The sequence below is a fragment of the Thermoactinospora rubra genome (assembly GCF_002093975.1).
In the GTDB taxonomy this organism is placed as follows: Bacteria; Actinomycetota; Actinomycetes; order Streptosporangiales; family Streptosporangiaceae; genus Nonomuraea; species Nonomuraea rubra_A.
Window position 1 is genome coordinate 1 of sequence record NZ_KZ084339.1, and the last position, 40,915, is coordinate 40,915.

General features: G+C 70.5%; 36 protein-coding genes and 2 pseudogenes. 12 read left to right on the forward strand and 26 right to left on the reverse strand.

What is annotated here, in order from left to right; genetic code table 11:
* The 10 genes and pseudogenes from BSB02_RS16355 to BSB02_RS16400 form a co-directional block, all read right to left on the reverse strand.
* Nucleotides 1-249 (reverse strand): annotated as a pseudogene (locus BSB02_RS16355) (hypothetical protein); the annotation flags it as partial.
* A gap of 113 nt (nucleotides 250-362) precedes the next feature.
* Nucleotides 363-1,238: a universal stress protein gene (locus tag BSB02_RS16360; protein ID WP_084959783.1), complete on the reverse strand. Its 876-nt coding sequence runs from the start codon at nucleotides 1,236-1,238 to the stop codon at nucleotides 363-365.
* Between the two features lie 119 nt (nucleotides 1,239-1,357).
* A complete protein-coding gene (gcl, locus tag BSB02_RS16365) occupies nucleotides 1,358-3,133 on the reverse strand; it encodes a glyoxylate carboligase (RefSeq protein ID WP_084959785.1) in 1,776 nt (591 codons plus the stop codon).
* 4 nt (nucleotides 3,134-3,137) lie between these two features.
* Nucleotides 3,138-4,034, reverse strand: a complete 897-nt coding sequence (locus tag BSB02_RS16370; protein ID WP_084959787.1) for a 2-hydroxy-3-oxopropionate reductase — start codon at nucleotides 4,032-4,034, stop codon at nucleotides 3,138-3,140.
* Between the two features lie 43 nt (nucleotides 4,035-4,077).
* The gene (locus tag BSB02_RS16375) at nucleotides 4,078-4,932 is read right to left on the reverse strand and encodes a hydroxypyruvate isomerase family protein (protein ID WP_084959789.1); all 855 of its coding nucleotides are present in this window, start codon (nucleotides 4,930-4,932) and stop codon (nucleotides 4,078-4,080) included.
* A 34-nt stretch (nucleotides 4,933-4,966) separates the two neighbouring features.
* Entirely contained in the window at nucleotides 4,967-6,397 is a 1,431-nt protein-coding gene (locus BSB02_RS16380; RefSeq protein ID WP_084959791.1) for an APC family permease, read from the reverse strand.
* A gap of 47 nt (nucleotides 6,398-6,444) precedes the next feature.
* Nucleotides 6,445-7,245, reverse strand: coding sequence for an SDR family NAD(P)-dependent oxidoreductase (locus tag BSB02_RS16385; protein WP_206184732.1), 801 nt, complete (start codon nucleotides 7,243-7,245; stop codon nucleotides 6,445-6,447).
* Nucleotide 7,246: 1 nt separating this feature from the next.
* Complete coding sequence (locus BSB02_RS16390; RefSeq protein WP_084959793.1) at nucleotides 7,247-8,161, reverse strand: polysaccharide deacetylase family protein; 915 nt, start codon at nucleotides 8,159-8,161, stop codon at nucleotides 7,247-7,249.
* Nucleotides 8,158-9,075 carry an NAD-dependent epimerase/dehydratase family protein gene (locus BSB02_RS16395; RefSeq protein WP_084959795.1) on the reverse strand — a complete coding sequence of 306 codons (918 nt, stop codon included), beginning with the start codon at nucleotides 9,073-9,075 and terminating at the stop codon, nucleotides 8,158-8,160. The genes BSB02_RS16390 and BSB02_RS16395 overlap by 4 nt, the downstream gene beginning before the upstream one ends.
* A gap of 43 nt (nucleotides 9,076-9,118) precedes the next feature.
* The gene (locus BSB02_RS16400; protein ID WP_084959845.1) at nucleotides 9,119-10,024 is read right to left on the reverse strand and encodes a polysaccharide deacetylase family protein; all 906 of its coding nucleotides are present in this window, start codon (nucleotides 10,022-10,024) and stop codon (nucleotides 9,119-9,121) included.
* A 113-nt stretch (nucleotides 10,025-10,137) separates the two neighbouring features.
* Between BSB02_RS16400 and BSB02_RS39670 the strand changes: the two genes are divergently transcribed.
* Nucleotides 10,138-11,658: a PucR family transcriptional regulator gene (locus BSB02_RS39670; protein ID WP_158088649.1), complete on the forward strand. Its 1,521-nt coding sequence runs from the start codon at nucleotides 10,138-10,140 to the stop codon at nucleotides 11,656-11,658.
* A 199-nt stretch (nucleotides 11,659-11,857) separates the two neighbouring features.
* Here BSB02_RS39670 and BSB02_RS16420 read toward each other — a convergent pair whose 3' ends face one another.
* Nucleotides 11,858-12,610: a metallophosphoesterase gene (locus BSB02_RS16420; RefSeq protein WP_240506463.1), complete on the reverse strand. Its 753-nt coding sequence runs from the start codon at nucleotides 12,608-12,610 to the stop codon at nucleotides 11,858-11,860.
* Nucleotides 12,611-12,750: 140 nt separating this feature from the next.
* On the opposite strand from BSB02_RS16420, the gene pdxR reads away from it, so the two are divergent.
* Nucleotides 12,751-14,151, forward strand: coding sequence for a MocR-like pyridoxine biosynthesis transcription factor PdxR (pdxR, locus tag BSB02_RS16425; RefSeq protein ID WP_084959802.1), 1,401 nt, complete (start codon nucleotides 12,751-12,753; stop codon nucleotides 14,149-14,151).
* A 220-nt stretch (nucleotides 14,152-14,371) separates the two neighbouring features.
* Here the strand turns inward: pdxR and BSB02_RS16430 are convergent, their stop codons facing one another.
* Both BSB02_RS16430 and BSB02_RS16435 read right to left on the reverse strand, forming a co-directional pair.
* Nucleotides 14,372-14,683: a DMT family transporter gene (locus tag BSB02_RS16430; protein WP_084959804.1), complete on the reverse strand. Its 312-nt coding sequence runs from the start codon at nucleotides 14,681-14,683 to the stop codon at nucleotides 14,372-14,374.
* A 2-nt stretch (nucleotides 14,684-14,685) separates the two neighbouring features.
* Nucleotides 14,686-15,426, reverse strand: coding sequence for an SDR family NAD(P)-dependent oxidoreductase (locus BSB02_RS16435; RefSeq protein WP_084959806.1), 741 nt, complete (start codon nucleotides 15,424-15,426; stop codon nucleotides 14,686-14,688).
* An 80-nt stretch (nucleotides 15,427-15,506) separates the two neighbouring features.
* Here BSB02_RS16435 and BSB02_RS16440 point away from each other — a divergent pair, with 80 nt between their 5' ends.
* Nucleotides 15,507-16,073, forward strand: coding sequence for a TetR/AcrR family transcriptional regulator (locus tag BSB02_RS16440; protein ID WP_084959808.1), 567 nt, complete (start codon nucleotides 15,507-15,509; stop codon nucleotides 16,071-16,073).
* Between the two features lie 59 nt (nucleotides 16,074-16,132).
* Here the strand turns inward: BSB02_RS16440 and BSB02_RS16445 are convergent, their stop codons facing one another.
* Together BSB02_RS16445 and BSB02_RS16450 are read right to left on the reverse strand one after the other, a co-directional pair.
* Nucleotides 16,133-17,236, reverse strand: a complete 1,104-nt coding sequence (locus BSB02_RS16445) for an SGNH/GDSL hydrolase family protein (RefSeq protein WP_084959810.1) — start codon at nucleotides 17,234-17,236, stop codon at nucleotides 16,133-16,135.
* Nucleotides 17,237-17,293: 57 nt separating this feature from the next.
* Entirely contained in the window at nucleotides 17,294-18,211 is a 918-nt protein-coding gene (locus tag BSB02_RS16450) for an NADP-dependent oxidoreductase (RefSeq protein ID WP_143590761.1), read from the reverse strand.
* A 121-nt stretch (nucleotides 18,212-18,332) separates the two neighbouring features.
* On the opposite strand from BSB02_RS16450, the gene BSB02_RS16455 reads away from it, so the two are divergent.
* Together BSB02_RS16455 and BSB02_RS16460 are read left to right on the forward strand one after the other, a co-directional pair.
* Nucleotides 18,333-18,776 (forward strand): winged helix-turn-helix transcriptional regulator, encoded by a 444-nt coding sequence (locus BSB02_RS16455; RefSeq protein ID WP_084959814.1) that lies wholly within the window; start codon nucleotides 18,333-18,335, stop codon nucleotides 18,774-18,776.
* A 125-nt stretch (nucleotides 18,777-18,901) separates the two neighbouring features.
* Nucleotides 18,902-19,672, forward strand: coding sequence for an SAM-dependent methyltransferase (locus BSB02_RS16460; protein ID WP_240506464.1), 771 nt, complete (start codon nucleotides 18,902-18,904; stop codon nucleotides 19,670-19,672).
* A gap of 14 nt (nucleotides 19,673-19,686) precedes the next feature.
* On the opposite strand, the gene BSB02_RS16465 is transcribed toward BSB02_RS16460, so the two are convergent.
* Nucleotides 19,687-20,319, reverse strand: a complete 633-nt coding sequence (locus BSB02_RS16465) for a TetR/AcrR family transcriptional regulator (protein ID WP_084959816.1) — start codon at nucleotides 20,317-20,319, stop codon at nucleotides 19,687-19,689.
* The gene (locus BSB02_RS16470; RefSeq protein WP_084959818.1) at nucleotides 20,319-21,233 is read right to left on the reverse strand and encodes an SDR family oxidoreductase; all 915 of its coding nucleotides are present in this window, start codon (nucleotides 21,231-21,233) and stop codon (nucleotides 20,319-20,321) included. The genes BSB02_RS16465 and BSB02_RS16470 overlap by 1 nt, the downstream gene beginning before the upstream one ends.
* A gap of 149 nt (nucleotides 21,234-21,382) precedes the next feature.
* Here BSB02_RS16470 and BSB02_RS40610 point away from each other — a divergent pair, with 149 nt between their 5' ends.
* From BSB02_RS40610 to BSB02_RS16505, 6 genes are all read left to right on the forward strand, one after another.
* Nucleotides 21,383-23,257: a DJ-1/PfpI family protein gene (locus tag BSB02_RS40610; protein WP_158088650.1), complete on the forward strand. Its 1,875-nt coding sequence runs from the start codon at nucleotides 21,383-21,385 to the stop codon at nucleotides 23,255-23,257.
* 164 nt (nucleotides 23,258-23,421) lie between these two features.
* Complete coding sequence (locus BSB02_RS16485; RefSeq protein WP_084959820.1) at nucleotides 23,422-24,027, forward strand: response regulator transcription factor; 606 nt, start codon at nucleotides 23,422-23,424, stop codon at nucleotides 24,025-24,027.
* A 115-nt stretch (nucleotides 24,028-24,142) separates the two neighbouring features.
* Nucleotides 24,143-24,538, forward strand: coding sequence for a response regulator (locus BSB02_RS16490; RefSeq protein WP_084959822.1), 396 nt, complete (start codon nucleotides 24,143-24,145; stop codon nucleotides 24,536-24,538).
* 96 nt (nucleotides 24,539-24,634) lie between these two features.
* Nucleotides 24,635-27,154, forward strand: a complete 2,520-nt coding sequence (locus tag BSB02_RS16495) for an ATP-binding protein (protein ID WP_084959824.1) — start codon at nucleotides 24,635-24,637, stop codon at nucleotides 27,152-27,154.
* 285 nt (nucleotides 27,155-27,439) lie between these two features.
* Nucleotides 27,440-28,003 carry a hypothetical protein gene (locus BSB02_RS16500; RefSeq protein ID WP_143590763.1) on the forward strand — a complete coding sequence of 188 codons (564 nt, stop codon included), beginning with the start codon at nucleotides 27,440-27,442 and terminating at the stop codon, nucleotides 28,001-28,003.
* Between the two features lie 291 nt (nucleotides 28,004-28,294).
* Nucleotides 28,295-30,682, forward strand: coding sequence for a sensor histidine kinase (locus tag BSB02_RS16505; RefSeq protein ID WP_158088652.1), 2,388 nt, complete (start codon nucleotides 28,295-28,297; stop codon nucleotides 30,680-30,682).
* 22 nt (nucleotides 30,683-30,704) lie between these two features.
* On the opposite strand, the gene BSB02_RS16510 is transcribed toward BSB02_RS16505, so the two are convergent.
* The 7 genes and pseudogenes from BSB02_RS16510 to BSB02_RS16540 all read right to left on the reverse strand — a co-directional run bounded on the left by BSB02_RS16510 (nucleotide 30,705) and on the right by BSB02_RS16540 (nucleotide 38,147).
* Entirely contained in the window at nucleotides 30,705-31,196 is a 492-nt protein-coding gene (locus BSB02_RS16510; RefSeq protein WP_206184734.1) for a GNAT family N-acetyltransferase, read from the reverse strand.
* Nucleotides 31,197-31,381: 185 nt separating this feature from the next.
* Nucleotides 31,382-33,042: pseudogene (locus BSB02_RS16515) on the reverse strand (glycoside hydrolase family 13 protein).
* Nucleotides 33,039-34,097: a glycoside hydrolase family 130 protein gene (locus BSB02_RS16520; RefSeq protein WP_206184735.1), complete on the reverse strand. Its 1,059-nt coding sequence runs from the start codon at nucleotides 34,095-34,097 to the stop codon at nucleotides 33,039-33,041. The pseudogene BSB02_RS16515 and the gene BSB02_RS16520 overlap by 4 nt, the downstream one beginning before the upstream one ends.
* On the reverse strand, nucleotides 34,094-34,909 hold the full coding sequence (locus BSB02_RS16525; RefSeq protein ID WP_084959829.1) for a carbohydrate ABC transporter permease: 816 nt from the start codon (nucleotides 34,907-34,909) through the stop codon (nucleotides 34,094-34,096). The genes BSB02_RS16520 and BSB02_RS16525 overlap by 4 nt, the downstream gene beginning before the upstream one ends.
* Before the next feature lies 1 nt (nucleotide 34,910).
* Complete coding sequence (locus BSB02_RS16530; protein WP_084959831.1) at nucleotides 34,911-35,816, reverse strand: carbohydrate ABC transporter permease; 906 nt, start codon at nucleotides 35,814-35,816, stop codon at nucleotides 34,911-34,913.
* Complete coding sequence (locus BSB02_RS16535) at nucleotides 35,813-37,033, reverse strand: extracellular solute-binding protein (RefSeq protein ID WP_206184736.1); 1,221 nt, start codon at nucleotides 37,031-37,033, stop codon at nucleotides 35,813-35,815. The genes BSB02_RS16530 and BSB02_RS16535 overlap by 4 nt, the downstream gene beginning before the upstream one ends.
* Before the next feature lie 94 nt (nucleotides 37,034-37,127).
* Nucleotides 37,128-38,147 carry a LacI family DNA-binding transcriptional regulator gene (locus tag BSB02_RS16540; RefSeq protein ID WP_084959835.1) on the reverse strand — a complete coding sequence of 340 codons (1,020 nt, stop codon included), beginning with the start codon at nucleotides 38,145-38,147 and terminating at the stop codon, nucleotides 37,128-37,130.
* Between the two features lie 83 nt (nucleotides 38,148-38,230).
* Here BSB02_RS16540 and BSB02_RS16545 point away from each other — a divergent pair, with 83 nt between their 5' ends.
* Entirely contained in the window at nucleotides 38,231-38,524 is a 294-nt protein-coding gene (locus tag BSB02_RS16545; protein ID WP_084959837.1) for a hypothetical protein, read from the forward strand.
* Here the strand turns inward: BSB02_RS16545 and BSB02_RS16550 are convergent.
* Together BSB02_RS16550 and BSB02_RS16555 are read right to left on the reverse strand one after the other, a co-directional pair.
* Nucleotides 38,521-38,955: a GNAT family N-acetyltransferase gene (locus tag BSB02_RS16550; protein ID WP_158088653.1), complete on the reverse strand. Its 435-nt coding sequence runs from the start codon at nucleotides 38,953-38,955 to the stop codon at nucleotides 38,521-38,523. The two genes, BSB02_RS16545 and BSB02_RS16550, sit on opposite strands and share 4 nt — an antisense overlap.
* Nucleotides 38,956-38,963: 8 nt before the next feature.
* Nucleotides 38,964-40,541: an MFS transporter gene (locus tag BSB02_RS16555; protein WP_084959841.1), complete on the reverse strand. Its 1,578-nt coding sequence runs from the start codon at nucleotides 40,539-40,541 to the stop codon at nucleotides 38,964-38,966.
* Nucleotides 40,542-40,915 lie beyond the last annotated feature (374 nt).

Below are 40,915 nucleotides of genomic sequence, written 5' to 3' on the forward strand. Positions count from 1 at the left end.
GCCGGTGAAGAAGCCGCCGAGGGCGTTCTCGCCGGTGCCCTTGAGGAAGCCGGTGGTGGGGCTGCCGCCGTTGATCCACGCCTTGGCGGCGGGGGTGGCGAAGCCGAGGCCGAAGGCCTTGTCCAGGAACGCCCACAGGAAGATCCAGCCGAGCGCGATGCGGGCGATGGCCCACACGTAGTCCACCGGGCGCGTCGTCGTGGTGTGGGGGACGGGGGCGGTGACGGGCTTTGCGTGGATGGCGGTCATCGGTGGTCTCCTTGTCTGTCTGCCTTCCATCCCACCGTTTCCGCGCCTTGGCCCGTAGTGCCGGAGNTCGATCGGGGCCTCCTCGGTGAGGCGCGCAGGCGGGACGACGACGCTCATGCCGCGCTTCCGATCGCGGCCGCCATGGGCCGTACCACCGCGACCGGGCAGCGCGATCCGTGCAGGACGCCGCGGCTGACCGATCCCAGCAGGGCCGAGCTCAGCGGTCCGCGTCCGCGGGAGCCGACCACGACCAGGTCGGCCGCGGCCGAGGCCCGGCAGATCGCCTCCACCGCGCCACCCGGCACGACCTGCTCGATCACCCGCACCCGCGGATGCCGGTCCCGCCAGCGCTGCAGCACCAGCACCGCGCGGTGCCGCGCCGCCTCGAACAGCTCATCGAAGATCGGATCGGCGCCGAGGACGAACGGCGAGATCGCCGGCGGCTGCCAGGCGTGCACCGCCCGCAGCCGCGCGCCACGCCGGTCGGCCTCGGCGAACGCGAACCGCAACGCCGCCGCGGCATGCTCGTCGAACCCCACCGCGATCTCGCCCCGCTCCCGGACCGGCAGATCGTGGACGACCACCACCGGGCAGCCGGCGTTGGCCGCGAGCGCGGCGCTGACCGAGCCGATCCGCCCCCGGGAGAACCGCCCATAACCCCTGCTCCCGAGCACCAGCGCCACCGCCTCAGCGGCCTCCGCGCGCAGCACCTCGGCGACGACGCCCGTGCGCAGCACGGTGCCGGTCGGCAGGTACGGCTGCCGCCTGCGAGCCAGCGCCTCGGCCTCGCGCAGCACCGAGGCGCTGTAGTCCTCCAGCGACTCGTAGACGGCCAGGGCCTGGCGCAGCGGGATGTCGTAGGCGTAGACGCCGGCCACGTGCACGATCCGCAGCGGCAGATCCCTGCGCACCGCCTCGTCGGCCGCCCAGCGCACCGCGTTGCTTGCGGCGGGCGAGCCGTCCACGCCGACGGTGATGTGTCCGTTCATGCGGCCATGGAATCCCGGGAGACGGTGTGATCACCGCGGTCCAACGGCCCCGATGCACGGGACCAACGGCCCGACAGGTCGCATCGCAGCGCCGCCGTCGCGAACACGGCGCCCACCAGCTAGTCGCGCAGGCCGACGGCGGTAGGTGTGTCCGCGGGCCGATCGTCCAGATCCTCGAACTCGGTGATCTTGTCAAGCTCGGTGCCCATCGAAATGTTCGTCACCCGTTCGAGGATCACTTCGACGACAACCGGCACGCGGTACTCGGTCATGAGTTTGACGGCCTCGGCGAACGCCGGAGCGAGGAGTTCCGGCTCATGGACCCGGATCGCCTTGCAGCCGAGACCCTCGGCCACCTTGACGTGGTCCACGCCGTACCCTCCCAGCTCAGGCGTGTTCACGTTGTCGAACGCGAGCTGGACGCAGTAATCCATGTCGAAGACGCGCTGTGCTTGCCGGATCAGCCCCAGGTAGGAGTTGTTCAGGACGACATGGATGTACGGCAGGCTGAACTGCGCTCCGACGGCGAGTTCCTCGATCAGGAACTGGAAGTCGTAGTCACCGGACACCGCCACGACCGTGGCGTCGGGGTCGGCGGCGACGACGCCGAGCGCCGCAGGGGCGGTCCAGCCCAGCGGTCCGGCCTGACCGCAGTTGATCCACGCTCGCGGCCGGTAGACGTGCAGGAACTGAGCGGCGGCGATCTGTGAGAGCCCGATCGCGCTCACGTAACGCACCTCGCGGCCGAAGGAGCGGTTCATCTCCTGGTAGACCCGCTGCGGTTTGATGGGGACGTCGTCGAAGTCCGTGCGCCGGTGCAGGGTCCGTTTGCGGGCGACGCACTCCTCCACCCAGTCCGTGTAGTCCGGTAGCGCGCCGGATTCGCGGTGCTCGCGCGCCACCTCGATGAACTTCTCCAACGCGGCCTTGGCGTCCGAGACGATCCCGAAGTCCGGGGGGAACACCCGGCCGATCTGGGTGGGTTCGATGTCCACGTGCACGAACGTGCGGCCCTTGCGGTAGGTGTCCAGACCGCCGGTGTGGCGGTTGGCCCACCGGTTGCCGATGCCCAGGACGAAGTCGGCAGCCAGCAGTGTGGCGTTGCCGTACCGGTGCGAGGTCTGCAGGCCCGCCATGCCGGCCATCAGCCGATGGTCGTCCGGTATGGTCCCCCAGCCCATCAGCGTCGGGATGACCGGCACGCCGAGCAGCTCGGCGAACTCCACCAGCAGGTCCGCGGCATCGGCGTTCACGATGCCGCCGCCCGCCACGATGACGGGGCGCCGAGCCGCCATGAGCATCGCCAGCGCCTTCTCGGCCTGCGCCCGGGTCGCGGCCGGCTTGTAGACCGGCAGCGGCCCGTACGTGTCGATGTCGAATTCGATCTCGCCCATCTGCACGTCGAAGGGCAGGTCGACGAGGACCGGGCCGGGCCTGCCCGAGCGCATCAGGTGGAACGCCTGCTGGAAGACTCCGGGCACCTGCGCCGGCTCGAGCACCGTCGTCGCCATCTTGGCGACCGGAGCGGCGATCGAGCTGATGTCGACGGCTTGGAAATCCTCCTTGTGCAGCCGTGAGACCGGGGCCTGACCGGTGATGCACAGGATCGGGATCGAATCGGCCCAGGCGGAATACAACCCTGTGATCATGTCGGTGCCCGCCGGGCCGCTGGTGCCGACGCAGACGCCGATGTTCCCGGGAGCCGCCCGCGTGTATCCCTCGGCCATGTGGGAGGCTCCCTCCACGTGCCGGGCCAGCACGTGAGCGATGCCACCATCGTCGCGCATCGCCGAATAGAACGGATTGATGGCCGCGCCCGGCACGCCGAACGCCTGTGTGATCCCCTCGCGGCGAAGGATGGCCACGGCCGCGTCCACTGCTCGCATCCGAGGCATGCGCTCACCTCTCCTGGTTCGTCGTGGCCCTGCCGGAGAGCTGCTCCACCAGCAGCAGCAGGGCGCCATGGTCGAGGTCGCCGTGCCCCTGTGCCCGGAGCGAGGCGATCAGCTCGCCGGCGAGCGTTCCGAGCGGGATGGCGACGCCTGCCTTCCGGGCGGCGGCGCGCACGATGCCCATGTCCTTGTGGTGCAGGTCGATCCGGAAGCCGGGCTTGAAGTCGCGGGCGAGCATGGCCGCGGCTTTGTGGTCGAGAACCGCGTTGCCGGCGAGCCCGCCGGCGAGCACCTCCACGGCGGCATGGGTGTCGACGGCGCATGCCTCCAAGAACACCAGCGCCTCGGCGACGAGTTCGATGATCCCGGCCACGAGGAGCTGGTTGGCGGCCTTGACCGTTTGGCCCGCGCCGTTCGGGCCGACGTGGACGACGGTCTTGCCGAGCTGCTCCAAGATCGGCCTCGCTTCCTGGACGTCGGCGGCCTCTCCGCCGACCATGATCGACAGCGCCGCCTCGACGGCTCCCCTCTCGCCACCGCTCACGGGGGCGTCCAGCGCTCGCCGGCCGGCCGAAACGGCGGCACGCGCAAGGCGTTCGGCCGTGTCGGGCATGATCGTCGAGCAGTCGATGTGCAGGGTGCCGGGCTGGGATGCGGCGTAGATCCCGTGCTCGCCCAGCGCGACGGCCTCGACGTCAGGGCCGTCCGGGAGCATGGTGATGATGACGTCCGCCTCGGTCACCGCCTCGGTCACTCCGGCGGCGCCTCGCCCGCCGCGCTCGATGAGGGTGTCGACGGCGGGCCGGGAGCGGTTGTAGCCGATGACGTCGTAGCCGGCCCGCACCAGGTTGGCGGCCATGGGGCCGCCCATGATGCCCAGGCCGATGAAGGCGATGGTGGTCATGGGATTCCTCGTATGCCGGAAGGCCCACGCCTGGGCCGCGGGGTCAGTGCAGGGTGTCGTGTGAGGTATGGAGCGGATTGCCCCGAGCGCGCCACTCCCGTGGCAGCCAGTCGAAGGCTCGCGCGGTGTCGGTGAGAGGTTTGTATTCCAGGCCGATCCGGCCCCGGTAGCCTGCGGTCACCAGAGCGTGGAAGAGCCGATCGAAGTCGATCGCTCCGGTGCCGGGCTCGTTCCGGCCTGGGCAGTCGGCGATCTGGACGTGGCCGATGCGGTCGCCGTATGTGGCGATGACCTCGTCCGCGCGTTCGCCGTTGGCGGTCAGATGGTAGAAGTCGGCGAGCAGGCCGAGGTTGCCCACGCCCGTCGAGGTCCGCACTTTGTCAAGGACCGTGATGGCGTCCGCTGCGGTCGTGAGCGGGTAGCGGGGCGCGCCGCTGAGCGGCTCGACGAGGACGGTCGCGCCGATGCCGGCGACAGTCTGGGCCGCGAGGGCCAGGTTCTCCATCGCCACATCGTCCTGTTCCGCGGGATCGGTGCCGGGAAGCCGGTTACCGTACAGCGCGTTGTAGAGCGGGACGTCCAGTTGGGCGCCGATCTCGGTGGCGATCGCCACGCTGTAGCGGAACTCGCGCTGCCGGTCCGGCAACGAGACCAGGCCGCGGTCGCCGCCGGGCATGTCGCCGGCGGCGAAGTTCAGCCCCGACAGCTCGACTCCGGCGTCACGTATCGCCCGGATGAAGCGGTCCACGTCGGAGTCGGCAGGCACCGCGGTCTCGAAAGGCCACCAGAATTCGACCGCGTCGAACCCTGCGGCCCTCGCGGCGGCGGGCCGCGCCAGGAGCGGCAACTCGGCGAACAGGATCGAGCAGTTCACCGCATAGGGCAGCGGGTGCTCCATTGGTCCTCCCCTGTGTCGGTGGGTAGGCGCACCGTCAGGTGTGCGGCGTGTCGATGCCGAGCGGGGCCGCCGAGGGCACGGGGGCAGTGGTACGGCTCCAATGTCGGGAGCCGAGCCAGCAGGCCAGCGCGATCACGATCAGCGCCGCCTCCGCCAGGAGGTACCTGGCCTCCTGCATGACCAGGGCGAGTCCGGTGAAGGCGATCACCACGATGGGCGGCAGTGGCCACAGCGGCATCCGGTACGGCCGCGGCTCCCCTCGCTGGCTGATCCGGCTCCACAACGCGGCCAGGCCGATGCACAGGTAGACCGCCGCGATCACCGCTCCGGCGAAGATGATGAGGAAGTCCAGGGCGGAGGTGAAGACGAGCACCGCGGCCGGCACGGCGAGCAGCACCACGCCCGCGGCCGGTGAGCGGAACCGGTTGAGGCGGGACAGCGAGTCGTTGACCTGCCTGGGCCAGATCCTGTCACGTCCGGTGGTGTAGGCGACGCGCCCGAAGTACATCAGCAGCGACAGCATCGCGTTGAACAGGGCGATCACCGCACCCATGTCGACGATCACTCGCGCGCTGGTGCCCAGCGACTGCTCGACCGAGTAGACCACGGGCGCGGGCGCGGAGAAGAATTCCCGCAAGTCGGGCGCGGCGATGACGGCGGCGGTAAGCGGCACGACGATCAGGACACAGGCCAGGATCGCGGAGATGACCACCGCTCGGGCGATGGCCCGTTCCCCGCCTTTGAGCTCCTCGGCGAAGCCGAGCGCCGCGTCGTATCCGTTGATGACGTTGAAGGCGGGTGCGAGGGTGGCCAGCATGACCGCCACGCCCACGGCGGCGAGCTGCCCGTCTGAGATCATGGTGGGTTGCAGCGTGACGTCCGCGAGCGATTGTCTGGGATGGGACAGCGCCGCGGCCGTGATGACGCCGAGGACGATGACCTCCACCACCACCATGACGGCGGTGGCCCAGGCGCCCACCTCCACCTTCGTCAGCGCGATGCCGACCGCGACCGCGAGCAGGATCACCGCCACCACGGGAGCCGGCGCCGTCAGGCCCGGGAACAGGTCCTTGAGGAACCCGACCATGCCGAGCGCGATGCTGGCCGGGATGACGATCCCCTGGATGAGGTAGTTGAACGTGGTCACCCAGGCGAAAGGCGCCGGGAGCACGCGCCGGACGAGCGAGTACATGCCCCCGGCGAGTGGATACATGGCCGCCAGTTCGGCGAGGCAGAAGGCGATCAGCAGGACGACGACCGACAGGATCAGGTTCGCGCCGATCGCGAAGGTACCGCCGACCAGGAAGACTCCTGCGGACAGGAAGAGAACGGCCATGGTGGGTGAGACATCGGCCATGGCGAGTCCGACAACTTCCCAGACTTTCAGCCGCCGTGCGAGTTGCTGCTGGTATCCGAGCTGTTCGAGGCGGGACTCGGATGACTTTCCCGCTGTCGGGTCGTGCATGGCGGGAGCTCCTTCATGGGCGCGTGGGCATGTCGTGTTCAGGTGGATCAGGCGCCGGCCGCGGTGCCGATGCTTCCGATCGGAAAGCAGGTGGTCCTGCCGCCGTCGGCGACCAGATGGGTGCCGGTGATGTATCCGGCTCGGTGGGAGAGCAGGAAGACGACCGCTTCGGCGATCTCCACGGGGTCGGCGATGCGTTTCATCGCGACCGTCGCCTCGTTCTCCGCGAGCTCGGCGTCAGGGTCCGCGGCGCCGTCGAACTCACGCAGGAACATGGGTGTCCGGGTGGTCCCAGGGCAGATCGCGTTGACCCGGATGCCCCAGGACGCCAGCTCCGCTGCGGCGCTGCGGGTCATGGCCAAGATGCCGCCCTTGGTGGCGGTATAGGCGACGTAGCCTGCTTGCCCCATGAGCGCCAGCTCCGAGGCCGTGTTGACCACCGCGCCGCGACCGCGGGGCTTCATCACGCGGGCCGCTTCGCGCAGGACGTGGAACGCTCCGGACAGGTTGGTCGCGAGTTGCCGCTGCCACAGCTCATCGGTGGTCTCGGTGAGCGGTGCCACGATCGAGATGCCGGCGTTGTTGTGCACCGCGTCGATCGGGCCGAGCTCCGTCTCCACCCGCTCGAAGGCCGAGCGTACGGCCTGCGAGTCGCTGACGTCGGCTGCCACGGCCAGGGTACGGCCGCCGTGCGCCGCGCAGCGCACCTCCGCCGTGTTCAGATCATCGCCGGGGAGCGAGACCAGCGCCACCGACGCCCCTTCGCGTGCCAGCACCTCGGCGGTGGCCAGACCGATTCCGGAGGCGGCGCCGGTAACCAGCGCGACCCGGCCGTCCATCAGCGCCATGTCAGTCACTCCCCGTCTCTCGTGCCCAGTGGGTGCTCTCCTCGCGAGCCGCGTAGCCGATCGGCTCGGGCCGGACATCCACGGCGGGATCGGCGTGGACCCGCTCTGCGACCTCGGCCGCGGTGAGGATCGCGACGTCGCCGTAGTCGATCGCCGTCCCGATCAGCTCGCGCAGCGCCTCCACCCGTGACGGGCGGCCGGACAGGAACGGATGCGCGCACAGCACGAACAGGCAGCCGTAGCGGCGCATCGCCGCGAGTTCCAGGCTCCAGACCTCCAGCGCTCTGCGGGGGGATTCCACCGCCTGGCCCAGCCTTGGATCGGGCAGGAATGCATACTGGGGGAAGTCGTCGGTCAGCCAGTGCGGGGGGAGCTCCGCGATCCGCCCCGACGGGGTGTCGATGAGGTAGGGACGGTCGTCGTCCATGAGGGTCGACTGGTAGCGGAAGCCGTGCTCGGCCAGCAACGCCGCCGTGCGCACGCTCGGGGACGACAGCGGGCTGCGGTGGCCCACCGGATGGACGCCGAGCCGTTCCAGTGCCCGCAGGCCGCGCTCGAAGTCACGTCGCTCCTCATCCCGCGACATCAGCACGAGCTTCTCGTGGGCGTAGGAATGATGTGCGATCTCATGCCCGGCGGCGGCGATGCGTTCGACGACGTCCGGCCACCCTTCGGCGCTGCGCCCGGGAACGAAGAAGGTGGCCCGCACACCGAACTCGGCCAGCAGATCGAGTATCCGGGGCACCCCCACACGGGGACCGTAGGCTTGATGGGACAGAGCGCCGATGTGGGTCACATACCGCGAGCCCTCGGCGAGCACGCAGGACTCCGCGTCCACGTCGAAGCTCAGCACCATCGCGGCCGCGGCGCCGGACAGCCAGCCTGTCCCGGGTGTTCCGGTCGGTTGCGTCGTCATGGTGCCGTCCTGGTCCGCATCCAGGCGACGGTGGCGCGCAGTCCGTCCTCCAGCGACCACTGCGGCCGGTAGTCCAGGTCCTTGTCGGCGGAGGAGATGTCGAACGGGCCCTGCCGGTCCCACTGGGGCAGATGGCCGCCGCCCAGGCAGATGTCCGCCTCCGGGATGAGAGCCTTGATGAGGTCCGCGGCCTGCGCCAGGGTCACCCTCGAACCGCCGGTGATGTTGTAGACGTGCTGCCTGGGCGCCCGCGCCACCGAAGCAAGGCGTGCCGCCGCCGCGACGTCCCGGGCGAAGACGAACTGGAAGGGATGATCCCCGCCATGATCGAGGCGGAAGGGAACGCCGCGTACCGCGCTCTGCAGCATGTCGCCGAGCACGCTGGGCATCCACAGGCCCGGGCCGTACACCTCGGTGATCCGCAGGGAGACGACCTCGACGCCGTACAGGTCGCGATAGACCTTGCCGAGCAGCTCCCCCGCCACTTTCGTGACGCCGTAGGGCGTCGTCGGCTCCGGCTTGGCGTCCTCGCCGACCACCATGCCCTCGTCCAGGTTGCCGTAGGCGCATTCGGAGGAGAAGTTCACGATCCGTCGCACCTGAGCCATCCGGGCGGCTTCGAAAACGCCCAACGTGCCGTCGACATTGGCCGCGAAGGTGGTGACGGGCAGATCGATGGACACACCGGGGTGGCTCATGCCGGCGGTGTGGACGATGCGGTCAACCGAGTTCTCCGTCAACGCCCGCACGAGCCTGGGCAGGTCGAAAAGCTCGCCCTGAACAGCGACCACGCCCGGGCGGTCGTCGACGGTGAAGTCCCGGTTGTAGCTGACGACACGCTCGCCCTCCTCCACCAGCAGGTCCACGAGGTGTCTCCCGATGAAGCCACGCCCCCCTGTGACGAGAGTGGTCATCTTGCTTGTCCTTTCATCGGTCGCAGATCGTCGATGGACTTCGTCACCAGTGCGGATAGATCTCGGGATCCGCCTGGACGGGCTCGAGCTTGCGGCTGTCCAGCGTCCGGTCGGCGAGGACTGCGGAGCACAACTGCTCGCCCGTGCGGAACTCGACGTCACCGCGATCCAGCACCGTCTCGATCAGCGTGCGGAGGTTGCGGGCGCGCCCAGGTCGTCCGGACAGGAACGAGTGCGCGGTGAGCTGGAAGAGACCGCCCCACTCGCGCATCCCGTCCAGCTCCGCCGTCCACAGCGCCAAGGCCTTGTCCGGCGGCTCGATGACGTAGCCGAGATGCGGTTCGGGAAGGTAGGCGTACTGCTCCCAGTCGTCCAATGACCAGTGCGCCGGCAACTCCACCAGCGGGCCGTGCTCCGTCTCGATGACGTACGGCGTGTCGTCGTCCATCAAGCTGGTGTCGTAGGAAAGCCCGAACTCCCGCGCCAGCCCGGCGGATCGCCACGTGGCGGCCCACATGGGAGACCGGTAGCCGGAGGGCCGGATGCCGAGACGGTCCAGCGCCTCCAGACCGCGCTCGAACTCCATGCGCTCCTCGGAAGGGCGCAGCCCTGTCGACGGGCGATGGCTGTAACTGTGATGGGCGATCTCGTGTCCACGCTCGGCGATCCGCGTGACAGGCTCAGGCCACCGTTCGGCGACCAGCCCCGGCACGAAGAAGGTGGCCTTGATGCCGAACTCGTCCAGGATCCCCAGCAGGCGGGGCAGGCCTTTGCGCAGGTCGTATGCCTGGTGCGACATGGCCATCGCGTGCTCCGCGTAACGCCGCCCGGCCGCCAGGACCGGTGTCTCGGCGTCCACCGCGAATGTCAGCAGAGCGATCGCCGCGGCACCGCCTCGCCAGCTCCGCTCGTCGCCGGCCGCAGCATGATCTTCTGCGGAGATGCTCATCTGGAGGCGCTCCTCGTCGGTCGTGTGATGTAAGACACTCTGCGCAGCGAGAAGGACCTGCGACAACGGACACACTGTCAAAGCAGTCGCGGCCTGCGTGTGACACTGTGCCTATGGCAGTGACGCTGGCTGAAGTCCTCGATCATCCGCTGGTCAAGGCGGCGAGCCCGCAACTGCTGAGCGGTGAAGGGTGGCTCGATCGCCCGGTGCGATGGGTCCACTCGGCCGACCTCTACGAGATCGCTCCCCTGCTCCGCGGCGACGAGGTGCTCCTGACCAACGGCGTCGGCCTGGTCGGTGTGGACGGCAAGGGCCGCCGCCGCTACGTCCGGCAGCTCGCGCAACGCGGAATCGCGGCGCTGCTGTTCGAAATCGGCCGGCCCTTCACCGAAGTGCCCGACGACATGGCCGACGAGGCACGCCGGTTCAACCTCCCCCTGGTGGTCCTGCAACCGGTGCTCAGGTTCACCGAGGTGGCCGAAGCCATCAACAGCATGGTCATCGACCGTTCCATCACCAGACTGCGCCATGCCGACGAGATCTCGCGCACCCTGTCCGAGACCCTTGCGCGAGGGGCCGCCCTCCCGGAGATCGTCGAGCGGATTCGCACCCTGGCGGGAAGCTGGATCACGCTCCATGACGGCTACAACCGCCTCGTCGCCTCCGCCGGCCCTGTGCCGGAGGACCGATCCACAGGTACGGTCACCGCCCCGATCATGGTGGAGGCGACGACATGGGGCTATCTCACCATCGGCACGGCCGCCGTTCCCGAACTGCTCCTCGAAGCCCTTCTCGAACGGGCACCGGCCGTGCTCGCGCTCGCCCTCGTCCGGCACCAGCCGGGCGCCGCCAGCTCGCTGCGACTACGGCAGCTCCTCGTCGGGCAGCTGCTGGAAGGGCAGCATGTCGAGGAGCACGTCCTGCAGGACCGGCTGCGCGCCAGCGGCTTGCCGCTGTCCGGCCACCCCTATACATGCCTGGTCGTCGACCGCACCAGGATCGCCAACTCCGTCAACCTTCTGGAAGGGATCGTGCGTGCCTGCGGCCGGGGGGTGGTCGGCGTGTCGCAGGACATCGCCTGCGCGGTCATCGCCGGCGGGAAGGAGACGACCGCCGCAGAGTTGTGCTCCGATACGCGCGCCAAACTGACGGCTGCCGTATCAACCCACGCCGAGACCTGCATCTCGATCGGCCCCGGCACGCGCAACGCCATGGACCTGCCGTACAGCATGCGCCAGGCACAGCTCACGCTGCGGCTGGCGCAGCAGCTCCACCACGACAACGCCATCGCCTCAGCGCAGGAGCTGGCCGCCGAGCGGTTGCTGTACGCCCATGGCGACCGTTCAGAGCTGCGACGATTCGTCGACGAGCAACTCGGGCCGCTCCTTGCCGAAGACGCTCAGCGGGGCACGGCACTGGTCGCGACCCTGGCCGCGTTCCTCGATTGCGGAGGCTCCAAGGCCCGCACCGCGCAGTGCCTCCACATGCGTCGTCAGTCGCTCTACTACCGGCTGAACCGTGTCGGCGCGCTCCTTCCCGTCGACATCGACGACCCCACACAGTGGCCGACTCTGGCCATGGCGTTGAAGGCGCTCCGGCTCCTGGAGGGGACCGTTCCCGATACCCGGTTGTGACGTCAGACGGGAGAGGCCGGGCGGCAACACCGGCAACACCGGCAACGCCACAGGCCCGTATACCTCGGTGGAGGCGATCATGCGGGTGGCCCAGGAGGCCGAGCGCTTGGGCTATGGAGCGGTCTGGACCCACGAACCTTTCGAGACGTTGAGCTGCGTGGCCGCGTGGACGAAGTGGCCGCGTGGACGAACCGGATCTTCAGCCTGTCATGACGCTCCGGTAGTGCGTGGTCAGCCGGCCCCCGTCATCGAGGATGTGGAAGGCGACCGCGGGTGGTTGATCGAGGTGGACGTAGTCTTCGGCGTGCGCGCGGCGTTCCCAGGGAAGACGGAGCGTGGAGACGACTCCCGGCGCCACCAGCAGCGGCCGTCCGGCGAAGGTGGTGGCCGCCGCCGTATGGGCATGCCCGCACAGGAAGGCCCTGAGGTTGGGGTGGCGGTCCGCCAATGCGGCGAGCCGTTCGGCTCCGAACTGGCGGATGCCGTCGATGAAGGGTTCGTGGAGCAGGGCCGGCGGGTGGTGGAAGCCGACCAGGACCGGCGTCGAGCGACGGGTCTGGTCCAGCAGGTCCTCCAGCCACGTCAGAGTCTCCTCCTCCAGCATGCCCTCGCCCTTGCCCGGCACCGAGGAGTCACACAGCGCGATGACGGCGTCGCCGAACCGGCGTGCCTGGTTGATCGGCGCGGTCGATTCCGGCTGGTGGAGGAGGAATCGCCGGAACGCCGCGCGGTCGTCGTGGTTGCCGGGGCAGACCATGACCGGGTGCCGGGAGGAGAGGAGAGCGCGGGCCTTCTGGTACTCGGTAGGCAGGGCGTGGTCGGCGACGTCGCCGGTGACCACGACGGCGTCCAGGTCATAGGGGAGATCGTCGAGGTACTTCATGACGGCCTCGGTGCGCTCCATGCTGCGCGCCTCGCCGTCGACATGGGTGTCACTGAGATGAGCGATCACGATCAACGCGGTGGTCCCTTCGATGTGGCGGCGGCTGCGGACAGAGGTCCGTCACCCCGGCATGCTCGCCGTGCCTGCGTGTCCGGGTCGCCGTGATCCGAGCCTAGGTCGCGACCGGACCAGAGATAAGATCCGGTTTCATGCCACTTTTTTGGTCCAGTTCGGGGCGCGACCTGCATCTCGACGTCGATCCGACATCGGCGCGGCGGGCAGGCCTGGAGTCCGCCCTGCGGGCGGCCATCGGGGAGGGACGGCTTCCGGCCGGGACGCTCCTGCCGTCCACGCGCGCCCTCGCTCAGGAACTCGGCCTGTCGCGGGGCACCGTCACCGCCGCCTACAACCAGCTGGTCGAGGAAGGCTTCCTGGCCACGCGCCCGGGGTCGGGCACCAGGGTGGCCGCGTTGCCAGGGCGTGCTCCGGTCTCTGTACGGCCCGGCTCGCCACCGCCTCCTCCCCCTCACGACCTTCGCCCGGGGCTCCCGGACGTCAGCGCCTTTCCCGTCCGCGCCTGGCTCGCCTCGACCCGCCGCGTCCTCACCGGCGCCCGACCGGAGATCTTCGGCGCCGGGGACCCGCAGGGCCGGATGGAGCTTCGGCACGCGCTCGCCGGCTACCTCGCTCGCGCCCGCGGCGTGACCGCGACCGCCGACCAGATCGTGATCACCTCCGGCTCCTACCAGAGCATGAGTCTGATCGCCGGTGTGCTGGCCGCGCGCGGTGCCACGGCCGTAGCCATGGAGGACCCCGGCCACAATGGCTTCCGGCAGGTCGTCCAACGCGCCGGGATCACCGCCCTTCCTCTGCCGGTGGACTCCCACGGCGCCCGGGTCGAGTTCCTGACGCACGACGCCGGCGCGGCGTTCCTCACCCCCGCCCACCACTATCCGACCGGCGTACCGCTTCACCCGAGCCGCCGCCAGGCACTATGCGGCTGGGCCCGCTCCACCGGCGGCATGATCGTCGAAGACGACTACGACGGCGAGTTCCGCTACGACCGCCAACCGGTCGGCGCCCTCCAGGGACTCGCCCCCGACCACGTCGTCTACTGCGGCACCGCCTCCAAAACCCTGGCCCCGGCTTTGCGCCTGGCCTGGATGGTCCTGCCGCCCCACCTGGTGGAGGAGGCCGTACGTGCCAAGCACGAGGCCGACCAGTACACCGAGACCCTTCACCAGCTGGTCCTGGCCGACCTGCTCACGACCTATGCCTACGACCGCCACGTCCGCGCCGCCCGGGCACGCTACCGCCGTCGCCATCGGCTCCTGCTCGACCGCATCGCCACCGTTCCCGGCCTCACCGCCCGCGGCGTCCCCGCAGGCCTGCAGATCCTGGTCACCCTCCCCGACACCGGCCCCGCCGAGCACGAGATCCTGGACCGCTGCGCCCGGCACGGCGTCGCGATCCGCGGCCTCACCGAACTCCACCACGACCCCGCCGACTCCCCCCAAGGCCTCCTCATCGGCTTCGCCGCCCCGTCGGACCGCGCCTACCCGGCCGCCCTCCACGCCTTGTTCGCCATCCTGAAGTCGGCGCCGGCCTGATGCTCCATTTCCTCGTAGCAGTCACTGCCGCGGGAGGGCGCCGGCCGGGGCCGTATCATGCTGCTCGGACATGGCATTGCCGAGCAACCGTCCAGAGAACAAGTCCCCGACCGTGGCCAAACCTTTCCGGTCCGGTCTCCACGCTCCGCGGGGAAGCGCACTCAGAAGTGTCCGCACAAGGCGGAGACGCGCCGAGATCGTGTCCCGCTGAAGGTATCGCTCACGTGAGCCTAAGCCCGACGACGCCGAGAACGATGAACGCCAGGCACGCGAGCCGCATCGGCGTCGCGCTCTCCCCCAGCACAAGAATGCCCGCCAAGGCGACGCCGACCGCGCCCAGCCCGACCCATACGGCATACGCCGTACCCACCGGCAGGTCCCGGAGCGCCAGCGCCAGCAGGGCGAAGCTGGCGGTCGCCGCGGACACGCCGAGGATCGCCGGCCAGGGCCGGGTAAAGCCGGCCGATCGCTCCAGAGCCAGAGCCCAGACGATCTCCAGGAGCGCCGCCGAGAGGAGCAGCAGCCAGGCCATCGCTACGCCACCGCGCCGGCGTCGACGACCAGTGAGGCGCCGGTGATGTTGCGACCGCCCTCGCCTGCGAGGTGGACCACGGTCGCGGCGATGTCCTCCGGAGCGCAGTACCTGCCGAGCGCGGTGTAGCGGCGCTCTTCCTCGGCGTCCGGCCCGTCCGCCGGGTTCATCTCGGTGTCCGTGGACCCCGGATGCACCAGGTTGACCGTGATGCCGCGCGGGCCGAGGTCTCTGGCGAGCCCCTTGGTCAGCCCGACCAGCGCCGCCTTGCTCATCGCATACAGCGTCCAGCCGGGGTACGGCACGCGTTCGACCAAGCTGCTACCGATGCTGACGATCCGCCCACCGGGCCGCATGACAGACACTGCCGCCTGGGACAGCACGAAGGCCGCACGCGCGTGGATCGCCATGGTGCGGTCGAGTTCCTCGACCGTGACGTCCTCGAAGGGGCCGTAGGGCGCGACGCCCGCGTTGTTCACCAGGATGTCCAGCCCGCCGAAGGCGGTCGCGGCCTGCCGTACCGCCTCCCGCAGCGCGTCCACGTCGCCGGCCTCGGCGGGTACGGCAAGCGCCCGGACTCCCATGGCGGTCAGTTCGCCGGCCACGGCCTTGGCGCGATCCTCGGCCCGGGCGTAGGTGATCGCGACGTTGGCGCCCTCGCGCGCCAGGCCCCTCGCGATCGCGGCGCCGATGCCGCGGCTGCCGCCGGTGACCAGAGCGGCCTTGCCGTCCAGCTGTCCCATGGATCCCCCTCAGGCGGAATGCGTTCCGGATAAAGTTACCCGGAACGCATTCCGCTTGTCTACGCCACTAGGCTGGCCGCGTGACTCGGGAGCGGGCCGACGCCGTCAGGAACCGGGCGAAGATCCTCGCCGCGGCGGGCGCCATCGTGGCCACGCGCGGCGTCGACGGGCTGACGATGGCCGACGTCGCCGCGGCCTCCGGCGTCGGCGTCGGCACCCTCTACCGCCGCTTCGGCGACCGTTCCGGCCTGGTGCACGCGCTGATCGACGCCCGGGAGCGCGACTTCCAGGAGGCGTTCATCTCGGGCCCGCCTCCCCTGGGCCCCGGTGCCCCGCCCGCCGACCGCGTCCGCGCATTCCTCCACGCGCTGGTCGATCGCACGCTCGCCCAGCTGGAGCTGCTTCTCGCGGCCGAGACCGCGGGGCCGTACGCGCGCTTCGGCGGCGCCTACGACGCCTACCACCGGCACCTGAGCATGCTGATCGGCCAGGCGCGACCCGACCTCGACGCCGCTTTCACGGCCGACGCGCTGCTCGCGCCCCTGGCGGCGAACCTCATCTCGCACCGCCGCCGCGACGCTCGGACGATCAAGGCCGGGATCGACGGATTGCTGGGCGGACTGCTGGAAGCCGCCCCTTCGCCCTGATCGCCCGGGGTTCGGCCCGGCCGTTCGGACCCGTCGCAAAGGCGGCGAGGACGAGGTTTCTACAGGGCGAGGGTTTCCAGGTTCACGGCGTCGGCCATGGCCTGGGCGCCTTTGTCGTTGAGGTGCATGCCGTCGCCGCTGTCCAGGGCGGGGTGAATGTAGTCGGGGTCTTCGGGGTTCTCGACGGCCTGGGCCACGTCGAAGACGGCGTCGAACGTGTCGGTGGTGCGGATCCAGTCGTTCACCTCGCGCCGGGCGGCGAGGCCCTCGGGGGTGCTGACCCCGGGGTAGGCGGCGCCCGCGAAGGGGCCGATGGTGGCGGCGAGAATCCTCAGGCCGGCCTCGTGGGCGCGGTGGGCCAGGGCCTTGAAGCCCTCGATGAGGGCGTCGGAGGTGACCGGAGGCTCGCCGGACATGCCGGGGAGGCCGAGGTCGTTGATGCCGAAGTGCACCAGGACGTGGGTCACGCCGGGAACCGAGAGGACGTCGCGGTCGAAGCGCGCCAGCGCGTGCTCGCCGACCTCGTCCCGCAGCAGGCGGTTTCCGGCGATGCCCTGGTTCACGACCCATCCCCGCGTGAGGCGCCGGTTGAGGAAGTCCACGGAGCGGTTGTTCGCGCCGGTCGTGGAGCCGACCCCTTCGAACCAGGAGTCGCCGAACGCCACGGCGATCGCGGTGCCGTCCGGGACGAGCACGTCGACGCCCGAGACGTAGAATCTGGCTTCAACCTGCTCGGCGTCAGGGAGCGCGGGAGACGCGACGTGGTTGCTGCGGGCTATGTGAGCGACCTCCATGGGCCTGTGGGAATAGGTGGCCGGCCCTGTCTCCTCCGGGAGATAGAGGCTGAGGACCAGGTCGGCGCCGCGGGCGACGGGCAGATCGACCGGATCGCTCACGGCCTCTCGTCCCGGCGGGATGGTGAGCCTTTCGGCGCCGTCGAAGGTGAGGGCGGCCTGCCCGTGCTCGGTGGCGGCCCTCGCGGCGGCGATGGTCAAGGGGGTGCGACCGTAACGGTTCGTCAGGCGTACGCGGAGGCGTTCTCCGCCGCCGGCCATGTGGAGCACCTGACGCACCGTCTGGTCGGCGAAGCCGCGCGGTTCGGTGAACTGGATCCGCTCGTAGGGACTGATCACCGCGGAGCGGAAGCCGGCTGTCCAGATCATGCTCGTTCCATTCGTTGCTATAGGGCGTGTCGGTGAATGCTGAAGTCGGCGAGGCGGTCAGGGCTTGAGCACGTAGCGGCCGCGCACCCCGCCCTTGGCCATGGCCCGGTGGGCCTCGGCGACCCGGTCCAGCGGCATGACGGCGTGCACCCGGGTCGGCAGCTCGCCGGCCGCGGCGCGGGCGAGCAGGCCGCCCAGCCGAGCACCGTCGGGACGTGTGACGACGACCTGCACGGTGATCCCCCGCTCCGCGGCCGGCTTGGCGCTCGGCTGGACGCCGACGAAGATCCCGCCGTCGCGGACCAGGGCGAGGCCCTGCTCCTGCAGTGCCGCGCCGTCGGCGACCGCGTCCCAGCCGGGCTCCGCGTGCGTGGTGAACTCCGCACCGAGACCGCGGACGAACTCCTCGTCCTCGGCTCTGGCCAGACCGGTCACCTGCCAGCCGCGATCCCGCGCGAGCGAGACGACGTACCCCCCGACCGCGCCGGCCGCCCCGGTCACCAGCAGCCGGTCGCCGTCGCTCGGCGCGTCACCGAGGAGATCGACGATCTGGGCGGCGGCCAGCCCGTTGAGCGGCACCGTCGACGCCGCGGTCAGGTCCAGCCCGTCGGGAACGACGGCGACGTCGCAGGCGCGCACGACGAGCTGTTCGGCGTAGGTGCCGAAGTCGCGGTCGAAGCCGTCCACGAGGCCGGCGACCCGGGCGCCGGGCGCCAGGTCCACGCCTGGGCCGGCGGCGACGACGGTCCCGGCGAAGTCCCAGCCCAGGCCGGTGCGCTCGGGCTGGTTGACCAGCCCCATGGCGTGGAAGAGGCCGCGGGCGACCGCGAGGTCGACGGGGTTGACCGGCGCGGCGGCGATCCTCACCCGGACCTCGCCGGGCCCGGGCTCGACGACGGGGACGTCGACGATCTCAATCGAGTCGGGTCCGCTCGGGGTGCGGACGGCGGCCATGCGGAAAGTAGGGATGCTCACGGTTTCGCTCCTCGTTGCTTGTGTTCAACGGAGACATGCATCACTATGGACAGGTAGCTCTCCAGTGGGAAGTACGCACTTCGAAGTGCGTAAGTTGCTCCCTGGTAGGAAGGAGCGGTCGATGCCAACGAGGACGGCAGCCCAGAGACGGGCACAAGCGAAGGTGGACTACGACGCTTTCCTGGCGAACTGCCCAAGCCGCCAGTTGCTCGACCGGATCTCCGACAAGTGGGTCGCGCTGATCCTGGCCGCGCTCGGCAGCGACGGCCCGCACCCGTCGGGAGGCGGCTGCGCCGGTGAGCCGCGGTCGATGCGCTACTCCGAGCTGTCCCGCAGGCTGGCCGGGGTCAGCCAGAAGATGCTCACCCAGACGCTGCGCTCCCTTGAGCGCGACGGGCTGATCACCCGCACCGTGACGCCGACGGTGCCGGTCACGGTCACGTACGAGCTGACCGACCTCGGGCGCTCGCTCCACCAGGTGATGTACGGCATCAAGGCGTGGGCCGAGGCGCACATGGACGAGGTGCTCGCCAATCGCGAGGAGTACGACGCCCGCATGGCCTGAACGCTCACCGCCGGCCAACCAGGTGATCACTTGGCGCCGGATGTCTGGCAGAGTTGCCTACGTAGATACACAAATACGAATCAGGGGAAATTGTGCAGGAAAATGGGCGCTCTGCCGTACCCGGAGTGAACACCGGCATCCCCAACGGAGCCCGCATCTACGACTACATGCTGGGCGGCAAGGACAACTTCGAGGCCGACCGCCAGGCCGCCGAGGCCATGCTGGCGCAGAACCCGCAGGCGTCGCAGACCGCCCGCGACAACCGGGCCTTCCTCGGGCGCGCTGTCCGCTATCTGGTGGAAGAGGCCGGCATCCGCCAGTTCCTCGACATCGGCACCGGGCTGCCCACCCAGCAGAACGTGCACGAGGTGGCCCAGGCCTGCGCGCCCGGAGTCCGGGTCGTCTACGTCGACCACGATCCCATGGTGGTGATCCACGCCAGGGCACTGCTGGCCACCGATGACGACGTCAAGGTGGTGGAGGCGGACCTGCGCAGGCCGCGCGACGTGCTCGACAACCCGATCACCCGTGGGCTGCTCGACTTCGAGCAGCCGGTGGCGGTGCTCATGGCCGCGATCCTGCACTTCGTGTCCGACGAGGAGGACCCGGGAGCGATCCTGGCCGAGTACCGGCGGGCACTGGCGCCGGGCAGCCACCTGCTCATCTCGCACACGGCCGACGAGTCCCCCGAGCATGTCATGGCGACGGCCAAGCAGGGGTTCCGGCTGGCGGGCAGCCCGCTGACGCCGCGCAAGCGCTCGGACATCGCCGCCTTCTTCGGCGACTTCGAGCTGGTCGAGCCCGGCCTCACCGACGTGCGGAGCTGGCGGGCACCGCAGGCCGACCTGCCGGCTCTGCCATGGGTGATCGTGGGCGGGGTGGGCCGCAAGCCATAGGCGGCGCCCATGCGTCACTTCCGGTCGCCGCCGACGTCGTCTCCCGATCGACCTGGGTGTCGCCAACCGGCGGGCCGGTGCGGTGCGAGCACGGCCTCGACCTGCTCACGCATCCAGTCGGCGAGCGTGCCCTCGCGGTGGATCGCCCAGCCGATCATGGCGCCGTGGTACGTGGTCTCGACGAGCGTCGCGAGCGTCGCCACGTCGGTGCCGGCGCGCAGCTCGCCCACATCGAGCGCGGCGCTCAGGTCACGCTCGACGCGGGCGCGGACCTCTCGTGCTCCGCGGAGCGTCTCGGCGTGGAAGTCGGGATCGGCGAGGTCGAGCTGGAGCATCGCGACCGAATTGGCCATCAGCTCCGGCGTGGCGACGCTGCCGACGGCATGGACGAGGCCCTCGACGATACGCGCGAGCGGCGAGGTGGCCGTCGAGCGGTCCAGGGCGTCGACCCAGAGGTCGACGCTCCGCTTGTCGGCCGCGAGCAGGAGGTCGCGCTTGGTCCCGAAGCGCTGGACGAGCGTCGCGGCCGACAGCCCCACCTCCGCGGCGACCGCGGCGAAGGTCAAGCGCGCCGGGCCGATGCGGTGGGCGAGGTCGCGGACGGCGTCGAGGATCGCCTCGTCACTGACGGTCCGTGGGCGCGGCATCACATGGGGGCGGGCATGCCGCTGGTCAGGGTCCACCGGCGGGCCTCGAGATCGACGGCGCCCCAGTCGGGCCGGGTGCCGTCGGCGTCCTGAAGGTCGTACTCGCGCATGAGCTCCCACGATCCCAGGCACCTGCCGCTGAACCGATCCCGGCCGGGGTCGGCCGCCAGCGCGGCGATCCCGCGGGCGAGCAGGTGCGGCGTCTCGGAGTGCTCGAAGTACGGGACGCTCTGGGCCCGCTCGCGCCATGTGTCCTCGGTGACGCCGAAGTAGTCGAGCATCGACTCCGACCGCAGCCAGCCGGGCGTGACGGTCAGGGCCGTCACGCCGTACGGCTTGAGCTCGTGCGCCAGGCCCAGGCCCATCCGGACGACCGCCGCCTTGACGAGGTCGTAGGACATGTTCGCGCGGTAGGGCACATCGCCCTTGCCGTCACCCACCTCGATCACCAGGCCACCCGTCCCCTCCAGCATGAGGGGGATCGCGAGGTGGCTCGTGATCAGGTGCGTCTCGATCCCGTTGCGCAGGACGCCGAGCGTCACGTCGAGCGGGTGCTCCCACACCGGCTTGTCCCACTGCAGGAACGGGTCTCCGCCCCATATGTCATTGACCAGGATGTCCAGCCGCCCGTGGTCGTCGCGGATGCGATCCACGAGCTTGGCGACGTCGCCGGCGTCGGTGTGGTCGCAGCGGACGGCGATGCCTTCGCCGCCGGCGGCCGTGACGAGCTCGGCCGTGTCCTCGATCGTCTCGGGGCGATTCATGGGAGAGCGTCCGGACCGCGTGGAGCGGCCGGTGCCGTAGACGGTGGCGCCGAGCGCTCCGAGCTCGATGGCGGTGGCGCGGCCGCAGCCGCGGGTGGCGCCGGCGACGAGGGCGACCTTGCCGGCGAGGGGACGTTGTTCGCTGAGCATGCCCCCATCATAAATGAATGAACGTTTATAAATATCCGCTCCATGTTTCACGTGCAATCTGCACACCCGGACCCATGCGAACCTCACGATGAGGTCGTGCCGGCGGCACTGGTCGCGTCACCGCAGGTCAAAGGAGACTCGACACGTCAATGCGGTACATCCCGGACCCCGGTCCGGCCGGCCTCCCGGAGGTCACCATGCGAGCCACCGAGCGGCGGATCCCCATGGAGCAGCCCGCCGCCCCCCAGCGCGCCGGCAGCCGCCGGAGGTGGCAGCGCTTCGCGCGGCACTACCTGGAGATGGTCGTGGCGATGCTGGCCGGCATGGTCGTGCTCGGCGGGGCGCTGCGCATGGTCCTGGGGATGGCGGGCGTGCCGTACTCCATGGAGCGGTACCCGGCGCTGACCATCCTGGAGATGGGACTGACCATGACGGTGGCCATGTGCGCCTGGATGCGGGTCCGGCGCCACGGCTGGGCCGGCACCCTGGAGATGGGCGCCGTCATGCTGGCGCCCGCGATCGTCTTGGTTCCGCTGGTGTGGCTGGACGTGCTGGGCGCCGGGACGGCGATGACGCTGGAGCACGTGGTGATGTTCCCGGCCATGCTGGCCGTCATGCTGCGCCGCCGGAACGAGTACATGGCGCACGCGGCCCACGGCCGGAGCGGGCGCGCCATGCGGACACTCGGGCGCGGCGCGGCCATTGCGGTCGCCTTCCTGCTGCTCCCGGGCGTCGCCTTTGCGACGGGTTCGACCTCGTACGAGGCCAGCCGGTACGCCCGGCCGGAGGTCGCGCCCGGCGTGGCGGCGACGCCGCCGGCGCACGACCCCGCCAAACCCACCGCCGTGGTCCTCGTCGGCAACCACGGCGCGAACGTCGCCGACACGCTCGCCCCCTACGAGGTCCTGGCCACCACCGGAGCGTTCAACGTCTACACGGTGGCGCCGGAACGTCGCCCGGCGACCCTGCTCGGCGGGCTGGACCTGATCCCCGATCTCAGCTTCGCCGAGTTGCGGCAGCGGCTGGGAGGTGCGACGCCGGACGTCGTCATCGTGCCGGAGATGCCGGCCGACGAGACCGGCGACGCCCAGGTGACCTCATGGCTGCGGGAGACCGCGCCCGGCGACGGGCTGATGGTGAGCGTGTGCACCGGCGCCCGGCTGCTCGCCAAGGCCGGCCTGCTCGACGGCCGCGACGCGACCTCGCACTGGTACCGGCTCTCCGGGCTCCAGCAGGACTACCCCCGGGTGAACTGGCGGCGCGGGACCCGCTACCTGGACGGCGGCGACGTGATCACCACCGGCGGGCTGCTGTCCTCGATCGACGGGACCCTGCGGGTGATCGAGCGGCTGGTGGGCCGCGACGCCGCCGCCGCGGCCGCCCGGGCCGTCGGGTGGCGGTACTACTCCCCCGGGACCGCCGCGCCCCTGCCCCTGTCACGGCTCACCCCGGCCGACGCCGTCCTGCACGTGCTCAACATCGGCTTCCGCGCCGACGCCACCACCGTGGGCGTGGTGCTCACCGACGGCGTGGGCGAGCTGGAGCTGGCCGCGGCGTTCGCTCCGTACGGCGAGGTCAAGTCCGCCCGGACCCTCGCGGTCACGGCCGGCGCGGGCAGCATCCGCTCCCGCCACGGCCTGACCTTCGTACCGCGGGCCGACCTGAACCGGGACGCTGCCGGCCAGGTCGACCGGCTGCTGGTGCCCGGCGCGGTCGCGGCGGCCGCTCCCGATCCCGGCGTCGCCGCCGCCGGTCGGCGCGCCGGCGTACCCGTGACCTACCTGCACCGGCAGCCGGGTTTCGCGTTCGACGAGTCGCTGCGGGAGATGGCCCGGACCATGGACGTGCCCACGGCGCGGTGGACCGCCAAGATCCTCGAATACTCCGCCGCCGAGCTCGAGCTTTCCGGCCCGCGGTGGCCGTGGACGCCCACCGCGCGCCCGGTCCTCCTCGGTCTGGCCGGGGTGGCCGGGCTGGGCGCCGCCCTCCTCCTGCTACGGCGGGCGCGCGCCCGCCGCTCGTGAGCCGCGGCCCCCGGCTGTCCGCGCCGCCGTCCACCCCGGCCCGGGGGTGGACGGCGGCTTCGGCCGTATGACCCCCTCGGCGGCGAGAAGTCTCGGTGACCTGGGCCGACCGTATACTCGCTGGATCCGGCGCGCCGTCGCCCGCGTCGCTGAGGAGGCAGCAGGTGGTTCGCGTTCTGGTCGCCGAGGACATGCGCATCCTGCGCGACACGCTGGTGGCCGTTCTCGGCCTCGAGGACGACCTGGAAGTGGTCGCCGAAGTGGCCTCCGGCGACCGCATCGTGCCCGAGGCGCTGGAGCACCGCCCCGACGTGGCCGTGGTGGACATCGACCTGCCGGTCGTGGACGGGCTCACCGCAGCCGCCGAGCTGCACCGGCGGCTGCCCGCCTGCCGCGTCCTGATCCTGACCGGCCTGGGCCAGCCCGGTCACCTGCACCGCGCGCTCGCCGCGCACGTGTCCGGGTTCATGCTCAAGGACGCGCCGTCGGACGAGCTGGTCGCGGCGATACGCCAGATCGCGTCGGGTGGCCGCGTGTTCGACCCGAAGCTGGCGGTGGCCGCGCTGGAGACCGGCCGCAATCCGCTCTCGCCACGCGAGAGCGAGGTGCTCAAGCGCCATGCGGCCGGCGCCTCCGCAAGCGAGATCGCGGCGGCCATGCATCTGTCCTATGGAACGGTGCGCAACTACCTGGCCTCGGCGGTCACCAAGCTGGGCGCCCGCAACCGCGTGGACGCGGCCCGCATCGCCCGCGAGGCCGGCTGGCTGTGAGCCCGGCCGTCGGCGGTCCCGCCGCATTCTGCATGCCCGAAGCGGTGCAACATGCACGGCGAGCCGATGCCGGGAGCACTGGCGGGCGGCGCGCGGCGATGCCGAGACTGAGGCAATGAGCACCACGGTCCTGATCGCCGAGGACATCGACGTTGTACGCGACACGCTGGTCGCTCTCCTGGAACTGGAGGACGACCTGGAGGTGGTCGCCCAGGTCGCCTCCGGCGACCGCATCGTGTCCGCCGCGCTCCGGCATCGCCCCGACGTGGCCGTGGTGGACATCGATCTGCCCGTCGTGGACGGGCTCACCGCAGCCGCCGAGCTGCACCGGCGGCTGCCCGCCTGCCGCGTCCTGATCGTGACCGGCCTCGCCGGGCCGGACAACGTGGACCGTGCGCTGGCCGCCGGGGCGTCCGGGTTCATGCTCAAGGACGGCCCGGCCGACGGTCTCATCGACGCCGTCCGCAGAGTCGCCCGCGGGGAGCGCGTCTTCGCCTACCCCATGCGCTGACGCCGCCTCCGCCGCCACGTCCCGCGCGTTCTCCGACGTTGGCGGGGTGTATGACATGATTTTCCGTATCCTCGGGGAACACGGGAGCTGTGCCTCATGCCACCAGATGGGCAAGCCGGTGCTCGGGAGGATCCGCCGGCGAAGGAGTCGACGCGGGGCGCGTCGTTGCGAATGTGGCGTGAGCGTGCGCTGCTGACCCAGGAGCAGCTGGCCGCGCGGACGGGGCTCAACGTCCGCACCATCCGCCGGTTGGAGTCCGGTGAGCTGCGGCGGGCGCGTAGCGCATCGGTGCGGGCGCTGGCCGAAGCGCTCGACCTGAACGCCGCGGAGGTGGAGACCCTGACGCGCGCGCTGAGCACGAACCCGGAACCCTCTCGTCCGACGCGGACGACGCCCCGGCAACTGCCGACGGATGTGGCCGCGTTCGTGGGCCGGGGACGGGAACTGTCCATGCTGACCGAGACCGGCGACGCGGGCACGATTCAGATCATCGCCATCGACGGCATGGCGGGGGTCGGCAAGACCGCGCTGGCCGTCCATGCCGCGCACCGGCTGGCCTCCCGCTTTCCCGACGGCGACCTGTTCGTCGACCTGCAGGGCTACACCGAGGGCATGGCCGCGGCGGATCCGGCCGACGCGCTGGCCCGCGTCCTGGAGGTGCTGGGCGTCCCCGGCGAGTCGATTCCCCAGCATCTCGACGACCGGGCGGCGCTGTATCGCAGCCTGCTCGCCAGCCGGAAGATGCTGATCGTTCTGGACAACGCCACGGACGAGGCGCAGGTGCGACCGCTGCTGCCGGGGGCGGGAAGCTGCCTGGTACTGGTCACCAGCCGCCGGCGGCTGGTCGGCCTGGACGACGCCCGCCTGGTGTCGGTGGACATCCTGCCGCTCGCGGACGCGATCGCGCTGTTCACCGGCACCGCCGGGCAGGAACGGGTCGCGGACGCGCCGCATGGGGCGCTGGCCGAGGTGGTACGGCGCTGCGGACTGCTGCCGCTGGCGATCCGCCTGGCCGCGGCCCGGCTCAAGGCCCACCCTGCCTGGAGCGTGGCACACCTGCTGGAGCGGCTGGAGGAACAGCGGAGACTGCTGAGCGAGCTGCGCGCCGGACAGCGGAGCGTCACCGCCGCGCTCAACATGTCCTACCAGGAGCTGGCCCCTGCCGAGCGGCGGGCCTACCGGCTCCTGGGGCTGCACGCCGGCGCGGACATCCCGCGCGACGCGGCCGCCGCGCTGCTGGGCGCCACCGTGGCTCGGACCGACCTGTTCCTGGACCGGTTGCTGGAGGCGCATCTGCTGCAGGAACCGGTGGCCGGGCGGTACCGCTTCCACGACCTGATCCGCGCCCACGCCGCCGCGACGGCCATCGAGGAGGAGCCGGAAGCGGACCGGCGCGCCGCGCTGGCCCGGCTCCTGGACCACTACGGCCAGGCCGCCTCAACGGCGATGGACCGCCTCTACCCCTACGAAGCGGACACGCGCCCGCGCTCCGGCACCGGCTCCATGCCCGACGCGGCGGCGGCCGCCGCGTGGCTGGACGCGGAGCTGGCCAACCTGCTCTCCCTCGCCCAGCACGCCGCCGAGCACGGCTTCCCCGGACACGTCCAGCACCTGTCCACCACCTTGCACCGGTGCCTGCGCACCCGCGGCCGCTACGCCGAAGCCGAGACCCTCCACACGCGGGCGCTGTCCGCCGCCCGCGCCGCCGCGGATCGGACGAGCGAGATGGAGGCGCTGCTGGGACTCGTCGAGATCCGCCGTATCCAAGGCCGCTACGACCAGGCCGTCGAGGACGGCACACTGGCCCTGGACATCGCCCGCGCCATCGGCCACCGCTCCGGCGAGCTCCGCGCGCTCAACAGCCTCGCCGCCACCCACATCGGCCGCGAACAGCGCGGTCTGGCCGCCGCCGACGTCGCGGAGGCGCTGCGGATCGCCCGGGAGATCGGCCACCGCACCGGCGAGCTGGACGCGCTGATCATCTCCGGCAACGTTCACCGGGCGATGGGCGAGAACCGGCAGGGCGCCACGTACCTCACGGAGGCGCTGCGTATCGCCCGGGAGATCGGCCACCGCACCGCCGAACTGCGTGCGCTGATCGGCCTCGGCTACATCCATCTCCGGCAGGGCGAGCTCACGTCGGCCGCCGAGTTCTTCACCCAATCCCTGAGCCTGGCCAGGGACACCGAGCACCGGGTGGGCGAGCTCAGCAGCCGCAACGCGCTCGGCCACGTACACCGCCTCCAGAGACGGCATGAGCAGGCCGGCGACTGCTACCGGCAGGTCGCCTGCCTCGCGCGCGAGATCGGCAACCGCAACTGGCAGTTCGAGGCCGTCTACGGCATGGGCCGCCTGCACCACGACCGTGGCCGCTACGAAGAGGCGCTCGACAGCCACCGCCAGGCGCTCGGCCTGGCCACGGAGCTTTGCCAGGCAAGCGACCAGGCCCGCGCCCACGACGGCCTCGCCCACGCCTACGCCGCGCTCGGCGAGCCCGCCCGGGCCCGCCATCATTGGACCCAGGCCCTGACCCTGCTGACCTCGCTGGGCATCGAGCGGATGGACGAGGACGGAGTCGACATGGCGAGCATCCGCACCCACCTCGCCGCGAGCTGAAGCCGATCTGACGCCGATCTGTCACAGCCGCCTGGGCTCGGTGTCCATCACTTCCATGATCCGCCACCGACCGTGTGCCGTGACGGGCACGGACGGGGTGGCATATGTCCGGTGAATGCCCTGTTGCCGACCTGGACATTTCCCTGTTTCGAAAGCCAGGGTCTAGACCGTGTGCGCCCCGGAGAGCCGGGCGTGGAGCGGACTTCGGCCTTACCTGCCGAGGTCTTCCACGCAGGGCGCGCCGCCTTCCCATCTGAAAGGGCATATTTCCGCATGATGACTTCGATGACGTCCGTACGCCACAGGATGACTCTCGGGTTCGCGTTGGCGGTGGCCGCCACGCTGCTGTCCGGCACCGCCGGCCCGGCGTCTGCCGCCGCGGAACCCGAATCTGCCGCGGGTACGAGAACGGCCGTCCGCGTCAAGGTCTCCGAGTTCGTCACCAACGACGGCGGCTACTTCTACACCGCGAACGAGACGGAGAAGCAGCGGGCCCTCTCCTACGGGTGGCGGCTCACTCAGACCCCGATGTACTACATCTCCAGCGCGCCCTTCCCCGGCGGCAAGCCGCTGTACCGGCTGCGGTGGCTGAAGAAGGCCTCGTACATCGTCTCCACGCAGGAATCCGAACGCGACAAACTGGTGGCCTCCGGCCAGTTCCGCTACGAGGGCCGGCTCGGCTACGCGCCAGCCAGCCGGGAAGCCGGCGGTGACGTGCAGATCTGGCGCCTTTCCAGCAACAGCAGGTGGCGACTGGCCACCGAGGCGCACAAGGACAGCATCCTGGTCAAGGAGCCGGGCTGGCACCTCGACGGCCGCGTGTACTTCCAGTTCAAGAGCCCCAGCTGACGGCTTCGAGCTGGCCCGTCCGTGGGCGGTGTCGAACTCGATCGTCGTTGACAGGCCAATGAGGCGAGTCCTGCGGATCCGGCGTGGCGCCATCCCATGGGCCGGATCCGCGCGTGTGTCCATCCCGCACCGCTGCCCACGGCCGGCAGGCCGGCGCGCATCGATCAAGCCAGGGTCAAGACCGCGGCGACACCCCCACGACAAGCGTCTGACCAGGCACGACAGCACGACCCAGCGACATGCCGCGGCAGTGTTCCCAGCGGCGGGCATGAGATCTCGGCCGGTGACCGGATGGACCTGATCGGGATCCCACGCCGTTCCAAGGATGACGACGCCTACGCCGACGACCGCGGAGCGCTCATGGCGCCCGCGCTGGCCAGAGCGATCGTCGCCGCGGTGTTCTGCGGCTTCGCCGGGATCGCGCTGATGTGGGTGCTCCACTCTGGCGCCGGCATCGGCGGGATCCTGCTGGCCGTCGCGCTCCTGGCCGGTCTGCTGGGCCTGCAGTACTTCTACTTCGGCCGGCCGGGCACGGATCTGCACTCGCCCGCGTCCTACGTCGCGCTCGCGGCGCAGGCATGCCTGTCCTACCTTCCGCTGCTCCTGTTCGGGCAGTCCTGGGTCAGCCAGCCTTCCTTCCTGGCGGGCAGCGTGCTGCTGGTTCTCCCGCTGCGGGTGGCCTGGCTCGCGTACGCCGGTGTGGTGGCGAGCACAGGATTCCTGCAGTTCCTGATCAATGGCGCGTTGCTCGACACCGCCTACATCGTGGTGAACACGGCGACGGCCGGTCTGGCCGTCTATGGGCTGATCCGTCTGGCCCATCTTGTCACCGCGCTGTACGAGGCCCGCCATGAGCTGGCGAACACCGCGGTCGCCCACGAGCGGCTACGACTCGCCCGAGACCTGCACGATCTGCTCGGGCGGAGCCTGTCGGCGATCGCCCTGAAGGGGGCGCTGGCCCTGCGGCTGCTGCCGGGCGACCCGGTGCGGGCCGAGCAGGAGCTTTCGGGGATGCTGGAGACATCCCGGCGAGCCCTGACCGATGTGCGGTCGATCGCCCGGGCGTACCGGGAGATCCCTCTCGACGACGAGACGGGGACGCTCGCGTCGATGCTCGCGTCGTCCCAGGTCGAACTGCGCACGGACCTCGACTACCGTGAGCTCGCGCCGAACACGCGGGGAGCTCTCTCCGCCGTTCTGCGCGAAGGTGTCGCCTCCATGCTGCGACATCATGAGACGGGACGTTGCGAGATCGTCCTGCAGCTGCAGGGCGACGAGGTCTCGGTCGAGATCCTCGGCAACGGGGCGGGTGCCGTGCCGGCGGGCGCGGGTGGCGGCCTCGATGCCCTCTCCGCGTTGGTGTCGAAGGTGGAGGGCGAGCTCAGCGCCGGGGTGGCCGCCGATGGACGGTTCCGCCTGCACGTGGTGCTTCCGATGCGCGCAAGGCCCATGCAACGCCCCGCCGGAGACGTCGTTGACGAGCCTGGCGCGTCCATCCCTCACATCGCGACCAAACTCGCCGGCGCGCTTCTCGCCGCCGTCCTCGTCGGACTGTTCGTGCAGGCTGTGCTGCGCCCGCTGTACGGAACCCAGGAGCTCCGGGAGATCGGCCTGGCCACCGGATACCTGCTGGCCGCGCTGGCACTGCAGCTGGCCTGCTTCAGCCGGCCCGGCCTCCCACCCCGCCCGCCGGTGACCTACCTGCTGCTGGGCCTGCAAGCCGTCGTGGTCTACCTGCCGATGGCGCAACTCCACGCACCCTGGGCCGGATTGCAGGGCTTCCTGGCCGGCAGCGCACTGCTGGTGCTGCGGCCCGCCATCGGCTGGAGCGTGTTCGGCGCGGTCGCGATCACCGTCGCCTGGGCGCAGGCCGAATTCGCCGGCAGCAGGCTGCTCACCGGAGACATCGCGCAAATCCTGATCACGATCGACATCGGCCTGGTCGTCTACGGCCTGACCCGGATGGCGCGCACGGTGCGCCAGCTGCGGGCCGCCCGGCAACGGCTGGCCGAGGTCGCGCTGGCCGAAGAACGGCTGCGATTCGCGCGGGACCTGCACGACCTGCTCGGGCTGAGCCTGTCGGCGATCACCCTGAAGAGCGACCTGGCCCACCGGCTGATCCCACGCGACCCGGCCCGCGCCCGCACCGTGCTGGCCCAGGTGCTGGAGCTCTGCCGCCACGCCCTGGCCGACGTCCGCTCGGTGGCCGGCGACCACCGCGCCCTGTCCCTGCCCGAGGAGTGCCGCACCGCCGAATCCCTGCTGACCGCCGCCGGCCTGCAGGTGCGGATCACCCTCGACCACGGCGACCTGCCCGCCACGGTCGCCACCGTCCTGGCCACCGTGCTGCGCGAGGGCGTCACCAACGTGCTCCGGCACAGTACCGGCACCCGCTGCGACATCACCATCCGCCGCAACCAGGCCGAGGTCTTCCTGCACATGACCAACGACGGAGCGACCGCACCGGCACAGGCCGATCACCACGGCAGCGGCATCCGCAACATGGCCGACCGCGTCGCCGTGCTCGGCGGCACACTCACCGCCAGGCACCAAGGCGACGGCCGATTCGAACTGCAAGCCCGCATCCCCCTCAGCGGCCAGAGCACCCTGACCGGTGGAGGTCTCGACCGCCCGGCCCACGGAGCCGCCGAGTCCACTGCCGCTCCAGACCTGCCTTGAACTCATCGGCCGGCACTGGATGTCACCGGCTCTCCCGAGCCGTCGTCAGGTCCTTCTCATAGCGGCGTGAAGGGACCGGAACCGTTCCACTCTCCGTCTGCGCCAGGTAGTCGATCGCTCCAGCGTCGTGCCAGCCGTGGCGGGTGTAGAAGCGGCGGGCGCGGGCGTTGCCGGCGACCACGGCGAGCCACGCCCGGCCGAATCGGCTGGCGATCGTCTCCTCGCCGTGCCGCAGGAGGGCCGCCGCGACGCCGGTTCCACGAGCCGGCGCGGCCACATAGAGCTGTTCGATCTCGTCGTCGATGACCGTGACGAACCCAACCACCTCGGCGTCGATCGTGGCCACCGTGGTCACGCCGATCCGGGCCGGAACCCGTTCGCGGAAATCGGCAGGCCGGCGATGGTGGTAAAGGGCCTCGGGCACCTGGCCGAGATGGCCGTCAACCCAACCGCGATGCCAGATCGTGGCGATGGCTTCGACGTCGTCGGCCGTCGCGGGCCTCAGGGACAGCACTGCTCCGCTTCTCCTTACTCATCGACTACTCATCGACTACTCATCGACACTCATCGACACTCATCGGCGCCAGGGGATGGAAGATCTCCAACCAGGCGAGCGAGCCATCCGGGGTGTGGTCTCGTCCAGGATCAGAGATAACCAGCTCGATACTCAAGCTGTGCGAGTGCATGAGAACGCCGCTGCTATGGCTTGGCCTTCACCCACACTGTGGTGTCGGGAGGGATCAGCCGGCCTTCGATCGGGGCACTGGGCAGAAGAACCTCGGCGTCCTCCTCCATGAGGAGCCGGCCGTGGCCGAAGTTCACGAGGCACCGCAGACCGGTTCCCCACTCGAATCCGAACCACGACCCGTCGTCCGGTCCGTACAGCTTCGGTGAGGCCGCCGACCCGGCGTCGTGAAACGGCGGCGTCCGGTGATTCGCCGGGCGGTGTTCCCGGCGGATGCGGAGTGCGGTCCGGTAGAGCGTCAGCATCGAGGCGGGATCGTCGTACTGCGCCGCCACGGTATGCGCCGCCCAGCCCTCCGGCGGGGGAAGCCAGCAGTCCTCGGGTGCGGCGTCGCTGAATCCATACGGCGCGCGACTACCCCGCCACGGCATGGGGATCCGGCAACCGTCCCGGCCGCGATTGGTATGTCCGGATCGCTCCCACAGCGGATCGCGCAGCCGTTCGTCTGGCAAATCGACTTGCGGGAGGCCCAGCTCTTCTCCTTGGTAGACGTAGGCCGCTCCGGGCAGTGCCAGCATCAGGAGGGCCGCGGCCCGGGCCCGGCGTATGCCTGTCGGGCCGCCGCCGTACCGGGTCACCGGGCGGACCGCGTCGTGGCTGGACAGTACCCAGGTGACAGGGGCGCCTGCGACGGCCATGGCGGCGGTGGAGTCCTCGATGACGCGGCGCATCGCCTTGCCGTCCCATGGGCATTCCAGGAAGGCGAAGTTGAAGCATTGGTGCATCTCGCCGGGCCTGACGTAGCGGGCCAGCCGTTCGGGATCGAAGACGGCGGCCTCGGCGACCAGCAGGCGCTCCTCGGGCGGCACGGCGCCGGGGCGGGCCGGGTGGCTTTCGAGCAGGGCGCGCCACCGCCGGAAGAGGGGGTGCAGCTCCTCCCGGTCGTAGTAGGGCATCAGGTGGTTGCGCGTGACGTCCTGGTGCTGGTCCGAGCTGGCATCCGGCAGGCCGGGATCCTTGAACAGCGCGTGTGCCACATCCACGCGGAAGCCGTCCACGCCGTGATCGAGCCAGAAGCGCATGATGCGGTCGAACTCCTCGACGACCTCCGGCTCCCGCCAGTTCAGGTCGGGCTGCTCCGGTGCGTGCAGGTGGAGGTACCACTCGCCGGGCTCCGCGGCCGGGCCGGGGACCCTGGTCCAGGCGGGTCCGCCGAAGGCGGAGCGCCAGTCGTTGGGTGGTGCCGCGCCGCTCGGCCCCGTCCGGGGCGGAAGAGGTACCGCCGCCTGGGGGCGGATCCCGGGGCGGCGGCCAGCGCCTGGCGAAACCACGGGTGCGCGCTGGAGGTGTGGTTGGGGACCAGGTCGATCACCACCTTGAGGCCGAGCCCGTGCGCTCTGGTCACCAGGGCGTCGAAGTCCGCGAGCGTGCCCAGCTCGGGTGCCACGGCGGTGTGGTCGACGATGTCGTAGCCGCCGTCGGCGAGCGGAGAGGGGTAGAACGGTGTGATCCAGACCGCGTCCACGCCCAGCGTTTTGAGGTGCTCCAGCTCCAGGGTGATACCAGGCAGGTCGCCGATGCCGTCACCGTTGCCGTCGCGGAAGGAGCGCGGGTAGACCTCGTAGCAGACCGCATCCCGCCACCATGGGATCCGGTGGCCTGCGGAATCCGTCATGCCGTGCGGTCCAGCCGCGCCACGCCGATGCGGGTGTCTGCCATGCCGTAGAAGACGTAGTGCACACCCTCGATCTCCTCGATGGCCGTGGGGAACACGACGTTCGGCACGGTGCCCGACCGCTCCTCGGCGGCCTCGGGTGTCAGCAGTGGCTCCGTGGTGCGGTCCAGCACGCGGGACGGGTCGGCGGGATCGAGGATCATCGCGCCGGCCGCGTACCTGACTTTCTGCTGCTGCGGGGAGAACGCGACCTCGATGCTTCCCGAGACACCGTGGTGGAGGAGGAGCCACCCTTCGGGCACCCTTATCGGTGCCGGCCCCGCGCCGATCTTCAGCTCCTCCCAGTCATGGAGCGACAGCGCGACCAGGCGGTGCCCGCGTGGCCGCGCCAGGGCGGTGATGTCCTTCTCCACCTCGTGAGCGGGGATGTAGGAGATCCAGATGCCGGGACGTTCATCCTCGATCCCGGCCGGCAGGTGCACGCCCTCGCCCGGGCGGATCCAGCCGAGGTCCCACATCGGCCGGTGCAGGAGGGCGTAGCACGGTTCGCCGTGCGGGCCGGGGACCGGCTCGGGGAAGTACACGACGTCCTTGTTGGGGAACAGGTTGAGGTCGGTGTCCAGGTCTGGCTCATAGGCGAACTGGAGGGGCCCCAGGCGCTCCCAGTGAACGAGATCGTCCGAGACCGCCAAGGCCGGTTTGGGACCGAGCGGGCCGTACGCCACGTAGGTCATCACATACCGCCCCAGGCGGGCCATCCACGTCGTACGGGGGTCCTCGACACCGGCGTTGGCCAGGCCGCGTTCCCAACCCGCGTCGGGGGCGAGCACGACGCCGCGGCGCTCGACCGCCACCGGCACCCCGTCGTCGAGGACCACCTCGGCCAGGCCCACCCTGGAGACGTTGCCGCGGGCCACCAGCCGCGGCAGCAGGTACAGCCGTCCCTCGCGAGTCCAGCCGGAGGCCGGGTTGAGCACTCCCTCGGCTTCGAGCGGATCTCCCGAGCGTGGGCTCATGACGACGCCGAGGCGGGTCATCGTGTAGGGGATGGTCACCCTTTGACTCCTGTTCCGATGTTGGTCGAGACGAAATGACGCTGAAAGGCGATGAACAGCCCGATGACGGGCGCGGCGAGGACGCAGGCGCCCGCCAGCACCGCGCCGTAGGGGTTGGCCGCTCGGGCGGCGACGTTGCTGATGTAGTTGGCCAGGGAGACCGCCAGCGGCTGCATGTCCGCCTGCTTGGTGATGAGGAAGGGCCACAGGAACTCGTTCCACGGGCCGATGAACGTGAGCAGGACGGCGGTCAGCAGTGCCGGGCGGACGAGGGGCAGCGCCACCGACCACAGCAGGCGCAGTTCCCCGGCGCCGTCGATGTGCGCGGCGTCGAACAGCTCTTTGGGCAGTTGGAGGAAGAACTGCCGGAAGACGAAGACCGCCGTGGAGTTGATCGCGAACGGCAGGACCATGCCGAGGTGTGAGTCGGCCAGGCCGTACCCGCGGACGATCAGCACGTAGAGAGGGATGAGCAGCAGCTGGAAGGGGACCACCTGCACGAGCAGGAGGATCGCGAACATCGTGCCGCGCCCGCGGAAGCGCAGGCGAGCCAATGCATAGCCGGCGAGCACGCCGAACACGACGGTGCAGGCGACGACCGCTCCGGTGAAGATGCCGGAGTTCAGCAAGGAAGTGGCGAGGTTCACCTCCTCGTTGATCTCCCGGTAGTTCTCCAGCGTCAGCTTGCCGGGCGAGGGCACGAGGCCGGCCATGGAGGTGTCCGGCTCGGCCTGCAGCGAGCCGATGAACATGTAGTAGAAGGGGAACAGGAACGCCAGCGCGCCCATCCCCAGCAGGATCAACCGGCGCATCTCAGCGCACCTCCAGCAGACGGCGGCTGAGCCATGACAGGGCGATCACCATGATCACCAGGAGTACGCCGATGGCCGCGGCCATCCCCGGCAGGCCCTGCTCGATGCCGCGCTGGTACATGAGAAGGACGGGCGAAGCAGAGGCGCCGTTCGGACCGCCGCCGCCCGTCAGCAGGTACGGCTCGGTGAACAGGTTGGCCCCCGTGATCGTCGCCAGCACCACCACGAGAAGGGTGGCCGGCCGCAGGGCGGGGACGGTGACGGATCTGAACCGCCGCCAGCGCGTGGCGCCGTCCACGGCGGCGGCCTCGTACAGCTCCCGCGGCACATTCTGCAGGCCGGCGAGGTAGAGGAGGATGAAGAAGCCGAGCTGCTTCCAGGCGACGAACACCGCGATGAGCGGCATGGCCAGCGCCTCGTTGACAAGCCACGACGGTTCCGGCGCGAGCGGCCCGAGCAGCCGGTTCACCAGGCCGCCCTCGGAGAACAGGAACAGCCAGACGCCCACCACCGCGACGCTGGCGGTCACGTAGGGGACGTAGAAGGCGACCCGCAGGAACGTGCGGGCGTGGATCGCGCGGTTCAGCGCGACGGCCAGGCCCATGGCGAGCACCACGGTCAGCGGCACGTTGATGAGGAGGAACACGCCGACGTTGAGGAACGCCCGCCGTACGGCCGGGTCCGTCAGGGCCGCGACGTAGTTGCCCACCCCGACGAACGGCCGATCCACCCGCGCGCCCGGAGCGGCGAAGAAGTAGTCGTGGAAGCTCATCCAGACGGCGAACCCGAAGGGGTAGGCGAACACCGCCGCGACGTAGACGGCGTAGGGCGCGATCAGCGCCAGCCCCACGGGTTGCGGTCCGGCCAGAGACGCCAGCCGGCGCCGCGCGCTCGCCACCGCCATCATGCCTGGCGAGCCAAGGCGTCGATCTTGTCCCGCGCGGCCTTGAACGCTTCGGCCGGCGGCGTGGTGCCGAAGATCACCGCACTGGAGTAGGCGTCACGGAACGTCTGCCAGATCGTGATGGAGTTCGGCACGTTCGGCACTTCGACGGTTCTGGCCGCTTGATCGGCGAAAGTCACGTAGTCGGGGTTCTTGGCGAAGTAGTCGCCGTAAGTGGCGGGCAGGTTCTGGCGCAGGGGCATCTGCCCGGTGGCCTCCAGCAACGCCCCGTCCTGCTCCTTGCTGGTGGCGAACTTCAGCACGTCCCATGCGGTCGCGCGGTTCCGGCACGCGGAGTACATCGCCACGTTCTTGGCATCGCTGAACGTCTTCACCGACGCGGCGGGTTTGCCCGTCGAGGTGGGGAGGGGCGCCACGCCCCAGTCGATCTTCTCCCCGTAGACGGCCACGGCCCACGGGCCGACGATCGACATCGCCGCCTTGCCGTCGGCGAAAGCGTCGCCGTTGTACTTCTCCTTGGGCGCGAGCTTCTCGTCGTAGAGCGTCTTCCAGAACGCCGCGACGCGGTGTCCCTCAGGGGAGTCGAACTGCGCCTTCCCGCCCTCGACCAGCTGCTTGCCATCCGTCTCCGCGGCGAACAGCGGGTAGAAGTCGAACCACGACTGGAAGAACTCCCCGCTGGGTGCCGGATAGATGGCCGCCTCCGCCGCTCCGCTGGAGACCAGCTTCCTGCTCGTGGCCAGGAACTCCTCATACGTCGACAGCGGAGGATTCTCGCTGTCGATGCCCGCCTTCTTGAAGACCTCCTTGTTGTAGAAGATCATGACGGGGTTGGACTTCCACGGCAGCTGGTAGTACTTGCCGTCAGGCGACTTGTACTGCGTCGCCGCCTGCCCGGTGCGCGCCTCGATGTAGGAGGCGCCGTCGGCGAAGTCGCTCAGCGGCACCAGGCCGCCCTGCTTCTGGAACTGCGGGACCGCGGCGGGAGCGGTGTTGAACACCAGGCACGGCGCGTTGCCCGCCGTGATGGCCGCGCTGATGACCTCCTCTGAGGTCTTCCCGGCGGGGATCTCCTCGACGGTGATCTTCTGATCGGCGTGGGCCTTGTTCCAGGCCTCGGCCATGGCCGTACCCCAGGCCACCTCTTCCTTGTTGTTGGAAAGCCAGATCTTGATCGGCCCGCGCGCGGACGGTGCCGTGTCCTGTGCACCTCCGTCCACCCCACAGGCCGCGGTTGTGCCGGCGATCAGAAGAAGCAGAGCGGCGTATTTCTTCATTGGTGTTCCTTTGGCGTTGGTTCCGTTGGCTGTCCGCTCAACTGGGCGGAGCGGTCGAGCCGCGCAGGACGAGACGGGTCGGCGGGAGCTCGACATCGGCGACCTCCTCGCCCTCGATGAGGTCGAGGAGCACGGCCGTGGCGCGTTTGCCCCAGCCGAAGGCGTTCGTGGCCACCGTGGTCAGGGGCGGGTGCATGTAGGCGGCCAGCTCGCAGTCGTCGAATCCGGTCACCGACAGGTCCTCGGGCACCGACAGGCCCATGGCCCTGGCCGCTGTCTGCCCCGCGATGGCCATGAGGTCGTTGGCGTAGACGATGGCCGTCGGGCGCGGGTGCCCGGCCAGCAGTTCCCGGGTCGCGGCCGCGCCTCCGGCGGCCGAGAAATCCGATTCGACGACGGGACCCGGCGGAAGGCCGGCCTCGGCGAGCGCCTGGCGCCACGCACGCGCCCGCCCGGCCCCATGCAGAAACCGCGAAGGGCCCGACACATGCGCGATGCGGGTATGGCCGAGCTCCACCAGATGCCGGACCGCCGCTGCGATTCCCGGCCCGTCGTCGAGGCATACGGCGGGGAAAGGGGAACGGACATCCGGCCGGTTGAGCGTCACGGCGGGAAGGCCCACCTCGGCCAGCAGTTGAAGCCGCGGGTCGGCGTGACGGAGATCGCTGAGGAACACGCCGTCCACCCGCCCACCCCGCGCGAGGTTGCGATAGGCGTCCGCCTCGGCCTGTCCAGGACGCACCACCTGCAACACCAGCGTGTACTCCCGCTCGGCGAGGACCGCCTCCACCCCCGCGATGAAGGCCGGGAAGAACGGATCCGCCTCCAGCAGACGCGGCGGCCTCGCGATCACCAGGCCCAGCGCGAACGCCCTGGAGGCGGCGAGCGACCTGCCACGCCTGTCGGGTTGCCAGTTGAGCTCGGCGGCGGCGGACAGGATGCGCTCGCGGGTGTCCTGGCTGATGCCGGGCCGGTTGTTCAAGGTCAGGGAGACCGCGCCCTTGCTGACACCCGCCCGTCGGGCAACGTCGGCGATGGTGGGCTTCTTCTTCGGCACGCTACCCTCCGTTGTTAAACCGGTTTAACTATTGAACCGGTTTAACGAAGATGTCAAGAGGGTCGGCCGATCGAGGGTCACGGATGATCGTCGCCGTGGTGTTCTGCGGCTTCGGCGGAATCGCGCTGGCGTACGTGGTGGCCTCGGGGAAGAGCGCCGGCGAGATCGTGCCGGCCGTCGCCTGCCTGCCGAGTCCGCTGAGCCTGCAGTACTTCTACTCCGGCCGGCCGGGCACGGGAGTCGTGCGGTTCTCGATCACCGGCGTGGCGCACGACGTCGTCTACATTCTGCGGGTCACCACGGCCCTGCACCCGATCATCCTCCCAGCCGGACTCCACCTCCGGCTGGGAGATCTCGATTGCTCGGCACAGTCCTAGGCCACGTGCCAGCGGCAGATCTTCTTGGAGAAGACGGTCGCTCCGATACGCCGGTAGAAGCGCTGCGCCGGCACGTTGGCCTCGGCGACCTCCCACCGGATCACCCGCCCGGCGGCCTTCTCCGCGAGCGTGCGCATCAGCTGTTCGCCGACGCCCTCGCCGCGCTCCCCGGCGCGCACGTACAGGTCGTCCAGCGCGAGGTACTCCTGGCCGGTCCACAGGCTGACCCGCTCGACCCAGGACACGTAGCCGATCGCCCTGCCCTCCCGCTCGGCGATCAGGTAGCCGACCTCGGGGCGGGCGAGCAGCTCCGCCAGACGGCCGAGGCTCACCTTCACCTCCCCGCCCTGGTTCTGGTAGTCGCCCAGCTCACGCATCATCGTGAGCAAGGTCGCGGCGTCATCGGCCGTTGCGGCGCGTATGGCGGTCATGGCGGGCCTCATCTCGTCGTCGTTTCCGCGCCGGCCTGCTCGGCGGTGGCCGCCGGCCGTCCGGTCGGTGGTACGTGCCGGAGCCTGACGACCGCCAGGACCGCGGCCGCGGCGGCGATTCCGGCGGAGACGGCGGCGGCGACGTTGAGCCCGCCGGTGAACGCCTCACGGGCCGGGGCGAGCAGCGCGGCACCCAGGTCAGCGGGGAGGTGCTGGGCCGCCGACACCGCGCCGCCGAGGCTGTCGCGGCTCGCGGCGGCGGCCTCGGGCGGCAGCCCGGCCGGGAGCGCTCCGCCGGCTTCCGCGCGGTAGACGGCGGCGGCGACGCTGCCGATGATCGCGATGCCGAGCGAGATGCCGAGATCGCTGCAGGTCGTGGCGAGCCCGGAGGCCGCCCCCGCCTTCTGCGGCGGCGCCGAGCCGACGACCAGATCGGTCGTCAGCGCCATGGACGGCGCGACGGCCGGGTAGAGCACGATGAAGCCGGCGATCAGCAAAGGCAACCCGTCGACGCTGCCGACCTGGGTGAGCATGAGGTAGCCGACTACCTGGACGGCGAGCCCGGCCGCGATGAGGAAGCCCGGGCGCATACGGCGCACCAGGACGGGCGAGAGCGTGGAGACGACCACGAGCAGGGCCGCGCCCGGCAGCACCCACAGGCCCGCCTGCAGCGGCGAGAGCCCTTCCACGAGCTGCAGATGCTGGGTGAACAGCAGGTAGACGCCGCCGAGCGCGGTCGCGGCGAGCAGGAAGACGCCCAGCGCGCCGCTGATCGTCGGGTTGGCGAACAGCCGTACGTCGAGAAGCGGCTCGGCCTGGCGCAACTGGCGGACGACGAACCAGGCGCCGAACACCAGCCCGATCGCGATGGCGGCCAGCGGGAGCGTGAGCGGCTGCTCCTTGGACAGTTCCTTGACGCCGTAGACGATCGGCAGCAGGGTCGCCAGCGACAGCACCACGCTGATCAGGTCCAGCCGGCCCGCCGCGGGATTGCGGTGGTCGGGCAGCAACAGCGCCGCGCCGATCAGCACCACCACCATGACCGGCACCGCGATCAGGAAGGCCGCGCGCCAGGAAAACGCCTCCAGCAGCACCCCGCCGACCAGCGGGCCGACGGCGGTTCCGACGGAGATGCCGCCCGCCCAGACGCCGACGGCGATGCCGCGCTGTCGCGGATCGGTGAACGTGGCGAAGATCAGGCCCAGGGTGGCGGGCATCTGGGTCGCCGCCGCGACGCCCAGGACGGCCCGCCACAGGATCATCAGGCCGGGGTCGGAGGTGTTGGCCGCGATCAGCGAGACGACGGCGAAGACTGCCGCGCCCGCCACCAGCAGCCTGCGGTGGCCGATCCGGTCGCCCAGCGTGCCCATGGTGACCAGGAGCCCGGCCATGAGGAAGCCGTAGATGTCGATGATCCAGAGAGTTTGCGTGCTGCTCGGCCGAAGGTCCGCGACCAGCTCGGGAATGGCCAGGAACAGGACGGTGAGCATCATGAACAGCAGCATCGCGGGCAGTGCCAGTACGACCAGGCTGAGCCAGAGCCTGAGCCCGGCGCGCCGGCCGGCGTCGATCTCCTCGGAGTGCATGAGGAAGTCCTTTCATCTGCCGACTGCCGCTCCGGGCCTTTGGGTGCGGGCCGCGCGCCGAGCGGCTTGTCTGCCGCCGAGTCTGGTTCGGTCCGGGCGGACGCCACCAGTGCCGCGGGCACGAGCTCGGCGTGCGATCCGCACCTCAGCCGGTGTGCATTCTGCAGGGACCGGGGTGGATGGCCGGCCGCCTCATCGGCCGGCCCGCTGGAAGATCGTGATCAGGATGCCCTCACCGACCGTCCTCGATTCGGTGGGGCGGGTGCTGGGCGAGGTTTCGCAGTTGGGGGGCGAGCACCTCGGCGGTGGTGGTGTGGTTGTCCCCCGGTACGGCCCGCAGGGTCGCGGTCGGCAGCAGGCCGGCCAGTGCCCGC

Excerpts from the sequence above, each read along its gene's own strand:
- BSB02_RS16400 (WP_084959845.1), bottom strand. The coding sequence starts at position 10,024 with ATGAGCATCTCCGCAGAAGATCATGCTGCGGCCGGCGACGAGCGGAGC.
- BSB02_RS16495 (WP_084959824.1), top strand. The coding sequence starts at position 24,635 with ATGCCACCAGATGGGCAAGCCGGTGCTCGGGAGGATCCGCCGGCGAAG.
- pdxR (WP_084959802.1), top strand. The coding sequence starts at position 12,751 with ATGCCACTTTTTTGGTCCAGTTCGGGGCGCGACCTGCATCTCGACGTC.
- BSB02_RS16550 (WP_158088653.1), bottom strand. The coding sequence starts at position 38,955 with ATGACCGCCATACGCGCCGCAACGGCCGATGACGCCGCGACCTTGCTC.
- BSB02_RS16380 (WP_084959791.1), bottom strand. The coding sequence starts at position 6,397 with ATGCACGACCCGACAGCGGGAAAGTCATCCGAGTCCCGCCTCGAACAG.
- BSB02_RS16435 (WP_084959806.1), bottom strand. The coding sequence starts at position 15,426 with ATGGGACAGCTGGACGGCAAGGCCGCTCTGGTCACCGGCGGCAGCCGC.
- BSB02_RS16545 (WP_084959837.1), top strand. The coding sequence starts at position 38,231 with ATGATCGTCGCCGTGGTGTTCTGCGGCTTCGGCGGAATCGCGCTGGCG.
- BSB02_RS16490 (WP_084959822.1), top strand. The coding sequence starts at position 24,143 with ATGAGCACCACGGTCCTGATCGCCGAGGACATCGACGTTGTACGCGAC.
- BSB02_RS16470 (WP_084959818.1), bottom strand. The coding sequence starts at position 21,233 with ATGCTCAGCGAACAACGTCCCCTCGCCGGCAAGGTCGCCCTCGTCGCC.
- BSB02_RS16465 (WP_084959816.1), bottom strand. The coding sequence starts at position 20,319 with ATGCCGCGCCCACGGACCGTCAGTGACGAGGCGATCCTCGACGCCGTC.
- BSB02_RS16445 (WP_084959810.1), bottom strand. The coding sequence starts at position 17,236 with ATGATCTGGACAGCCGGCTTCCGCTCCGCGGTGATCAGTCCCTACGAG.
- BSB02_RS16385 (WP_206184732.1), bottom strand. The coding sequence starts at position 7,245 with ATGGCGCTGATGGACGGCCGGGTCGCGCTGGTTACCGGCGCCGCCTCC.
- BSB02_RS16395 (WP_084959795.1), bottom strand. The coding sequence starts at position 9,075 with ATGACCACTCTCGTCACAGGGGGGCGTGGCTTCATCGGGAGACACCTC.
- BSB02_RS16525 (WP_084959829.1), bottom strand. The coding sequence starts at position 34,909 with ATGCGCCGGTTGATCCTGCTGGGGATGGGCGCGCTGGCGTTCCTGTTC.
- gcl (WP_084959785.1), bottom strand. The coding sequence starts at position 3,133 with ATGCCTCGGATGCGAGCAGTGGACGCGGCCGTGGCCATCCTTCGCCGC.
- BSB02_RS16375 (WP_084959789.1), bottom strand. The coding sequence starts at position 4,932 with ATGGAGCACCCGCTGCCCTATGCGGTGAACTGCTCGATCCTGTTCGCC.
- BSB02_RS16360 (WP_084959783.1), bottom strand. The coding sequence starts at position 1,238 with ATGAACGGACACATCACCGTCGGCGTGGACGGCTCGCCCGCCGCAAGC.
- BSB02_RS16370 (WP_084959787.1), bottom strand. The coding sequence starts at position 4,034 with ATGACCACCATCGCCTTCATCGGCCTGGGCATCATGGGCGGCCCCATG.
- BSB02_RS16390 (WP_084959793.1), bottom strand. The coding sequence starts at position 8,161 with ATGACGACGCAACCGACCGGAACACCCGGGACAGGCTGGCTGTCCGGC.
- BSB02_RS16430 (WP_084959804.1), bottom strand. The coding sequence starts at position 14,683 with ATGGCCTGGCTGCTGCTCCTCTCGGCGGCGCTCCTGGAGATCGTCTGG.
- BSB02_RS16505 (WP_158088652.1), top strand. The coding sequence starts at position 28,295 with ATGGACCTGATCGGGATCCCACGCCGTTCCAAGGATGACGACGCCTAC.
- BSB02_RS16455 (WP_084959814.1), top strand. The coding sequence starts at position 18,333 with ATGCCAACGAGGACGGCAGCCCAGAGACGGGCACAAGCGAAGGTGGAC.
- BSB02_RS16530 (WP_084959831.1), bottom strand. The coding sequence starts at position 35,816 with ATGATGGCGGTGGCGAGCGCGCGGCGCCGGCTGGCGTCTCTGGCCGGA.
- BSB02_RS40610 (WP_158088650.1), top strand. The coding sequence starts at position 21,383 with ATGCGGTACATCCCGGACCCCGGTCCGGCCGGCCTCCCGGAGGTCACC.
- BSB02_RS39670 (WP_158088649.1), top strand. The coding sequence starts at position 10,138 with ATGGCAGTGACGCTGGCTGAAGTCCTCGATCATCCGCTGGTCAAGGCG.
- BSB02_RS16555 (WP_084959841.1), bottom strand. The coding sequence starts at position 40,541 with ATGCACTCCGAGGAGATCGACGCCGGCCGGCGCGCCGGGCTCAGGCTC.
- BSB02_RS16500 (WP_143590763.1), top strand. The coding sequence starts at position 27,440 with ATGACGTCCGTACGCCACAGGATGACTCTCGGGTTCGCGTTGGCGGTG.